Below are 41,013 nucleotides of genomic sequence, written 5' to 3'. Positions count from 1 at the left end.
GCTGCGTTGTCCTTCCTGGCCGGTCGGGAGTGGGGACAGGCCGGGAATCGCCAGCGGTGGTGCCGTCGATTGCGGTGTGATGGTGAAGGTAACCGGCTGGCCAATCAGGCGGGCCAAGGCCAGATCACGCTCTGCCATCGTCACCGACACGATGAGTTGGTAGGGCGTATCCAGCGCTTCTTCAATATGAAACGCATGGACTGATGGCGCTAGTTGGAATCGGGGCGGGAAGACTAGCTGATAAGGATTTTGCATGGACGTAGGCTCTTGAGGCAGGTCAGACGGCGACACGCCATTCTTCACAATCGTGGATCAGGCGCGGGTGGTCAGGGCAGCGGCACAGCACGAGGTCATCGTTGAGCGCCAGGGTTTTTCCCTTGATATTGTTTTGTCCCAGGGTGCCGCGTGGCCCGGCCATCGCAATGACGCCGGTTGTGCCACAGATATCGCAGCGCACCCTGGCGCCGATGAAGGACACGGGAATTCCAAGTAGTGTCGGCCCATCGACCATACCTTCCACGACTTCACCGCGTCCGGTGATACGACAGCCGAGGCGAATGACAAATCTCATGTGTTGGCTCCTGTTGTGGTCGATTCGGGCGGCAATGCCATGCCAGCCCAGTGCTGATTTTCCTGTTGGCCATACCAGCCAACCGCTTGCTGCCGCAGCATCGCGGCTTCCACTGCCATTGCAGCCATGATCCAGCAGCCCAAGGCACCGGGATTGCCCCAGTAAGGTTCATGTTCCACGGCGTCGATTTGCCAGCCTGCTGCGGATAGCGCATCCGGGCTGTCACGGTTCAGGCTGAAAAAGGAGGCGGGCGGATTGGCCAGTGCAGCATTGCGCTGTGCCAACGCCAGATGTTCTGGTGTGCTGAACAGCACCGGTCGGGACAGGCTGGCACCTGTACCGGCATGGCTTGCCAGCATGGCAAAGGCGGCTTCGGCGGCCGGGGGGCTATTGCTTGCGCCGAAGCTGGCCGCAGGCGTGGCGATGCCTGCCAGCAGGTGATAGCTGGCGTGTTGCCGGGCGTAGAGTGCGTCAATCACCTGATCAATGTCCTCGGGGCTGTGCAAGCGCTGAGGATGTGCAGTCAAAAAGATGCCCAGTTCGCTGGCATGTTGTCGAAAGCGTAGCCACGCGTCTTCGCTGCCACTCCAGGAAACGGGGACCGATGGGTTCAACACCGGTCGCGGCCACTCCGCCAGCATCGTGGCCAGTTGGGCGGGGAGGTATTGGGCAGCGGGAAGGCGTTGTTCCTGTTCTTCCTCATCGGATGTCATGTCGGATGATGCTGCATCGTCCGCTAGCAGGATGCCGATTTCTTCGCTGGTTTCATCATCGGCAACTGCCTCGTCGTCAGCCGCATAAGCGTTCCACATGGCCGCGTCTGTATCCTGCTGGCCGTCTGCTTCGGTTATGGATTCCGGCTCAGCCAGATAGGGCGGTGCCGCGGACTCGCATTGCGGCACCTGTAACAAGCTGCAGAATGGCACCGGTTTTGCCCTTTGTTGCCGGAGCAGAATCTGGCGATCTGCCGCGTGCATGCAGGCCGGTCCAAGCAAGGCGATATGCGGGATAAAAAGTCGCGCTTTGCGGCGCTGTTCTTCCTGGTGATACGCGGCGAGATGCAAGGCATTGCGGTGATCAACAACCCAGCCTGCCAGCAGCCAGAAGCTGTAGCGCAACAGTGTCCAGAAGCAGGAAAGCATGAAACCGGGCGCGGCAGCCTTGAGCCAGAAGCCGGTCAGAGGGGCAGTTTTTGCTGTGCTGACTGCCGTGGTGTAGGTGCTGATCAGCGTTGAGAGCAAGGTGCAGGCGAGGATCAACATCACATAGCGCGGCCAGCGGGGCTTGCCTGGCAGTGTTTCTTGCTGCAGTTGATTTTCAGATGCTTGCATGCCGTGGTGACCGGTCGCTGGGGGCTATAGATCGGGCATTACACGGCCAGACATTTGCATCAGCAATGTCCACTCAGCCAGTTTTACCGACCGGCCTTGTCTAAAGAATGGTGGGGGCAGATTGGCCTGCCTTGCTAATGGCGCGCAATGACGGCAAGCGAATGCTTGGCCGCAGCAGTGTGATGACGTTCATGTGCAAACCGTGTTACGGCTTGTCAGCGCTGACAACAGCCTGCTGTGGCGTTGAGTAAGGCGATTGCAGTTTTATCCCACTGCCAACGTCAATCAGGCCTGGTTGCGCTCAGCTAGCGCCAGTCTGTGCCAGTGCGCCTTCTACTAGGGACTTCAGGCTCTGCTTAGCCGCTCTTAATCTGCAATGTGTACCTCGACATTGGCTCGCTGCAAGGCATGGGAGAGTGTTTCGTTCGGGCGATGATTCACGACCAGTCGGTGGATGTTCTCCAGCCCGCAAACCCGGAACAAGGCGGTAGCACCGAATTTGCTGGCGTCGGCAAGCACGGTGAGCCGCCGGGCCTGGGCAATCATGGCTTTGGCGATATCTGCCTCGGCTAGGGAAAAGTCCATTACCCCGTTTTCGTCGATGGCACCAACCGTTAGCACGACATCGGTGGTATTGAACTGCTGAATTTGTGTGATGGCCAGGCCGCCGACGCTTTCCGAGGCGTCGGCCAGGTATTCGCCACCAATCAGGAACACTTTGTTGCTGCGATCGCCCCGCCCAATGAGCTGGGCGATGGCCAGAGAATTGGTGATGATGGTCAGGTGCTGCTTGCGGGCCAGTTCGTGTGCCAGGGCCAATGTGGTGGTGCCCGTATCAATCAGCAGGGAATCACCGGCTTTGAACAGGCTGGCCGCCAGGCGCGCAATGCGCTGTTTTTCCTCGGCATGCTGCATGCGGCGCTGACGAAAATCATGCTCAACCGGCTCATCCGAACTCATTGCTCCGCCATGGTATTTCTTGAGCAAGCCATGATTGGCCAAGACGGTCAGATCCCGTCGTATTGTTTCGCGTGAGGCAGCTGTCAGGACTGACAGACGTTCCACACTAATCTTTTTGTGCTCTCGCACCAAGTCAAGAATGGCTTCCTGGCGCTGTTGGGGTTTGTGTGGTCCGGTGATTTTCATGCGACATGCCTGGGTTTGAAGCAGGGAATCCAAGGGAAATGTCTGTCCATTCTGGCTTATTCGCATTCCATGCGCACTATATCGCCGCTGTTTGCCTTCGGGGTGCCAAATACGGGCTGTGCTGGCCTTGGCCGAGCGCGGAGTGTGCGCATCCCATGTTTTCCTCTTTGCGTTGCATTGATGGCTGATTGCGGGACTTTCCCTGTCAATTAGTCATATTGTGGATTTTTCAGTCATTAAATATTGTTTATTCATGTTTTTTTGACCGTACGGTCATTGTGTTTGACTGAAAAGGAAGGCCTATGTTTGACGTTGCCATCATCGGCGCGGGTGTCGTGGGCTGTGCGGTTGCCCGCCGATTTGCCTTGCTTGGGGCCAAGGTGGTGTTGATGGAAAGCGGTGCCGATATTTTGTCTGGCGCTTCCAAGGCTAACAGCGCCATTTTGCATACCGGCTTTGATGCTCCGCCCAATAGCGTGGAGTGGCAACTGATACAGGCTGGCCGTGCTGAATATCTGGCCATCCATGAAAAACTGAACCTGCCACTGATTCAAACCGGAGCCCTTGTCTGCGCCTGGAGCGAGGAGGAAGCCAGCAAGCTGGAGCAGATTCATGCTGCCGGTTTGCACAATGGCGTGACCGATCTGGCCCGGCTGTCCGCCGCACAAGCCAGAACCCTGCAGCCGGGCTTGTCATCGCGTCTGTGTGCCGCCTTGGCGGTGCCGGGGGAGGCCATCATTGACCCCTGGTCCGCGCCGCTGGCGTATGTGACACAAGCCATCAAGCTGGGGGCCACGGTCATGCGCAATAGCGAAGTGCTGCGTGGTGAGTTTGCTGGCAATACATGGTCTTTGCAGACCGGTACACAGACAGTAGAGGCCCGCGCGCTGATTAACTGCGCCGGTTTATATGGTGATGAAGTGGATCGTCGCCTGGGCTTGCCGGTGGCATTCCAGATCAAACCACGCAAAGGGCAGTTTGTGGTGCTGGACAAGGCGGCTGTGCGCCATGTGCGCAGCATCATCCTGCCAGTCCCCACCGAAACGACAAAGGGCGTGGTGGTATGCCCCACGGTGTTTGGCAATGTGCTGATCGGGCCTACTGCAGAGGAGCAGGATGCGCGTCAGCGTGCCACGGTGGAGCAGGACACCTTGGCGGGCCTGATCCGCCGCGGCGCGGAGATTCTCCCTGCGCTGCAAGGTATGCCGGTGACTGCGGTCTATGCCGGTCTGCGTCCTGCTACCGAGCAGAAAGCCTATCGCATATTCAGTCGCCCCGCGCAGCGGGCCATCACACTGGGGGGAATCCGCTCCACCGGCCTGAGTGCTGCGCTGGGCCTGGCGCAGCATGCCGTCACACTCTACCAGCAGTTTGAGTCTGAGCCTTTCAGCCCGCCGGTGGATATCCCCTGGTTTGCCATGCCCAATTTGGCGGAAGGGTATGAGCGGGACTGGCAACGCCCGAATCACGGCGAGATGGTGTGTCACTGTGAGCTGGTAACCAAGCGCGAGATTGCACTTAGCATGACCAGCCCGTTGCCGCCGGGGGATTTTGGCGGTCTGCGCCGGCGTACCCGTGCCGGCATGGGGCGCTGCCAGGGTTTTTATTGCAATGCCACGCTGGCGGCAATGACCCAAGGCAAGCTGGCGGTCGACTTGGCTGTCACGGCCAAGGGGGAGCAATGACTGCGCCGCAGATTGATGTGCTGATTATCGGTGGCGGCCCCGCAGGCGTGGCCGCCGCGCTGGCCCTGCGTCAACAAGGGGTGGCTAAGGTGGTGGTGCTGGAGCGCGAAGCCGAGCTGGGTGGGGCCACCCGCCATTGCAGCCACTCGCCATTTGGTATGCGGGAATATCGCCGGATCTACCTTGGCCATGCCTATGGCCGCCGCTTGGAGGCGGATGCGCGCCAGGCGGGTGTGGAGGTGCGTACGCAGCATTCCGTGGTTCGCTTTGAGGGCGAGGATGGCGTGCTGGTCAGCTCTCCCTTGGGGGTGGAGACGCTGTATGCCCGGCGCATCATTACCGCGACAGGAGCCCGCGAACAGCCGCGTGCGGCACGCTTGGTGTCCGGGGATAGGCCCATTGGCGTCCTCACTACCGGTGCGCTGCAGGCGTATGTTGCATTTCATGGCCTGATGCCCTTTCAGCGGCCCCTGATTGTGGGTTCGGAGCTGGTGTCGATGTCTGCCATCCTGACCTGTTTGTCACACGGCGCCCGACCGGTGGCTGTCATTGAAGAAGGCGCGGGTGCCATTGCCCGTGTGCCCATGCGCTGGCTGCCTTATGTGACGCGCATTCCCTTCCATGCGCAAACCCGGCTAGTGGAAATTTTGGGGCAGGGCAGAGTAGAGGTGGTGATGCTGCAGACCGGAGGCTCAGTGCGCACGCTGGCGTGTGACGGCGTGCTGTTCACCGGCCAGTTTGTTCCCGAAACCGCGCTGTTGCAGAACATGGATGACGGTGTGCCGCAGGGCGGTGCCGGTGCGCTGATTGACCAAGACGGGCGCTTGGATAATCCCCGCCATTTTGCCGCAGGCAATGTTTTGCGCGGCATCGAAACCGGTGGCTGGGCCTTTCGTGAAGGCCGGGCGGTTGGCCATGCGGTGGCGCAAGATCTGCTTGGCCCCCCTGTCGCAATCGCGGGCGTACAGGTTCGCTATGCGCCACCAATCAAACTGGTGGTTCCCGGTCTCATACGGCCTGGCTTTCTTGGCCAGCCTGCATTTTCCAGCTTCCAGTTGCGCGTTAGCAGGCCGGTTCGCGGGGTGATCAGTCTGCAGCTTGATGGCGTGGCAGTTTGGCAGAAACAGGGGCAATGGTTACCGGAGCGGCGGATTCTGGTGCCGATTCCTCATCAGGCAAGCCATGCCAAGACCATCGAATTTCATTGCCAGGAGATTCAATAATGCGTATCGCTGCCATTGATCAGGGAACCACCTCCACCCGCTGCTTACTGGTTGACGATGCCGGCCAGTGCGCGCTGGCCGGGGCCCGTCGTCATGCCCGTTATCATCCACAGGCGGGCTGGGTTGAGCATGACCCGGAAGAGCTGCTACGCAATATCATTGCCTTGCTGGAAAGTGCCGGCCCGGTTGATGCAATTGCCATTTGCAATCAGGGTGAAAGTTGTCTGGCGTGGGATGCGCAAACCAGGCAGCCCTTGTCGCCAGTACTGGTCTGGCAGGATGCCCGTACCGCAACCGCCCTGGCGCAGATGGGCGAGGCGGCGGAACTGCGCTCCAAGCGCATCAGTGGCTTGCCGCTGGATCCCTACTTTTCCGCCAGCAAACTGGCCTGGATGATCCGCAATATCCCGGCGGTGGCCGCCGCCCTGGAACAGGGCCGTCTGCGGCTGGGCACGACCGATGCGTTTTTTCTGGACCGACTGTGCGGCACCTTCGCCACCGATTGGGCCACTGCATCGCGTACCGGACTGCTGGATATTGAAAGTGGGCAATGGAGTGCCGACTTGTGCGCCTTGCACGGCGTACCCATCCATTGCCTGCCGGAAATTCGCGCGGTCGATGCTGGTTTTGGCGCTATTCAGGGCATACCGGTCAGGGTATCCATTGTGGACCAGCAGGCGGCACTGTACGGCCATCAATGCCGCCAGCGTGGCGATGGCAAGATTACCTTCGGCACCGGGGCATTCTTTCTGGCACTGACCGGGGCGCAACGCCTGAAGCCGGCAGATCTGCTACCCACCATCGCCTGGAAGAAACAGGATGAAGCCGCCTGCTATGCCATTGAAGGGGGGGTATATGACGCAGGTGCCGCCCTGGAATGGGCGCGCCGGATTGGCCTTTACTCGGCACTGGAAGAGTTGGACCAGTTTGAAGGCCCCACCGCCATCAGCCGTGGCATCGTATTTGTACCTGCCTTGTCCGGCTTGGCAGCCCCGTATTGGGACCGCCATGCGGCACCACTATTCATTGGTATGGACCATGCCACCGAGCGGCGCGACATGATCCGTGCCGTGCTGGAAGGCATTGCCATGCTGACCGCCAAACTGGTGGCAACCGCAGCCATGTCCTTGCCGCTTGGCACCAGCATTTCCATTGATGGCGGGCTGTCGCAAAGCCGCTATTTTGCCCGCTTCCTTGCCTCGGCCTGCCAAAAAACCATCAGCGTCCCCTCCATGTACGAGCTTAGCGCGCTAGGCCTTGCCAGCTTGTGCGGGCTGGATATTAGTCGCATGGCCGGTGCCATCACCACTCATGAACCCGGCCGCTTGGTTTCGCAACACGATCATGCGGTATTTGCTGAAGCCATCCACCGCGCAGGCGCATGGCGTAGCCAACTTGTTGCGCGCGGCTAACAAGCGCGCAGCGTTCCTGGGGCAAGGCGCGCCGCTGCCGACAGTACAAGCGGTACGCCAAGCAGGCGCAACGCCGCGGCAGGTTTTTTGTTAGCGGCTCTTAAACATCTGCGCCTGCGCTGCCGTGCGTTTGGTATCACCACCTGAAACACCGCTTGCCATATACCGACCATAAGGAGTGACCATGGCTAACCCGGACTTGATTGCCAGTAAAGACCTCATCGCAGCACCTGCCTTGCAACGCAATATCACGCCGTTTCAATCGTTTGCGGTGGCCTTTGGTTTTGTGTCGATTGCCACCGGCATCTTTTCTGCTTATGGGGCCATGTTGAGCACTTCCGGACCGATGGGAATCTGGACTTGGCCGATTGTGGTGTTCGGCCAGTTGATGGTGGCCCTGGTATTGGGTGCGCTGGCGGCACGCATCCCCGTCACCGGTTATGTCTATCAATGGGCATCGCGCCTTGGCAATCCGGTGTTTGGCTGGATCATGGGCTGGATCAGCTTTACCTTTCTGGCCATTGTCCTATGCGCGGTGGATTACACCATCCCCGCCACGGTATTGCCGGTGCTGCTGGGCTATACCGGTTCGGTAGAAAATGCATGGTGGATCACCGCCTGCTTGATCTTTGCGCAGGCTGGCATGATCGCCCTGTCCACCAAAGTGACCCAAGGTTTCAATGCCCATGCCGTGATGGTGCAATTGATCGGCATGATAGGCCTGATCATTTTGCTGTTTGGCGTTGGGCATTTTTCCGGGCAGATGCATTACGCCAATCTGTTCAGTACCGGCAATATTGCCGCTACCGGCTATTTTTCCTTGGGCGGCATGACGGCAGTTGGCCCTTGGGTAATGGGGACTTTGATGGGGGCCTTCACCATTGTCGGCTTTGAGTCAGCCGCCAATCTGGCCGAGGAAACCCACGACCCGGCGCGTGTGATTCCGCGGGCCATGTGGCAGGCCGTGCTGTCGCTGGGTCTGATCGGCATGCTGTTCCTGATTGCGGTGACTGCTTTGCTGGGCGATCCGCAGGGGCCGGTATCAGCCACTCCGATTGCGGATGTGGTTACCCGGATACTGGGCGGCTATATCGGCAAAGCGCTGCTGATCATGGTGGTGATATCCATTTATTCTTGTGGGCTGGTGATTTTGCTGAGCGCGACCCGACTGGTGTGGGCCATGTCGCGTGATCAACGTTTTCCCGGCTGGCACTATTTCCGTACCATCCATCCCCGCTTGCATACGCCACTCAATGCGACCCTCGGCGTGGCCTTGGTAGGGCAAGTCATTTTGGCGGTATTCTCCGGTGATACCGATGCGCTGTTCACCCTGTTTTCGGCAGCAACACTGCTGCCTGCCATGATCTATGCGGTCTGTGTGTTGATGTATGCGTTCAAGCGCCACAGCCTGCCGGCAACGCAGGGTTTCTCACTGGGGGTGTTTGAGGTGCCAGTGCTGGCATTGGCCTTGCTGTGGCTGGTGTTTGAGCTGGCCATCTTCCGCGACGCATCCTTTATCAAGCCCTGGATCTATGTCGGTTTGATGTTACTTATTGGTGCCGTATATCTGGCCAGCCTGTTGCTGCGTGGTGGCACGGCAGCATTAAAAATGCCGGATATGGAGTCGATTGATGCCGTGATGGATGCTCGCCCTGAAGACAGGGCTAACAGGGGCTAGCCATCCAGTACCTGCTCAGCGGCTGCTAAGTAGCAAACACGGCTGGCCATCGAGGTCGAATGGGGTTTCCACCACCATGCCCAGCCGTGTGTGGGCTTTGAGCGAGGCCTGGTTGTCGGCATGAATGAACAGCACCGCCTGTTGGCCGGGCAGTTGCTGTTGTAGCTGCTGCCACATGGCGCTCAGCAAGCCCTGGCCACGTGCCCGTGGGGCAAGGCAAACCGGGCCATAGAAATAGAATGGCCCGGTGGCATGATGCAGCCTGGCCATTTGCACCGCCACCGGGCTGTCCAGATGCCGGCTGCTGCTGGTAAACAGCACGCCCAGCAGGCCGGCGGCGTCTTCCGCCAGCAGCACCGGCATGCCGTCGGCCAAGGCCTGTGTCAGCCAGTGGCTGATTTTTTCCACCGGGAAATCGCCATGCAGGCTACCGCCCTGGCTGCTGCTTTCGGGCAACATCAGCGCGGCAATGGCTGCTGCGTCACTCTCTTTGGCATTACGCAACCGTGGCGGCATGGCTTTATCTCCTGCGGGAATTCATTCCAGATTCGGTTTGTGCTTGTTGGCCACGCGAATATAGTGCTCGGCGGAATACTTGAAGTAGGCCAACTCCTGTTCGGTCAGCTTGCGGGCCTGTTTTACCGGATTGCCCAGGTACAGATAACCCGACTCCAGCCGCTTGCCCGGCGGCACCAGACTGCCGGCGCCAATCAGCACCCGGTCTTCAATGATGGCGCGGTCCAGAATGATACTGCCAATGCCTACCAGCACTTCATCGCCAATGGTACAGCCGTGCAGCGTGACGTGATGGCCGATGGTGACATGCTTGCCAATGTGCAGCGGTGCGCCGATGGGGTCGCTATCGCGCTTGTGGGTAACGTGCAGCATGGCAAAGTCCTGGATATTGCTGCCTTCACCAATATGAATGGCATTGACGTCGCCGCGGATCACGGCAAATGGCCAAACCGATGCATTGTCCGCCAGCGTGACATCACCAATCACCACGGCGGCCGGATCGATATAGCAGGAGTCGGCAATCTGCGGTGCGCTGCCATCGTAGGGGCGGATATTGCGATTCATCAGAACGTCCTCATCTAACAGGTTCAAGATTCCCTATCATATAGCAATGGCGGTAGCCTGTTTGTTGGCGACCGCCTGTTTCCATATCGGCACCGTGCCACGCCCGCGGCTGCCAATTGCCACAGGAAGTGAACAATGAGCCTCAATCCGCTCCTCGACTTTACCGGCCTGCCACGTTTTGCCGAAATTCGTCCCGAGCACATCAGCCCGGCCATCGAACAGTTGTTGGCCGAAGCCCGTCAGACCGTGGCGCAACTGACCGCCCATGTGGATAGTCCGAGCTGGGAAAACTTTGTCGACCCGCTGACCGATACCACCGAGCGCCTGTCGCGCGCCTGGGGCGTGGTGGGGCATCTGAATGCCGTGGTGAATACCCCGCAACTGCGCGATGCCTACAATGCCAATATTGCGCCGATTTCCGAATTCTGGACCGAACTGGGACAGAACCTGGCCTTGCTCGGCCAATTCAAGGCCATTGAAGCCAGCCCGGCCTATGCCAGCTACAATGCCGCACGCCAGAAAATCATCCAGAACGATCTGCGCGATTTCCGCCTGTCCGGTGCCGAGCTGCCGGAAGCACAGCGCCAGCGCTATGCCGCCATTCAGAGCCGTCTGGCCGAGTTGTCCGCCCGCTTCGAGCAGAACGTGATGGACGCCACCGACGCCTTCAGCCTGTATCTGGAAGATGCCGCCGAGCTGGACGGCGTGCCGGAAGACGCGTTGGCCCTGTTTGCCGCTGCGGCCCAGGCCGATGAAAAAACCGGTTACAAGATCACCCTGCAGTTCCCGTTTTACTTCCCGGTAATGCAGTACGCGCACAACCGCGCGCTGCGCCAGAAGCTGTACGACGCTTATGTGAAGCGTGCGTCCGAGTTTGGCCTGCCCGAGCACGACAATACCGAAATCATCCGCGAAAAACTGCAGCTCACCCGCGAAGAAGCCCAGCTACTGGGATTTGCCAATTTTGCCGAACTGTCCTTGTACACCAAGATGGCGGAAAGCCCGGCACAAGTGATTGCCTTCCTGCGTGATCTGGCCGCTCGCGCCAAGCCGTTTGCGGTGAAAGACCGTGCCGAGCTGGAAGCCTTTGCCAGCAAAGAGCTGGGCTTCTCCGACCTGCAAGCCTGGGACATTGCCTATGCGGCAGAAAAACTGCGCGTAGCGCGCTATGCCTTCTCCGAGCAGGAAGTGAAGCAGTACTTCCCGGAAAGCAAGGTGCTGCCTGGTCTGTTCGGCGTGGTCAACACCCTGTATGGCGTGGAAGTGCGCGATAGCAGCGCCCCGGTATGGCACGATGATGTCCGTTTCTACGACATCATCAAGGATGGCCAGCTGGTAGGCAGCTTCTACTTTGATCTGTACTCACGCGAGGGCAAGCGCCCCGGTGCCTGGATGGACGACGCCCGTGGTCGCCGCAAGAAGGGCGACACCATGCAAACTCCGGTGGCCTACCTCACCTGCAACTTTACCCGCCCGGTGGGCGACAAGCCGGCGCTGTTCACCCACGACGAAGTGATCACCCTGTTCCACGAGTTTGGTCACGGCCTGCACCACATGCTGACGCAGGTGGAGGAGCTGGGTGTTTCCGGCATCAATGGCGTGGAATGGGATGCGGTGGAGCTGCCCAGTCAGTTCATGGAAAACTTCTGCTGGGAATGGGACGTGCTGCAAGGCATGACTGCCCATGCCGAAACCGGCGAAACCCTGCCGCGTGCGCTGTTCGACAAGATGCTGGCCGCCAAGAACTTCCAGAGCGGCATGATGACGGTGCGCCAGCTGGAGTTTTCCTTGTTCGACATGCTGCTGTACACCGATTTTGATGCCAGCACCGGCGACTGGCTGGCGCTGCTCGATACCGTGCGCCAGGAAGTGGCGGTGAACTTCCCGCCGTCTTACAACCGCTTCCCCAACAGCTTCAGCCATATCTTTGCCGGTGGGTATTCGGCGGGTTACTACAGCTACAAGTGGGCGGAAGTGCTGTCGGCTGATGCCTATGCCGCTTTCGAAGAGGCGGGTGGTGCCAATGCGGCGACTGGCAAGCGCTTCTGGGATGAGGTACTTGCGGTCGGGGGCAGCCGCTCGGCGCTGGAATCCTTCCGTGCCTTCCGTGGCCGCGACCCGCAGATTGACGCGCTGTTGCGTCATTCGGGCATGGTGGAAGAGGCGGTCTGAAACGTAGACAAATATTTACGCGGGGGAGGGAACTCCCCTGATGGGGGCTGGCTCTAATCTTTGCTCAACGGGTTATCTCCAAGAGCAGCAAGCGAGCCAGACGCTTATCCCTGCCCCCAAGGACATCGATATTGTGTCTTTTCCTGCCCCCAATCCCCCTTGGGGGTATTTTTTTGTCCAAGGGCAACGGCAAATGAAAACACCGCCTGCTGGCGGTGTTGTTTGGTGCTTTCAGTGAGATGACGTCTCCGGGATTCTTGCCGATGGTGGCTTGCACGGCGGGCTGCCATCAGACGGGAATCGCCATTTCACTAAAATCAGTTGCCGGAGCCGTTTTCCGTCTTGTCAGTCTGGCCTAGGCGATGGCGCTGGGCAAAGCCCGGAGTGCGCAGGGTAAAGGCATCGCTGAAAGGGCGCAGGGTAGAGCGGTGAGGATTCTTGGTCGGGCAGAGGGGATGTTGCTGGGAATGCAGGGGTTTGGATTGTCTGGACAATTTTGGTCTACCAGTGATGAACACGAAGCCATTCTAGCCAGCATCCTGTTATGTGGCAAATTTGATCAAATATGATGTTGTTTATTTGCCTGGCCTGCAGGGTGGGGCGGTGCAATCTGCAGTGTTTCCTGTTTGGTGGCCTACCGATTTTTCTGCCAGCCTGCTGTTTGTAATAAATCGGCACAGAATTGCCATATTTCCGCGAAATTAATCGGGTAAGATGGCGTCGATTTTCCGCCATGTTCTGAGTGCAGCAAGCAGATGCATGCGCTGACCGTAGATGGTGGTATCACCGATTACATGCGGCCGCAGCGACCAACACTGCGGCCGGTTTCATTGCCGGGCGGGATGCCCCTGCGCATCCGTCCCTTGTTGATGAGGACAAAATGGTTTTCAACCGTTCCATCCGGCCAGAGCGCCTGATCCTGCTGGTGTCGCTCGTGCTGGTTCTGTTTTACAACTTCCCGTTCTGGCACGAGATGCTGCGCATTGTCGGTCCGCTGGATGCTCAGGGCATCAAGTTGTTGCTGGAGTCCTTCCTGCTGGTGACTGCGTTTTACAATCTGGTGCTGTCGTTGTTCAACTGGCCTTATATTGGCAAGCCGCTTATCGCCCTGTTGCTGCTGATCAGCTCTTTCATCAGCTATTTCATGAACCAGTACGGGGTGATGATCGATGTGCACATGGTGCAGAACGCGGTTCAGACCGATCACAAGGAAGTACGTGATCTGCTGACTGGCAAGATGGCGCTGTTTGTTGTTGTGCTTGGGCTGCTGCCAGCCTGGTGGGTGTTCCGTCGGCAGATCCAGTGGCGTAGCCCGCTGAAAGAAGGTGGTGTGCGTCTGCTGACCGTGCTGATTTCAGCCGCCGTGCTGGTGGGCATTGCCTTTGCCGCCTATCAGGACTTTGCCTCACTGTTCCGTAACAACCGCCAGCTGCGCCATTACCTGACCCCTTTCAATTACTTGCAGGCTACCAATGGTTATATCCAGGACCATTATTTCAGCGGCCCGGTGGTAATCAGCCCGCTGGGTGAGGATGCCAAGCGTGATGCTGCCTGGAGTCAGCACAAGCGCAAGACTGTTTTTGTGCTGGTTGTTGGTGAAACCGCCCGGGCCGATCACTTCTCGCTCAACGGCTACCCGCGCAACACCAATCCCAAACTGTCGGCGCAGAGCGGTTTGATCAATCTGCCCAATGTGCATTCCTGCGGAACGGAAACGGCGGTCTCAGTACCGTGCATGTTCTCCAATATCGGGCGTGCCAATTACAGTGGTGACAAGGCGGCACGACAGGAAAACGTGCTGGATGTACTCAAACGTGCCGGTTATAACGTGATATGGCGAGACAACCAGTCTGGCTGCAAGGACGTGTGCAACCGGGTGACGCTGGAAGATGTCACCACCAGCAAGGACGACAAGCTGTGCAGTACCGGTGAGTGCTGGGATCAGATCCTGATCAAGAATGCCCAGCAGCTGATTGACCAGTCCGACCGCGATGTGGTGCTGGTACTGCACCAGATGGGTAGTCATGGCCCGGCCTACTACAAGCGTTACCCGCCGGCCCTGGAGCAGTTCAAACCAGTATGCCAGACCAGTGAACTCTCACGCTGCCCGCGCGAACAGATCATCAATGGTTTTGATAACTCCATCCTCTATACCGATACCGTGCTCTCCGGCATCATCGACTTCCTGCGTGCCAACCAGCAACGCTATAACACCGGCATGCTGTACATGTCCGACCATGGTGAGTCGCTGGGTGAAAACGGCATGTACCTGCATGGCACGCCCTATCTGTTTGCGCCGGAAGCACAAAAGCATATCGGTGCCATGATGTGGTTCTCCGACAGCTTCCAGCAGGAAGTCGGGCTGAACCAGCGTTGCCTGGAAGGGCGTAAGGCAGAGCCTTACTCGCATGACAATCTCTTCCATTCGCTGCTGGGCTTGCTGGGTGTGCATACCAGCGTCTACAACAAGCAACTGGACATGTTTGCGCCCTGTCGCCAGTAAGGGTGATTTCCGAATAAGACGCAGCCGTCGGATAAGGGCGGCTGCGGTGATATGCAAGCGAGAACCAAGAAATGCAATTAGCCACCTGGAACGTCAACTCACTCAAGGTTCGTCTGCCGCAGGTCGTGGAATGGCTCACGCAGAGCCCGGTCGATGTGCTTTGCCTGCAGGAACTGAAGATGGATCAGGATGTGTTCCCGCTGGCCGATATCGAAGCTGCCGGCTACCGTGCCGCCTGGTTCGGTCAAAAGACTTACAATGGTGTGGCCATCCTGGTCCGCGCACCATTGCAGCTGGACGATGTGGTACTGGGCATTCCCGGTTACGACGATCCGCAACGCCGGGTGATTGCCGCCACGGTTAACGGCGTGCGGGTGATCTGTGGCTACTTCGTCAATGGCGAGGCCGTTGATTCTCCGAAGTACCCGTACAAGCTGGAATGGCTGGGCAAGCTGCATGCCTACGTGGCCGATGAGCTGACGCGTCACCCGCAACTGGCGCTGCTGGGCGACTACAATATCGCCCCGGAAGACCGCGATGTGTACGACCCGGAAAGCTGGCATGAACAGGTGCTGTGCAGCACGCCGGAGCGCGAGGCCTTTCGCGGGTTGATTGGACTGGGGCTGGCGGATAGCTTCCGTCTGTTCAATCAGGAGGACAAGCAGTACAGCTGGTGGGATTACCGCGCCATGATGTTCCGTCGCAACAAGGGCGTGCGCATTGATCACATCCTGATCACCCCCGCACTGCAAGTACGCGCCAGCACCTGCATCATCGACAAGACGCCACGCAAGTGGGAGCGTCCGTCCGACCACACCCCGGTGGTGCTCACCCTGACAGACTAAGCTGTTGCAACCCGAAACAACGGCCCTTACAGGGCCGTTTTGCATTGGCAAACAACAAGCTGGCGGGAACAGGGCAAAGCTTGGCCTAGCTCAAATGAAATAATATTAGCATTTGCTAAACTTCATTGATGAATAGCTAAGATCAAGGTGCCATCATGAGCCGCAACCACCCACCGCTGCCGTGCAACCCCTATTACGAAGGGGTGCCGGACTACATGACCGAAGTCTACGATTGGGCCTACGTCAATCCGCGCCGTGCCGCGCTGCTGGACCGTAATCTGGTCGTCAGCACACTGCTTTTTCTCAATGACCAGCGCTTGATGCAGCGCTACTTGCAGCAAATCCGTCCCGGCATGCGCGTGTGGCAAGTGGCCCATGTATATGGCGATCTGGTACAGAAGGCCGCTGCCAAGGTGCGCAAGCATGGCGAGTTCATTCTGACTGACATTACACCGGTGCAGGTAGAGCACGGTGCACGCAAGCTGGCTGCTTATCCACAGGCACGGGTAGTACGGGCCGATGCCGCCAGCTACCCGCTGGAACAACCGGCAGATCTCATTTGCAGCTTCTTTTTACTGCATGAGGTGCCGGACGATCTCAAGCATCGCATTGTCGACAACATGCTTTCCCAGTTGCAAGCCGGCGGCAGGGCGGTTTTTGTCGACTATCACAAGCCTGCACCCTGGCAGCCGGTAGGCTGGTTGCTCAAGTGGGTCAACCGGGTGCTGGAACCATTTGCCGAGGCGCTGTGGCGCAATGAAATTTCCAGTTATGCCAGTGATGCCGAGGCGTTTGACTGGCACAAGGAAACGCTGTTCGGTGGCGTGTATCAGGTGCTGACCGTCACGCGCCGCTAATACTGTACGTAGCGTTACATGACCTTACATAGCACTCACAGACGGCCAGATTGGGCAGGGCTAGGATACGACTCATGGAAACACCACTGCGGTGTCTCGGAAAGAACACTCCCCACTTGATATTGGAGAACGCAACATGAAAAAACTGACCCTGCTCGTTTTGTCTGCCGCCTTCGGTCTGAGCTCCGCTGCTGGTTTCGCCGCCACCAACGCATCTGCTCCGGCTGCTGCTTCCGCACCGAAAGCCAAAGCTGCCAAGATTCACCACGCCAAGAAAGGCGTGAAGAAAGTAGAAGCTTCCGCTCAGAAAGCCCAGGCTGCTGATGCTTCCGCACCGGCTAAAAAGGCTGCCAAAAAGCACCACGCCAAAAAGCACGCTGCCAAGAAAGTAGAAGCTTCCGCTCAGAAAGCCCAGGCTGCTGATGCTTCCGCTCCGGCCAAGAAGCACGCTGCCAAAAAGCACCACGCCAAAAAGCATGCTGCCAAGAAAGTAGACGCTTCCGCTCAGAAAGCCCAGGCTGCTGACGCTTCCGCTCCGGCAAAGAAGCACGCTGCCAAAAAGCATCACGCTAAAAAGCACCACGCTGCCAAGAAAGCCGCTCCGGCCTCCGCAGCAAACTAATCAGACGTCAGCGTCTGGCTCGCAATAAGCAAAAGGAGGCTCCGGCCTCCTTTTTTGCATTTGCCACTTCCTCAATACCCGGTAGTACTGTGTGCGGGCAAAGAAAAACGCCATCCAGCTGGATGGCGTTTTGTCTATTGCGCGGGGAAAGGCTAAATCACTTTTCCACGAAGGCGCGTTCGATGGCGTAGTCGCCCGGTTCGCCCATGCGCGGAGATTCCTTGAAGCCAAGACCGTTCAGGATTTCGCACAGGTCGTGCAACATGGACGGGCTGCCGCAGATCAGTACGCGGTCGTTTTCCGGGTTCAGCTGCGGCAGGCCGATGTCGGCACACATCTTGCCGTTGGTGATCAGGTCGGTCAGACGGCCCTGATTGCGGAACGGCTCGCGGGTAACGGTCGGGTAGTAGATCAGTTTTTCTTTCACGATGTCGCCAAAGAACTCGTTTTCCGGCAGCTCTTTGGTGATGTAGTCGTGATAGCCCAGCTCGTTTACCCAGCGTACGCCATGGGTCAGGATGACCTTGTCGTAACGTTCGTAAACTTCCGGGTCCTTGATGATGGACATGAACGGTGCCAGGCCCGTACCGGTAGACAGCAGGTACAGGTTTTTGCCCGGCAGCAGGTTATCTTGCACCAGGGTGCCGGTGGGCTTCTTGCTGATCAGGACGGTATCGCCCACTTGCAGGTGTTGCAGCTTCGAAGTCAGCGGGCCGTCTTGTACCTTGATGCTGTAAAACTCCAGATGCTCTTCGTAGTTGGAGCTGACAATGGAGTAGGCGCGCATCAGCGGCTTGCCGTTTACTTCCAGGCCGATCATCACGAATTGGCCGTTGATGAAGCGCAGACCGGCATCGCGGGTGCAGGTGAAGGTGAACAGGGTGTCGTTCCAGTGGTGAACCGACAATACCTTTTCAGCGGTCAGATTGGGGGAGGACATATAAATTGCTGCTCGCTATCCAAAAGAAATCAAGGAATGAGTGGTTGCGGCGATTTTACCCTTTTCAGGGGCGCTTGACTAAACATTGCTAGCCGTTCTCACTATGTCATTCAACATAATGAGCAAATCACCACGACGCCAAGCCTGCAACAGCTTCTGGCACGCTATGGCTGTCTTGCGGCGGGAAAGTCAACTGGAACAGGATGTTACCTTAAAGAATGGGGCAACCCTAACGATTTCTTTCCGCTGTGTTTATTCCTGTTTGTTCTTAGTGAAGCGTTGATTTAGATCAGCGAATTGTATTGCTGGCTACGCTAGTGCATAAAGCTGTTTACCAGTCAGATGTTGTCTGACAGTGTACGAAACCAAGCTGGAGAGCCATTCTTTTGTCATTATTTTTAGGTGGCTGACGTAGTGGCGAGTACAATCTGCTGTTCTGCGGACAGAAAGCGGAGCAAGCGATGAAGCTGTGTGTGATTCCCGGTGACGGGATCGGTCATGAAGTGGTACCGGTAGCCGTGGGCGTGCTGCAAGCCGTGCTGCCGGGTTTGCAGCTGGTATTTGCCGATGCCGGCTGGGAAACGTTCTGCCAACACGGCAAGGCCCTGCCGGACAAGACGCTGCAGGCCGCGCGCGATTGTGGTGCCGTATTCTTTGGTGCAGTCAGTTCCCCCATGCAGCTGGTGGAGGGGTATCGCTCGCCCATCGTGCAGTTGCGCCGCGAGCTGGGCTGCCACGCCAATATCCGCCCCACGCTCAGTCTGCCCTTGCCGGTTTGCCGTCCTGGAATTGATCTGATCATCGTCCGTGAGAATACCGAAGACCTGTATGTCGGGGACGAGCAGTCTGATGGCGAAGTCGCCGTCGCCATCAAGCGGATTACCCGCACCGCTTCATTACGTGTTGCCAGAAGCGCCTTTGAAATGGCCAGGCATGCCGGACGCCAGCGCATCACCATCATCCACAAAGCCAATATTCTGCCGCGCACCGATGGCCTGTTCCGTGATTGTGCCCGCGAGGTGGCGCGGGAGTATCCGGAAATTTCCGTGGATGAAATGTTGGTGGATACCGCGGCCATGCGGCTGGCACAGGCTCCGGAAAGTTTTGACATGCTGCTGGCCCCCAACCTCTACGGCGACATCCTGTCTGATCTGGTGGCGGCATTTGGCGGAGGGCTGGGCTTGGCACCGTCGCTGAATCTCGGCGTGACGGCAGCCATTGCCGAGCCGGTACATGGTTCGGCACCGGATATTGCCGGGCAGGGCATTGCCAATCCCCTGGCGGCCATTCTCAGTGCGGCGATGTTGCTCAGGATCTGGTGGCAGCGTGCCGACCTTGCCTTACTCGTGGAACTGGCAGTGCGCTCTACCCTGGAAGAGGGCATTGCCACACCGGACGTCATTTCTCCGGGAGTAAGCACGCAGCATCTGGCGCGTGCAGTGATTGAGCGACTGAAGCAGGGGCAAGGCTAGAACGAGAAAGAGGGCGGCTTGACCGGCCGCCCTCTGTGGTGTGTCACTGCATGCTTGAAAAGAAGGATTTGCGGGATAACGCAAACATCACATACAAGTCTTCACCCTGTGTGGCCCCGAACATGTCTGCCAACGATGTCCTGACTGCAGGCGCACAGGTTTTACCAAAGAACAGGCTGTATGCACAGCACTAGATAAGTCTCAAACAACTGATGTTACGGAATGGCTGCCCGGTTTCGTATGGGCGGTAACATCATGCTCGCTGCCTGTTACGGTAGCGCAGAGGGGAATGGCTTCCCGGTTTACTCATCATGCTTTAGCAAAGTCTGTTGTTTCGTGTCTGGCGTACCGACTACCTGTCGTCTGATGCATCCGTAATGGACGCTTGCTGCGCTCGCGGGCAAGTCTGAGCTTCCCGCCATCAAACCTGAAAAGGTGATGGATTTTGAGCGCCGGTGTGAACAAGGTTGTCGGAATCCGGCCGTTGACTCATCCCAAACCCTCCCTGTTGCTCAATGAGTTCAGTATAGGCCGCTGCGGTTTCTACTCAAGTTTTTTTTCTGCAATGCCGGGTATCCGGCAATGCATATGTGCTGAAGCCTTGTGCTTGCCTGCTTGGCAGGCGCAGCCATTTTGCAACGCCATGCTGTGCATGGTTTCAACTGGCCTGTGGCTTGAGCATGGCTACCCGTTCTGGTGAGTTGGGGTGCAGGTGCTGCTCGAACTGGCGAGCGGCTGCGGTCCAGGAAAAGCGTTCGGCCACGGCCCGGACATGGTTGCGGTCTATCTTGAGTGCCTCCAGGCAGGCCTGGCGCAGATCTTCATGCAGCACCCCGGCACCGCTGTTGCCCACCACGTCGCGCGGACCGGCGACCGGGTAGGCGGCCACTGGTGTGCCGCAGGCCATGGCCTCCAGTAGAACCAGGCCGAAGGTGTCGGTGAGACTGGGAAAGACAAATACGTCGGCCGCACGATAGAACCTTGCCAGCTCTGCTTGCGGAAACACGCCAGCAAAATGGACATCGGGATATTCGCGTTGCAGGCGGGACAGCAAGGGGCCGTCACCGACTACCCATTTGCTGCCGGGCAGATCGAGTTTGAGGAAGGCCTCGATGTTCTTTTCCACGGCTACCCGGCCGATATAGACAAAGCGCGGTGCCTGGCTTTCATCCAGCCGTTCGCGCGTGCCGGGTGTGAACAGCTGGGTGTCCACGCCACGGCTCCACAGCACCACCTTGTTGAAGCCGCGGGCGCGCAGGTCGTCGGCAATGGACTGGGTGGGGACCATGGTGGCGCTGCCAGCATTGTGGAAACGGCGCATCCAGGCATAGCTGATGGACAGGGGAAGGCGGGTGCGGGCGGCGATGTATTCCGGAAAACGGGTGTGATAGGCGGTGGTAAATGCCAGCTTGTGCCGTAGGCAGTAACGGCGTGCCGCCAGGCCCAGAGGGCCTTCGGTGGCAATGTGGATGGCATGGGGCGACAGGCCGGCAATACGCTGTGCCACTTGGTGATATGGCAGGATGGACAGGCGGATGTCCGGGTAGGTGGGACAGGGCAGGGTGTTGAATTCCAGCGGCGTGATCATTTCCACCTGATGGCCGAATGCCGTCAGTTCACGGCTGGTTTCGGTCAGGGTGCGGACTACGCCGTTGACCTGCGGCTGCCAGGCATCGGTGACAATCAGGATGCGCATGGGGTCTCCTGGCTGGGGTCGGAAAGCGGGTGGTTGTCGTCATGCTGCTGTTTACTGACCGGGACTGGCGTGACGGGCCAGCCTGGGCGGGGCAGTTCGTTGTCAAAGGCGGGTTTGCTGTCTGATGTGGCCTGGCGGTTTTTTCGACCGGTCTTTTCCGGCTGGCTCAGCAGTGTGGTCCAGTACACCACTTCCAGTCGGCCATCTGCATGCTCGACCAGGGCTGACAGGCTTTCCACCCAGTCCCCGCTATTGCCGTACAGCACGCCATCGATATCACGGATTTCAGCCTTGTGGATATGTCCGCAGATCACGCCATCGTAGGCGCGGCGGCGGGCTTCTCCGGCCAGGATCTTCTCGAAGTCACTGATGAAATTGACCGCGTTCTTTACCTTGTGTTTGAGGTATTGCGACAGCGACCAGTACGGCAGATCCAGCTGCTTGCGCAGCCAGTTGAAGCCGCGGTTCAGCTGCAGGATGGCGGTGTAAAGCGAGTCCCCGACATAGGCCAGCCACTTGATGTGCTGGATGACCCCGTCGAATTCGTCGCCGTGGATGACCAGCAGGCGTTTGCCATCGGCTGTAGTGTGTTCCGCTTCGCGCCGGATGGCTATGCCGCCGAAGTCCAGCCCGGCGTAATGCCGTGCCGCTTCATCGTGATTGCCCGGTACGTAGACTACCTGGCAGCCTTTGCGCGCTTTGCGCAGCACCTTTTGCACCACATCGTTGTGGCTTTGCTTCCAGTACCAGGACTTTTTCAGCTGCCAGCCGTCGACGATATCGCCCACCAGATAGAGGTAGTCGGATTCATTGTGCTTGAGGAAATCCAGCAGGTGATCGGCGCGGCAACCGGCGGTTCCCAGGTGGACATCGGAAATCCAGATGGCGCGATAGTGCTGCTTGTTGCCAGGGTCGGAGTCGGGCTGCATGTTAGGTCCGTTCTGCCGTGGGGTACTGCGCCATGCTGCATGCGGCAGATGACAGCGCGATGAGGTTTTGGTGAATGGCTGATGACGCAGAGGGCGTTAAGTTGGGTTTAAGACTGTTGCGCTTAAATAGCCCTGCTGCCGGAATGAACCGGTTTAATCCTGGAGATTCGAGAAATGAAAAAACTGCTGCTGACTGCCCTGATTGCTGCCTTCGCCGCCCCCGCCGCCTTTGCTGCCGCCAAGTGCGAAACCCACCCCAAGAACGAGTGGATCAAACAGGAAGACTTCAAGAAACAGCTGGAAGGTCAGGGCTACAAGATCGACAAGTTCAAGGTGAGCGGCCAGTGTTATGAAATCTATGGCAAGAACAAGGACGACAAGAAGGTGGAAATCTACTTCGACACCAAAACCGGCAAGCCGGTAAAGAGCGAAGTACAGCAATAAGCGGCTGCTGGGCTGCACTCGCGGTACGGGAAGGCCGGCTGCCGATGGGGCCGGCCTGTTCTCTGGCTGAAAGGAAATGGATTGATGGCTGACAATACACAGGAAATCAAGGTGTGGGACCGTTTTGTCCGGGTATTTCACTGGACGCTGGCGGCCTGTGTGCTGGGCAATTATTTTGTGCTGGAAGATGGCGAGGGCCCGCATCGCTGGAGCGGTTATCTGGCGGTGGTGCTGGTGTTGTCGCGGGTGATCTGGGGGTTTGTCGGCAGCCGACATGCCCGTTTTGCCGATTTCTTTCCTACGCCGCGCCGCTTGCAGGCACACTGGCAGGACATGCGCCAGGGCCGCCTGGATGCCCATGCCGGGCATAACCCGCTGGGTGCGCTGATGATGTTGTGGCTGATGGCGCTGGTGCTGGGCTTGGGTGTCAGCGGTTATCTGCTTGGTACTGATGCATTCTGGGGCGATGACGGCATGCAGGAACTGCATGAGGCGCTGGCCAATATCCTGATCGGTAGTGTTGGCCTGCATGTGCTGGCAGCACTGCTGATGAGCTGGCTGGGCGGTATCAACCTGATCAAGGCCATGGTGACCGGCGTAAAAACCATACCGCAGAACCGCGGCGAGTCCGCAGTGCCGGAGTTCGAAGCAAGGAAATAAACATGCGCATACTGGTGGTTGAGGATGATCCGCTGATCGGGGATGGCCTGAAAATGGGCCTGAGCCAGTTAGGCTTCGTGGTGGACTGGTTTCGCCAGGGACGTGAAGGCATGGCCGCACTGTCGGCAGCCCCGTTTGATGCCGTGGTGCTGGATCTGGGCCTGCCTGGCATGGATGGCATGGATATCCTGACTGCCTGGCGCCAGAACGGGCAGGATGTCCCGGTATTGGTGCTGACCGCGCGCGATGCGCTGGATGACAGGCTGAAGGGGCTGGATGCCGGCGCAGACGATTATCTGGTCAAACCCTTTGCCCTTAGCGAAGTTGCGGCGCGTCTGCGGGCGTTGATTCGCCGCCGTCATGGTCAGACCAGCAACCGTCTGAGCCATGGCCGGGTCAGTCTCGATCCGGTAGCACGTACCGCCTGGCTGGACGAGGCGCAACTGGAGCTTACCGCCCGCGAACTGGCCTTGCTGGAGCTGTTGCTGTCCAGCAAGGGCAGGGTGCTGCCGCGTGACCTGATCGAGGAAAAGCTGTACGGCTGGGGCCAGGAGCTGGAAAGCAATGCGGTGGAAGTGTATGTCCACCATCTGCGCAAGAAGCTGGGAGCCGGATTCATTCGCACCCAGCGAGGTGTGGGTTATGCCCTGGGTGAACCGGCATGACGCGCCAGCCCACCTTGCAGCGCCGGCTGGCCATCCTGCTGCTGGTGACCGTGCCGCTGATCTGGCTGGTCTCGACCGGGGTGGCGGTCTATGTGGCGCATCATGAGGTGGACGAGCTGTACGATACCCAGCTCACCCTGTTCGCCCGCCAGTTGTTGATCGTCAATATGGGCGAACATGGAGATGACGAGCTGCCAGCGCTGCCCAAGACCAAAAAGCTGATCCGTGGTGGTGATCGTGGCGAAGTGGAAGATGACGATATCGGCGTTGCCGTATGGAATGGTGATGGCAGCCTGTTGCTGAGCGACGGCAAGGGGCGTCATTTCAGCTTTGATGCCAGCCGGCGTGGTTTCTACAGTGTCAGCGGGCATGACGATAGCGACGAGTGGCGGTTATTTTATCTGCCGGCACCGGATGGCTCGCGCCTGGTAGCGGTGGGGCAGCGGCAAAAGCTGCGTCACGAAATGGTATTCAAGGTGATAGAAGGGCAGCTGCTGCCCTGGCTATTGGGGCTGCCGGTACTGCTGCTGCTGATTTTGTGGGCAGTGCGCAAGGGTTTGCGGCCCTTGCAGCAGGTGGCCAGTGATCTTGGGCGGCGCAGCGCGCTGGACAGCAGCCCGCTGACCGAGAATGTGCCGGGCGAGGTGTTACCCATGGTGCGTGCCCTCAACGCCCTGTTTGCCCGTATCGCAGAAACGCTGGAACACGAGCGCCGTTTTACCGCCGATGCTGCGCATGAATTGCGCACTCCGCTGGCAGCCTTGCAGGTGCAGGCTGAAGTGATGGCGCTGATGCCGGACGATGTCGGGCGCCAGCATGCTTTGCAACAGTTGCAGCAAGGCATACGCCGTGCCACCCGCCTGGTGGAGCAGCTGCTTGCATTGTCACGGCTGGACCCTTTGCAAGGCCTGTCCAGCAGCCAGAACGTTGACTGGGATGTAGTCAGTCGTGAGGCCATGGCTGATGTACGCAGTGCGGCGGCTGAAAAAAACATGATGCTGGACATCGTGTGGCAAACCGCTGCGCCCAAGGTGCTGCCACTGACCGGAGATGCCACCCTGCTGACCTTGCTGTTGCGCAATTTGCTGGATAATGCCGTGCGCTATTGTCCGGCTGGGGCACATATCGTGCTGGTACTGGCGGAAGGAGAAATCCTGGTGCAGGACGATGGCCCGGGTATTGCCCCCGAATGGTTGGCGCGGGTACATGAGCGTTTTTTCCGCCCGCCGGGGCAGGACATGCCCGGTAGTGGGCTGGGATTATCCATTGTCGAACGCATTGCCAGTTTGCACGGTCTGGGTCTGACGTTGGCGAACCGGGAAAGTGGTGGTTTGCAGGTCAGCCTGCGCAAGCTCAGCTGACACTGCGGCAATCTGTCGCATTGGCCTGGCATTTTCGACAGCGTATTGTTGGTGCCAGACAAGCCGGCAAGCGTACGCCTGCCGGAACACACTCCAAGGTGTTGTTGCCCGCCCCGACCAGGCGGGCTTTCTTTTTGCGGCTTACCCGTTGCTGTTTGTCAGCTTCGTAGTCCGGATGCACTGCCTCAGGTCTGCGCAGCGGTGCCGGGCAGTCGCCAGTACAGGGCATTGCACACCCCGCCAGCCATTGCGCCCACATAATAATTGAATACCGGATCGTACAGTGCCGGCTGCAGCCAGCGACTGTAGTAGAGGGTGATGACACCACCGATGAGTGCTCCGGGCAGCGCGGCCAGCAATAATAGCCGCCAGCGCGGCCAGGCTTGCTGCCAGTGGCTGATGCTGCCCTCCAGCGACAGCCGCAGCAAGACAAGCAGCACGCCGGCCAGTGCCGCCGGCAGCGCACCCAGCATGTAAGCCAGCATGGGCATCACCCCGGTGGCCAGCAGGCCCACCAGCGGGCCCAGTGCGATAAACAGGATCAGGCCGCAGGCGGCAAGTTTCAAATGTTTCATCCGTCATGGTTCGACAAAAAGTCTTGCAAGACTAGCAGACTGGCGCGATGGCGACGAGCGGGGCCGCTTTCGCGGTGCGGCATTATGTCGCAGTCACTGCCGGGGCGGCGGGATGCTAAAGTGTCGACCATGCTGGCCCAATTGTTTTCTTCCTCTTCACGCTTGGTGGCAGACCTGCCCGATGCCGTGCGCCTGATTGCCCGCCTGCGCTGGCTGATGCTGGGTGCAGGTGGCGTACTGTTGTTACTGCTTGCCGCTGCCGGCCTGTCCCTGCCCTGGCTGCTGCTGTTGCAGGCGCTGGCAACGCTGGCCCTGTTCAATCAACTGCTGGGTGGGCAACTGCAGCGTGGTGCTTCGCCCCTGCTGCTGCTGCGGCTGGGTTTGCTGGCCGATGTGCTGGCCCTGACCGAGTGTCTGGCATTCAGCGGTGGGGCGGCCAATCCCCTGGCTTCGCTTTACCTGCCGCCGGTATTGTTTGCCGCCTTATTGTCCCCTGGCGTGTTTGCCTGGGGACTGTCGCTGCTGAGCATGCTGGCCTATGCCGCCCTGTTTGGCTGGCATCTGCCCTGGCCCTTGCAAGGCAGTGATGCCGCCTATGCGTTTTCCCTGCATCTGCTTGGGATGTGGCTGACCTTTGCCTTGTCTGCCCTGCTGATTACCAGCTTTGTGTCCTGGCTGGCACGTCAGCTGGCCGCCCGCGAAGCTGCCCTGGCTGCGGCCAGGGAAACCCAGCTGCGTGACGAACAGTTGCTGGCCGTGGGCATGCAGGCAGCAGGAGCTGCACATTCACTATCCACACCTATCAATACCCTCACCCTGCTGGTGGATGACATGCTGCAGCAGCATGCTGCCGATGCATCCTTGCAGGAAAATCTGTTTCTGATGCAGGCCCAGCTGGCGGCCTGTGCCCGAGCGCTGTCCCGGCTGAAGCAGGGTGTACAGCAGGCCGATACCGCACAAGCGCTGTTTGCCACGCTGGCACAGCAGTTGTCAGGCTGGCGCAGCCTGCGCCCCGATGTTCAGCTGGACTGGCAGGCGACACCAGGGCCGGACCCGCTGGTGCGGCTGGATGCCGCCTTCTGGCCGGCATTTTTCAACCTGATCAATAACGCAGCCGAGGCGGGAGGCGGGGTGCTCACTGTGACGGCGGCCCTGCACGGCAAGTTGTTGCAGCTGGACATCATCAACCCGTCGGGTCGTTTGTCCACGGCACAGTTGCAACGTGCCGGTCTGGCACCGTTGACATCCAGCAAACCTGCCGGGATGGGACTGGGGGTGATGCTCAGCCATGCCACACTTGCCAGGCTGGGCGGCACCCTGACGCTGGAAAACAGGCCGGAAGGTGGGGTGCATGCCTGTGTGCGATTACCCCTGCGGCTGGAGGAGCAAGCATGACGCTGGATTTTCTGCTGGTTGATGATGACGAGGCTTTCAGCACGGTTCTATCCCGGGCATTGGCGCGACGGGGCTTCCAGGTGGAATGCGCGGTCAACGGTGCCCAGGCATTGCAACTAAGGGAGGACGTCCCGCAGCGTATCGTGCTGGATCTTAATCTGGAAGGAGAAAGCGGCCTGCGACTGTTGCCGGACTTGCGCCAGCTTTACCCGCAGGCTGCAGTTGTCGTACTGACCGGCTACGCCAGCATTGCCACGGCGGTGGAGGCAACCAAGCTGGGGGCGGTGCAGTACCTGGCTAAGCCGGCTACGGTGGATGACATTCTGGCGGCATTCCAGCAGGTCAGTGCTAACCCGGAGCTGCCGCTGGCACCACAGCCCATGTCGCTGCGGCGTGTTACCTGGGAGCATCTGCAACGGGTACTGAACGAACACGACGGCAATATTTCCGCTACCGCCCGCTCCATGGGTATGCACCGCCGCACCTTGCAGCGCATGCTGGCCAAGCGGCCCGTGAAAAGCTAAAACGCATCAGCTGTTGTATTCGGCGGACTGGTTTTTCCATTGCGACTGGCAAGTAAGTTTCCATACCGATTTACAGTAATTTCCCTGCATATCGTGCGGTGTTTCTCTATATCACGCACAAGCCCTGCTCTGGCAGGGCTTTGGCTGTTGTTCTGCCAAGCAAGCGCTAGGAAACCTGCTGTGGCATCTTCTGCAAAGCACTGTTTTCATCAGCGGGTCTTTCCGGATGGCATCAGAAAATATGATTGGAGCAAATGCCCCAAAATGCATATGGTCTTTTGATGGACTCACAAACCACGACAATAGAGGGGAACAAGATGCGTGGACAAATGATGGATCAGCCGCTGCTGATTTCTGCCCTGCTGCAACATGCCGAAACCTATCATGGCGACAGCGAGATCGTGTCGCGTACTGTGGAAGGCCCGATTCACCGCTACACCTACCGCGAGGCAGCCCGCCGCAGCCGCCAGCTGGCCAATGCCCTGGCCGGCCTGGGGGTGCAGCATGGCGATACTGTTGGCACCCTGGCCTGGAACGGTTATCGCCATTACGAAATCTACTTTGCCACTTCCGGTTCCGGTGCCATCTGTCACACGGTCAATCCGCGCCTGTTTGCCGAGCAGATCAGCTACATCATCAATCACGGCGAAGACAAGGTGCTGATGTTTGATCTGAGCTTTCTGCCTGTTGTGGAGCAGATTGCCGCCGAGCTCACCACCGTGCAGCATTTTGTCCTGCTGACCGACCGTGCCCACATGCCGCGCGAGACGCCGCTGGACAACCTGCTGTGCTATGAAGACCTGGTCAACAGCCACAGCGACCACTACCAGTGGCCGGCATTCGACGAAAACACTGCCTCCAGCCTGTGTTACACCTCGGGCACCACCGGCAACCCCAAGGGCGTGCTGTATTCGCATCGTTCCACCGTGCTGCATGCCTTTGCCAGTTCGCTGCCGGACAGCCTGGATATCTCGGCCCAGGGCGCCATCATGCCGGTGGTGCCGATGTTCCATGTCAACGGTTGGGGCCTGCCCTACAGCTGCACCATGAACGGGGCCAAGCTGGTGTTGCCCGGACCCAAGATGGACGGGGTCAACCTGTACGAGCTGATCGAGACCGAAGGCGTCACCATGGCCGCCGGCGTGCCCACCATCTGGATGATGCTGTTGCAGCACTGCCAGAAGAATCATCTGAAAATACACAGTCTGAAGCGTGTGATCGTGGGCGGCTCTGCGGCACCGGAAAGCATGGTTGACCAGTTGGCCGAGCATGGTGCCGAGTTGCGCCAGCTGTGGGGCATGACCGAGCTGTCGCCCTGTGGCACAACCAGTACGCCCAAGTTCAAGCATCAGGGCTGCGATACGCCTGCTTTACGTGCACTGCAAACCAAGCAGGGCCGCCCGATTTACGGTGTGGCCATCCGTATTGTCGATGATGAAGGCAAACCGCTGCCCAATGACGGCGTGGCCTTTGGCAATCTGCAGGTGAAGGGGGCGTGGGTGCTGTCGCGCTACTTCAAGCGCGAGCTGGACGACTGTCATACCGAGGATGGCTGGTTCAATACTGGCGACGTTGTCACCATCGACCGTGACGGCTACATGAAGATTACCGACCGCACCAAGGACGTGATCAAGTCTGGCGGCGAGTGGATCAGCTCGATCGAGCTGGAAAACATTCTGGTTGGCCACCCGGCAGTGGCCGAGGCTGCGGCTATCGGGGTAGTGCATCCCAAGTGGGACGAGCGCCCGCTGATGGTGGTGGTGCTAAAGGCTGGTGCCAGCGCCACGCGTGAAGAGCTGATCGGCTTTTACGAAGGCAAGATCGCCAAGTGGTGGACACCGGATGATGTGGTGTTCCTGGATGAGCTGCCGCACACCGCCACCGGCAAGCTGCAGAAGATGAAGTTGCGTGAAATGTTCAAGGATTATCAGTGGGCATGAGGGATAAGCCGCTGAATTGAATGGACAGAATAGAGCATTTGCGCTAAATTGTGCATCGCACTGAAGACCGCAAGGTCTTTTGTGGTGTTAGCCCCTCGAAGCATCGAGCTGGTAACCCCGGCCAGATGTTTCTTCCTCGTGTTGGCCCCTGAGAACCCTCAGGGGATTTTTTTTTGCCTGCGCATCCTCGCCCATTTTTCAGCCGGGCTTGCACTTGTTCTTGCCTGCCTCTGCTGTGTCTTTTGTGTCGCCTTGCAACAGGCATCGTGCATGCATTACCTGCTGCAAACCGTCTTTGCTGTTCTGGATCAAATTGTAAATAAGTATTTCATAATTTAATGTCAAAGTAGATGAAAGGTCGGTAATTCCACACCGCAAGGCAGGACCGGCCATGATGGCTAGAATCAAGTCCGGCACCAGTCCGGTAGGGGGAAACATGAAATCCTTGCGCAGCAAACTGATTGCTTTCAATGCCTTGTTGATGGCCTTGTTCGGCCTGGTATTGGTGCTGATTGTCTTCATCCAGATGCGGGGCGAGATACTGAGCGGCCTGAATCACGAGTTTGATTCGGCGCTGAAGGGGCAGGGCAGCGTGGTGAAAACCTGGCTGGATGACAAGAAACAGCAGATCACGGCCCAGGCCAGCGCGGCGGAGGAGGCGGACGCCCTGCGCTTTCTCAAGGTAGGGGCGCGGGCCGGTTTCAATGTCAATTATGCAGGCTATGCCGATGGGCGCTCGGTGTTCTCCGATGACTGGGTTGCGCCCGCCGATTACAAGGTCAACACGCGCGACTGGTATCAGCAGGCCGTGGCGGCTGGCAAGGCAGTAGTGACCGAGCCCTATGTGGATGAAGCCAGCAAGAAACTCACCATTACCGTGGCCGCGCCGATCCGCCAGGCAGACCGCACACTGGGTGTGGCCGGTGGTGATGTGTTTGTCGACAGCCTGGTGAAGTCGGTGTTGTCCCTGCAGGTGCGTGGTAATGGCTATGCCTTCATCACCGATGGCAAGGGCACCATTCTGGCCCATCCGCAGGCCGGGTTGACGCTCAAGCCCATCAGCCAGCTGGCACCGGAGCTGACCAGCGCCCGTCTGGCCGAGTTGGCAAGCAGCAACAGCCTGCAGCGGGTGGTGCTGGATGGCCAGGACATGCTGCTGTCGGTGCAGCGGATCCCCGACAGCGACTGGCTGATTGGCTTGGCCACGCACCGCGATGCCATCCTTGCACCGCTCAATACCCTGCTGCTGAGTGTCGCCGGCCTGAGCGTGCTGGTTTTTGCCCTACTCATTCCGCTGGCCAGCGTGTTGCTGGGGCGCATGCTGGGTGGACTGGTGGCGCTGAAAAATGCCATGCAGGACATTGCGCATGGCGAGGGTGATCTCACCTTGCGGCTGCAACTGAAGGGCAAGGACGAAATTGCGGCCACCGCCGAGGCCTTCAACCAGTTTGTCAGCCAACTGGCCATCCTGTTCCGTGGCCTGCGCGATGATGCTGGCGGGGTGGTGCAAGGGGTAGGGCAGGTTTCCACCCAGGTGCTGGATGTGGCCGAGCGCGCCCGCAGCATCTCCGACATGTCCTCTTCCAATGCCGCCACGCTGGAGCAGATTACCGTCAGTATTGCCCATATTGCGGATAACGCCCGTGAGGCCGACCAACTAGCCTCCGCTACCGGGCAGGGGCTTGAATCCGGTGCCCAGGGCATGCACCAACTGGCCGAGGGCATGGAAAGCACGGTGCAGTCGGTACGCTCGCTGGAAAGCATGCTGGCAGCACTGGAGCAGCGCTCGCTGCAGATTTCCGGTATTACCGATGTCATCCGCGATATCGCCGATCAGACCAATCTGCTGGCGCTCAATGCCGCCATCGAGGCCGCGCGCGCAGGTGAACAGGGCCGCGGTTTTGCCGTGGTGGCGGACGAGGTGCGCAAGCTGGCCGAGCGCACTGCCCAGGCCACGGTGCAGATTGCCGGCATGGTAACGGCCATCCGCAGTGAAACCGGCAAGGCGGTAGGCGATGTACAACAAACGGTGACGGTGGTGAATGACGGCGTGGTGCTTACCCAGCAGGCGGTGGCGAATATTCAGTCCATCCGGCATTCCATGCTGGAAGTGGTCGGCAAGATGTCGGAAATTTCCCATTCCACCCAGGAGCAGCATAATGCCAGCACCCTGATCGCGCAGAGTTCGGAGCAGATCAACAGCCGGGTGCTGGAAAACGATGCCATGCTGCAGCAGGCCAGTGACACCCTGCAGGGTCTGGCTGGCAAGGCGGGGCAGATGAATGGAGAATTTGCCAAGTTCCGGCTGTAGCATGGCCGCGAAGGCGGCAGGGCCGTCAGGATAAGGGAGGAAGTCATGTTGTTGTCACCGCTGGCACTGCGTGCCGCCACGCTGCTGGCGGAGCAGGATCTGCCCGCAGCCTTGCAGGCCGCACAGCACTGTCTGGAGGCGGAGCCGGACAATGCGCCGATCTGGACCCTGCTTGGTGTCTGTGCCGCCCGGCTGGCACGGCAGTCCCTGGCTGAACAGTGCTGGCAACAGGCGCTGCAGCTGGACCCCAGCGTGGTCGATGCCCATTACAACCTGGGCTGCCTGTACGGCGAGCGGAGAGAGCGGGGACTGGCGGAGCAACATTACCGGGCGGAATTGCGCCTGCAGCCCGGGCACGCTGGCAGTCTGGGCAATCTGGCGGTACTGCTGGCGCAGGCTGGGCAGTTGGCCGAGGCGGAAGCATGTTACCGGCAGGCACTGCAGGCCACGGCCCATACCCGGGATGGGCTGGATGTGCGGTACAACCTGGCCCTGCTGCTGTCGCAGACCGACAGGCTTGAAGAAGCGGAAGCACTGTTGCAGGTGCTGCTGCAGCAGCAGCCGGATGATGAAGCTGGCAATGCGCTGCTGGGAAGTCTCTATCAGCAGCAAGGGCAGGATGAAGCCGCCCGAGCCTGTTGGGAACGGATCTTGCAGCATGCGCCGCAGCATCCGGAAGCGCTGAACAATCTGGCACTGATTTGTCAGCAGCAACGGCGCTGGGATGAGGCCGCCAGTTTGTTGCAAAGGGCACTGCTGCAGGCGGCCCCGCCGCCGGACTTGCTGCTCAACCAGGCCAATGGCCTGTTGCAACAGGGCAAGGCTGCCGCCGCCCTGCCGCTATTGCAGCAAGCCATTGCCCAACATCCCCGCCATGCGCCGCTGCATGATGCGCTGGGTGTGGCTTGCAGTGAGCTGCGCGATGCCGAGCAGGCCGAAGCGGCCATGCGTCGGGCGGTGGAGCTGGCACCGGAGCAGCCCTGCTTCCGGCAGAGTCTGGCCTATCTGCACCTGGCGCAGGGGCACTGGCGTGCCGGCTGGGAAGCGCTGGATGCCCGCTTGCAGCGCCTGCCATTGCGTGGTGGCCTGCCTATCCTGTCATCACCGCGTTGGGAGGGTGAGCCATTGGCCGGACGCCATTTGCTGCTGTGGTTTGAGCAGGGGCTGGGCGATGCATTGCAATTTTGCCGCTATCTGCCCTTGCTGCAGCCGGCGCGTCTGAGCGTGGTATGCCGCCCGGAACTGATCCGCCTGTTACAGGGCATGCGCTTGGCTTGTCCGGTTGAATTCCTGCCTTTGCACCGCCTGGACATGACCGTGCCGCCACATGACTGCCACGTGTTCTCCATGAGCCTGCCGCGCTGGCTGGGGCCAGACCCGGCCACCACGCCACCAGCACATTTCCCCCAGCATGCCAGGCCTCCTTTGCCATCGGCAGGTCGTCCGCGCCGGCTGGGGCTGGTGTGGCGCGGCCATGCCCGCCATCCCTGCGACCATCATCGTTCCCTGCCCGATATCCGCTTGCTGGCACCCTTGCTGGCCTTGCCCGGCATCCACTGGATCAGCCTGCAATTACCGGTGGATGAGCAAGAACAGGCATGGCTGGCAGCCTGGCCTACGCTGGCGGAGGGTGAACAGGGGCTGGATGATCTGGCGGCAACGGCCAGTGTATTGGCCGGGCTGGACGGGCTGGTGACGGTGGACACCGCGCTGGCGCATCTGGCCGGCAGTCTGGGCCTGCCGTGCTGGCTGTTGCTGTCGGCCTGCCATACCGACTGGCGCTGGGGCTGGCAGGGGGAGGCCAGCCCGTGGTATCCCGCCGTGCGGCTATGCCGTCAGTTCCAGCCGGGCGACTGGAGCGGGGTGATCACCCGGCTGGCCAGCCGGCTGGGCGAGCAGTAACTATCAGGGCGGTGACAGCCACTTGCCCGGGTTCATCAGGCCCAGCGGGTCCAGCAGCTGCTTGATGCCGCGCATCAGCTGCAGGGCGGTCGGGTCCTGATAGCGTTGCAGCCAGTGGCCCTTCAACTGGCCGATGCCATGCTCGGCAGCCAGCGTGCCCTGATGGCGATACACCAGGTCGTAGACAATGGCGTTGACGCTGTCCTCGTCTTCAAACAAATGGGCATTGTCCGGCCGGGTATAGCTGATGTTGTAGTGCAGGTTGCCATCGCCGGCATGGCCGAAGGCGATGATGCGTACCGTGGGAAAGGCCCGGCTGAGTGCGGTCGCGCATTGTTCCAGAAACGCCGGAATGGCAGAGCTGGGCAGGCCGATATCATGCTTGATGCTGGGGCCGTCGCGCTTCTGGGTTTCCGACATGGCTTCCCGCAACTGCCACAGTTGCTGCCGGTCTGCCTCGCTGTGCGCCAGCACGCCATCTGGCAGGTTCTGCGTGGCCAGCCAATCCACCAGCAGTTGCTGCAGGTGGTGGCTGTCGCCACTGTCGGACAGCTCGGCCAGCACCGCCCAGGGCTGGATGAAGGGCAGTTGGCCTGGGTGGTACTTTTCCAGCAGCTGCTGACAGGGCTGCGACATGATTTCAAAGGTGGTCAGCCGGTCGCCAAAGGCCTGGCGCAGTGCCGACAGCAGGTTGATGGCCGCCTGGCTGCTGTCTACCCCCAGCCAGGCGGTGGCATGCGCGCCAGGCAGCGGGAACAGCTTGAGCGTGGCCGCGGTGATCAGCCCCAACTGGCCTTCCGCACCGATGAACAGCTGTTTCACGTCCAGCCCGCTGGTGTCCTTGCGCAGGCCGGAGAGCTGATGCAGCACCCGGCCATCCGGCAGCACCACTTCCAGTCCCAGCGTCAGCTCGCGCATGGTGCCGTAGCGCAGTACCGCCAGCCCGCCGGCGTTGGTGGACAGGTTGCCGCCAATCTGGCAACTGCCCTCGCTGGCTAGCGACAGCGGAAACAGGCGACCGGCCTCGACGGCCAGTTGTTGCAGCACGGCCAGCGTCATGCCGGCTTCCACCGTGATGCTGTTGTTGGCGGTATCGATGGCGCGCAGGCGGTTTATCCGCTGCATGGCAATCACCAGCTGGCGGCCCGTGTTATCCGGGGTGGCTGCGCCGCAGGTGGAGGTATTGCCCCCTTGCGGCACCACCGCCACTTGCTGGTGCTGGCACAGCCGCAGCAGCGCGGCCACTTCTGCCGTGCTGCCCGGCAGCACCACGGCCAGCGGCTGGCCCTGATAGCGGCGGCGGTAGTCCAGCGTGTAGGGCGCGGTGTCTTGCGGCAGGGTCAGCACATGGCCGGCACCGACAATGGCGGCAAGGTCAGCAAGCAGATCGGGCATGGCGTCTTCCTTGGGGCTGGTCAGTCGGGAATCTCGGCAGCCATCAGTTCATCCGGGTGCTGCCAGCCGGGCAACTGGCTGATGCGTTGCAGCCAGGCGGCAACGTGCGGCCAGGCGGCAAGGTCAAGCCCGGCATCGCCCAGCCACCACAGATAGGCACTGGCCGACAGGTCGGCAATGGTCGGGGTGCTGCCGATCAGGTAGGCATACTGGCTCAGCGTGTTATCCAGTACCGCCAGATCGGCGCGTACCCGCTGTTCCAGCCAGGCGGTGACATCGGTCGGCTGCGGGAAGAACTTGCGTGCCAGGCGCAGGTTGGGCAGGGAGAAACCGATGCGGTTGCTCTCCCAGCACAGCCATTCACGCACTAGCTGGCGCTCGCCGGGCGCACCATCCAGCCGGCCGTAATTGTCGGCCAGCCATTGCAGGATGGCATTGGACTGGCACATGGCGGTGCCGTCGGCTACCAGTACGGGTACTTCACCAAAGCGGCTGACGGCACGGAAGTCTTCCGCCCGCTCTGCGCGTGGCAGGGCCAGGTCGACATGGACATAATCATGCGATACATCTGCCAGCATCAGTGCCAGGCGCACTTTGTAGCTATGTCCGGAAAAACAGTTGCCGTACAGGGTGAGAGTGGTCATGTCGTGGGTTCTTGTTGTGATGTTGATGAGGCGCTTGCTACGGCTGTGGTGGTCTGCTGCAGTGTCTGCGCCTCCGCGTGAGGCGTCAACGGGCTTGGCCTGCTGGTGCCGAGCGAGCCCAGCCAGGCAGCGGCAAAGGCCAGCGGAACCGAGAACAGCGCCGGATTGGCATAGGGAAACAGCGGGCCGGGCCGGCCCAGCATGCCTACCCAGACCGTGGGGCCGGTAATGATGCACAACAGGGCGGCCAGCATGCCGCCATAGCCGCCGGCCAGCGCGCCGCGCGCGCTCAGCCCGCGCCAGTTCAGTGCCAGCAGCAGGACCGGGAAATTGCTGCTGGCGGCAATGGCAAATGCCAGCCCCACCAGAAAGGCAATGTTCAGGTTCTGGAACAGGGTGGACAGCAGCACGGCCAGCAGGCCCAGTAGCAGCACGGACAGTCGCGACAACTGCCATTCGCGGCGCGGGTCGGCAGCGCCACGGCACAGCCACAGGGCGTACAGGTCGTGGCTGACGGCACTGGCCCCGGCCATGGCCAGGCCGGCCACTACCGCCAGAATGGTGGCAAAGGCCACGCCGGCAACCAGCGCCTGCAGCCATGGTCCGCCCAGCAGGCTGGCCAGATGCAGGGCCGCCATATTGCCACCGCCCAGCAGCTTGCCGGCGGCATCATGAAAGCGGCCATCTGCAGCCACCAGCAGCAGCGCGCCATAGCCGATGATGATGTTCAACAGGAAGAACAAGCCGATTAATCCGGTAGCCCAACCCACCGAGCGGCGTGCCGCGCGGGCATCCGTGACCGTGAAAAAACGCATCAAGATATGCGGCAGTCCCAGCAGACCCAGGCTGAGGCCCAGGCCCAGCGACAGCGCATCCACCGGGTCGGCCAGCGCCTTGCCGGGTAGCAGTGCCCAGCCATGCTCCAGTCGGCGCACCGCGGCAAACAGCTGTGCCGGGCTGCCATCAAAGCGTTGCAGCACGCCGCCGGCCAGCAGCAAGGCACACAGCAGCATCAGGCTTGCCTTGAGCATTTGTACCCAGGTGGTGGCCAGCATGCCGCCCAGTGCCACCTGCAGTACCATCAGGCCGACCACCAGCAGCACAGCGACCAGATAGGGCAGGCCGAATAGCAATTGCAGCAGCTTGCCGGCACCGACCAGTTGCACGATCAGGTAGAACACGGTGACGGTGAGCGAGCTGATGATGCTCATCAAGCGTACCCGCCGGTCATCAAAGCGGCTGGCCAGCACATCGGCCACGCTGTAGCGGCCCAGGGTGCGCAGCTTGTCGGCCAGCAACAGCATCAGCAAGGGCCAGCCGGCCAGCGTGCCGACGGCATACACCAGCGAGTCGTAGCCCTGGCCCAGATACATGCCGATGGAACCGAGAAAGGCGGCGGCCGACAGGTAGTCGCCGGCCAGCGCCAGGCCGTTCTGCCAGGCCGGCAATTGTCCGCCGGCGGTATAGAAATCCGCCGCCGAGCGGGTGCGCCGTGCCGCCTGCCAGGTCAGCAGCAGGCTGGTGGTGACAAACAGCAGGAAAAAGATACTGGCAGCCGACATGATCATGGCTTTCGCTCTGCTGCGCGGATGTGCAGCAGGGTGATGAGGAAAAACAGGACAAACAGCAGCAAGGCCAGCAGGATCGAGCACGGCCAGCCGGCCAGCGTTAGCGCCAGCCACGTCGGTGCTATGGCAATCAGCAGGAAATAGCCAAGGCAGCTGCCAAGTATCAGCAAGCTTAGCCAGGCGCTATGGGAGATCCGGAGGAAGGGTTTCATGGCAGCGGACATCATGATATTGCGCTGGTGGAGGAGGCCGGTGCCGGCACATCCCCCCCGGCGTGGCGATTATTTCTGCCAGTAGGTTTTGACATTAACGAACTCATACAGACCGAACTCGGACAGCTCGCGGCCATAACCCGACGCCTTCACGCCACCAAAGGGTAGGCGCAGGTCCGAGCTGGTGTGCCGGTTGATGAACACACTGCCCACTTCCAGCTGGCGCGCCAGCGCCCAGCCGTGGGCGGTGTCGGCGGTATAGATGGATGCCCCCAGTCCGAACGGCGTGTCATTGGCCAGGCGGATGGCATCGGCTTCGTCGCGGGCGCGCAGAATGCTGGCCACCGGGCCGAATACTTCTTCGTGATAGACCCGGCAGCGATCCGATACATGGTCCAGCACCGTGGCCGGATAGAAAAAGCCCGGTGCTGGCGGCAACTGGCCGCCCAGCAGTAACTGCGCACCCTGATGACAGGCATCCATGACTTGCGCATGCAATGCCTCGCGCAGGTCGGCACGCGTCAGTGGTGACAGGGTGGTGGCCGGGTCGCGCGGATCTCCTGGCTGCAGCTTGCTGGCCGCTGCGACAAAGGCTGCGACAAAAGCGTCGGCAATTTCCGGGACCACGATCATGCGCTTGGCGGCATTGCAGCTTTGGCCGGCATCACGGAAACGCGAATTGACCGCGTCCTGCGCGGCGGCCTCGATATCGGCATCGGCCAGTACGATGAAGGGATTGCTGCCACCCAGTTCCAGCACGGTCTTTTTCAGATGTTTGCCGGCCAGGCTGGCGATGATGCGTCCGGTATGCGTGGAGCCGGTAAAGGCCACGGCGTCGCTGCGGCGGATGGCTTCCTCGACCAGGTCGTGGTCAATCCAGGCAATATCCAGACAGTCCAGTCCGGCGGCATGAACCAGTTCCAGCAGGCGCTGGGTACATTGCGGTACCGATGGTGCGGGTTTGACCAGGCAGGTATTGCCAGCCATCAGTGCGGGTACGGCAAAGCGCAGCAATTGCCAGATGGGATAATTCCACGGCATTACTGCCAGTACGCAACCCAGAGCCTCGAAAGCCACCCCGCTCTGACTGGCCTGGGTCGGTATGGATTGGGGTGCCAGCAGGGCTGGTGCCAGTTCGGCGTAGTAGCGGATCAACTGGGCTGACTTGTCGATCTCGGCCAGGCATTCAGCCGTGCGCTTGCCTACTTCCAGTGTAACCAGCGCGGCCAGCTCTTCGCGCTTGGCTTCCAGTTGCATGGCCAGCTGCAGCAAGCGCTCCGCTCTTTGCGATACGGATAGTGCGGCCCAGCGGATTTGTGCGTTTTTAAGTTGTGAGAGGGCAAGATCCAGACGATCCCGGCTCCAGCCCGGACGGGTAAAAACCACCTCGGCGGTGGCAGGGTTGCAACTGGTGAAGGCATTCATGGCCGGCAGGCAAAGGAATCAGCAAGAGCAGCGACTGTAACAAATCGCCCCGGCTTGTGACAGGGTCTTGTCAGGCGATTGCCGGTTTTATGCCGGGCGGACTGCATGCAGGGAAGGGTGAAACGATAAAAAAAGACCCCGTATTAACGGGGCCGAATATTTCAGGTGAGTGCATGGGTCAATCAAGAAGAGACTTGCAGATTGAAACACCGCATGCGCTTGTACTGGCCTTTGCACAGCGACAGCGCAATTGGTGAGGCGATTCTAGCGGCAAGCCAGCTGCGGTGTTACTGGCTGTAAGGCGTGCTTTGCCGTCTTGCCAGCGACTCATGTCACACCTGCCACGGTAGTCAATCCCAGCTGCAGGCCAATCACGATGGCATGCGTGCGGTTGTTGGCATTGAGCTTGCGGATGATGTTGGCCACGTGGAATTTCACGGTCCGTTCGCTGATGCCAAGGATGGTGGCGATTTCCCAGTTGGTTTTGCCGTGGCTCATCCAGTGAAAAATGTCGAATTCGCGTTGGGACAGCGGCATGGTGGCGGGTGCGGCCGGTGCCAGGTTGGCCACGCGACCTGCTGCCTGACGCAGATGCAGCAGCAGGCTATTGAGCATTTCGGTCAACTGGCTGTCCTTGCCGATCTCGCTGCCGGAAACGGATAGCACGCAGACCAGATTCTGGCGTTCGGACAAGGCGCTGAAACTGACGCCGGTTCCCATGCCGATGGAGTTGAGTTCCTGGATGAACTGTTTCTCCTGCAACCCTTTGGCGCGGGAGAACTTGTCGGCCCAGTGGATGGGGCCCTGTCCCATCACCGAACGCAATACCGGATCGCAGCTGATGTAGTTGTGGCTCATGTAGTGTTCGACCCAGTCTTCCGGGAAGCTGACGTTCACCACTTTTTCCACCCGCTGTAATTGCTGGTGCTGGTTGATGCGCCCAAGGGTGATGACCATGTGCTTGGTGGGCAGTTGGGATTGCAGATGATCCAGATAGAGTTTGAATTCGTTCTCGGTTTCTATCTGGCCTACGCTGTGTATCCATTCCAGCAAGGTTTTCTGACTGGCAGGAGTCAGATTGCCGGGTAAGGGCTGGGCAAAGGGTAGCTTGCTATGCATGATGACAGGACCTTGAGTATCGGGTGGCCAGGGCGGTGATCTGCTTGCAATGTTCCAGCGTGGTTCATGAAGCAGCGGCAAGGTGACCGTGCCCGACTCCATTGTGGTGCTGGTTGGTCTGGAGTTTATTAAGCACTTGGCAAGCGAAACCAGTAGCTAACACACCAAGTAGAGCGATCGGCATGCTGAATAAGTAATTTCTTCGTGGTCGATAAGATTTGTCAGAAATTTCTTCCAATTTGCATTGGATTTTCCTGCCCAAAGGGAAGATTCCTGTGAATTCGTCTTTCTGTTTTCCTTGAGCTTGCGGAGTGATTGGTGATGGTGGCCAGGATCGCTACGCTGGCTGCTTATGCCTTGTCATGGAGTGCAAGGTGATCTGTCTTGATAAAAGACATGGTCATGCCAGGTGCCGCCGATGCAAGATGGCATGTGGTGTACGGCATTGCTGTCTTGCTGGTTTGGCGGATGGGTTGTGCACGGCAGGATGGTTTGAGGTGAAACTTTCTTTTATGCCCTGTTTGCACAATATTGATCATTGAGCCATAGGTGCAACAGCCTGGTTCTGGGCCTGCCTTGCGTAAGCATTGTGTCTGACGCTGTTGAGTCTTCTGCCTGTAAGGCCTGCACCTTGGCCTATGTGGCGCTTCTTGCAGGGAGCGTTACCTGTTGAAACTGGTATAACATGACATTGGCAATGCCCTGTCTGCT

At 59.7% G+C, this 41,013-nt stretch carries 35 protein-coding genes; 19 read left to right on the top strand and 16 right to left on the bottom strand.

Annotated features, from left to right (window positions below):
- From QVF59_RS05125 to QVF59_RS05110, 4 genes are all read right to left on the bottom strand, one after another.
- Window positions 1-255, bottom strand: a 255-nt coding sequence (locus tag QVF59_RS05125; RefSeq protein WP_287877774.1) for a hypothetical protein, incomplete at its 3' end; no start/stop codon positions are given.
- 22 nt (window positions 256-277) lie between these two features.
- The gene (locus QVF59_RS05120) at window positions 278-571 is read right to left on the bottom strand and encodes a PAAR domain-containing protein (RefSeq protein ID WP_159874809.1); all 294 of its coding nucleotides are present in this window, start codon (window positions 569-571) and stop codon (window positions 278-280) included.
- Complete coding sequence (locus QVF59_RS05115; protein WP_287877773.1) at window positions 568-1,902, bottom strand: hypothetical protein; 1,335 nt, start codon at window positions 1,900-1,902, stop codon at window positions 568-570. Before QVF59_RS05115 ends, QVF59_RS05120 begins: the two co-directional genes overlap by 4 nt.
- Window positions 1,903-2,268: 366 nt before the next feature.
- Window positions 2,269-3,048: a DeoR/GlpR family DNA-binding transcription regulator gene (locus QVF59_RS05110; protein WP_287877771.1), complete on the bottom strand. Its 780-nt coding sequence runs from the start codon at window positions 3,046-3,048 to the stop codon at window positions 2,269-2,271.
- Window positions 3,049-3,350: 302 nt separating this feature from the next.
- Between QVF59_RS05110 and QVF59_RS05105 the strand changes: the two genes are divergently transcribed.
- The 4 genes from QVF59_RS05105 to QVF59_RS05090 all read left to right on the top strand — a co-directional run bounded on the left by QVF59_RS05105 (window position 3,351) and on the right by QVF59_RS05090 (window position 9,046).
- Entirely contained in the window at window positions 3,351-4,733 is a 1,383-nt protein-coding gene (locus tag QVF59_RS05105; protein WP_287877770.1) for an NAD(P)/FAD-dependent oxidoreductase, read from the top strand.
- Window positions 4,730-5,956, top strand: a complete 1,227-nt coding sequence (locus QVF59_RS05100; RefSeq protein ID WP_287877769.1) for an FAD-dependent oxidoreductase — start codon at window positions 4,730-4,732, stop codon at window positions 5,954-5,956. Before QVF59_RS05105 ends, QVF59_RS05100 begins: the two co-directional genes overlap by 4 nt.
- Entirely contained in the window at window positions 5,956-7,368 is a 1,413-nt protein-coding gene (locus QVF59_RS05095) for an FGGY family carbohydrate kinase (protein ID WP_287877767.1), read from the top strand. The genes QVF59_RS05100 and QVF59_RS05095 overlap by 1 nt, the downstream gene beginning before the upstream one ends.
- 184 nt (window positions 7,369-7,552) lie before the next feature.
- Window positions 7,553-9,046, top strand: coding sequence for an amino acid permease (locus tag QVF59_RS05090; RefSeq protein ID WP_287877765.1), 1,494 nt, complete (start codon window positions 7,553-7,555; stop codon window positions 9,044-9,046).
- Window positions 9,047-9,061: 15 nt separating this feature from the next.
- Here QVF59_RS05090 and QVF59_RS05085 read toward each other — a convergent pair whose 3' ends face one another.
- Window positions 9,062-9,562, bottom strand: a complete 501-nt coding sequence (locus tag QVF59_RS05085; RefSeq protein WP_287877763.1) for a GNAT family N-acetyltransferase — start codon at window positions 9,560-9,562, stop codon at window positions 9,062-9,064.
- A gap of 21 nt (window positions 9,563-9,583) precedes the next feature.
- A complete protein-coding gene (locus tag QVF59_RS05080; RefSeq protein WP_287877761.1) occupies window positions 9,584-10,126 on the bottom strand; it encodes a gamma carbonic anhydrase family protein in 543 nt (180 codons plus the stop codon).
- A gap of 135 nt (window positions 10,127-10,261) precedes the next feature.
- Here QVF59_RS05080 and QVF59_RS05075 point away from each other — a divergent pair, with 135 nt between their 5' ends.
- The 5 genes from QVF59_RS05075 to QVF59_RS05055 all read left to right on the top strand — a co-directional run bounded on the left by QVF59_RS05075 (window position 10,262) and on the right by QVF59_RS05055 (window position 17,125).
- On the top strand, window positions 10,262-12,298 hold the full coding sequence (locus QVF59_RS05075) for a M3 family metallopeptidase (RefSeq protein ID WP_287877759.1): 2,037 nt from the start codon (window positions 10,262-10,264) through the stop codon (window positions 12,296-12,298).
- An 880-nt stretch (window positions 12,299-13,178) separates the two neighbouring features.
- Window positions 13,179-14,801 (top strand): phosphoethanolamine transferase, encoded by a 1,623-nt coding sequence (locus tag QVF59_RS05070; RefSeq protein ID WP_159874820.1) that lies wholly within the window; start codon window positions 13,179-13,181, stop codon window positions 14,799-14,801.
- 71 nt (window positions 14,802-14,872) lie between these two features.
- Window positions 14,873-15,646, top strand: coding sequence for an exodeoxyribonuclease III (gene xth / locus QVF59_RS05065; protein WP_287877757.1), 774 nt, complete (start codon window positions 14,873-14,875; stop codon window positions 15,644-15,646).
- A 155-nt stretch (window positions 15,647-15,801) separates the two neighbouring features.
- Window positions 15,802-16,503, top strand: coding sequence for a rhodoquinone biosynthesis methyltransferase RquA (gene rquA, locus QVF59_RS05060; protein WP_287877755.1), 702 nt, complete (start codon window positions 15,802-15,804; stop codon window positions 16,501-16,503).
- A 136-nt stretch (window positions 16,504-16,639) separates the two neighbouring features.
- Window positions 16,640-17,125: a hypothetical protein gene (locus QVF59_RS05055; protein ID WP_287877753.1), complete on the top strand. Its 486-nt coding sequence runs from the start codon at window positions 16,640-16,642 to the stop codon at window positions 17,123-17,125.
- A gap of 157 nt (window positions 17,126-17,282) precedes the next feature.
- Here QVF59_RS05055 and QVF59_RS05050 read toward each other — a convergent pair whose 3' ends face one another.
- The gene (locus QVF59_RS05050; protein WP_159874824.1) at window positions 17,283-18,065 is read right to left on the bottom strand and encodes a ferredoxin--NADP reductase; all 783 of its coding nucleotides are present in this window, start codon (window positions 18,063-18,065) and stop codon (window positions 17,283-17,285) included.
- Window positions 18,066-18,526: 461 nt separating this feature from the next.
- Between QVF59_RS05050 and QVF59_RS05045 the strand changes: the two genes are divergently transcribed.
- Window positions 18,527-19,537, top strand: a complete 1,011-nt coding sequence (locus QVF59_RS05045; protein ID WP_159874825.1) for an isocitrate/isopropylmalate dehydrogenase family protein — start codon at window positions 18,527-18,529, stop codon at window positions 19,535-19,537.
- Between the two features lie 658 nt (window positions 19,538-20,195).
- Here QVF59_RS05045 and QVF59_RS05040 read toward each other — a convergent pair.
- The gene (locus QVF59_RS05040) at window positions 20,196-21,233 is read right to left on the bottom strand and encodes a glycosyltransferase family 4 protein (RefSeq protein ID WP_287877750.1); all 1,038 of its coding nucleotides are present in this window, start codon (window positions 21,231-21,233) and stop codon (window positions 20,196-20,198) included.
- On the bottom strand, window positions 21,221-22,162 hold the full coding sequence (locus QVF59_RS05035) for a UDP-2,3-diacylglucosamine diphosphatase (RefSeq protein WP_287877748.1): 942 nt from the start codon (window positions 22,160-22,162) through the stop codon (window positions 21,221-21,223). Before QVF59_RS05035 ends, QVF59_RS05040 begins: the two co-directional genes overlap by 13 nt.
- 174 nt (window positions 22,163-22,336) lie before the next feature.
- Between QVF59_RS05035 and QVF59_RS05030 the strand changes: the two genes are divergently transcribed.
- The 4 genes from QVF59_RS05030 (at window position 22,337) to QVF59_RS05015 (ending at window position 25,292) form a co-directional block, all read left to right on the top strand.
- Window positions 22,337-22,606 carry a PepSY domain-containing protein gene (locus tag QVF59_RS05030; RefSeq protein WP_287877746.1) on the top strand — a complete coding sequence of 90 codons (270 nt, stop codon included), beginning with the start codon at window positions 22,337-22,339 and terminating at the stop codon, window positions 22,604-22,606.
- Window positions 22,607-22,690: 84 nt separating this feature from the next.
- The gene (locus tag QVF59_RS05025; RefSeq protein WP_287877745.1) at window positions 22,691-23,266 is read left to right on the top strand and encodes a cytochrome b/b6 domain-containing protein; all 576 of its coding nucleotides are present in this window, start codon (window positions 22,691-22,693) and stop codon (window positions 23,264-23,266) included.
- 2 nt (window positions 23,267-23,268) lie between these two features.
- The gene (locus QVF59_RS05020; protein WP_287877743.1) at window positions 23,269-23,931 is read left to right on the top strand and encodes a response regulator; all 663 of its coding nucleotides are present in this window, start codon (window positions 23,269-23,271) and stop codon (window positions 23,929-23,931) included.
- Entirely contained in the window at window positions 23,928-25,292 is a 1,365-nt protein-coding gene (locus tag QVF59_RS05015) for an ATP-binding protein (RefSeq protein WP_287877741.1), read from the top strand. Before QVF59_RS05020 ends, QVF59_RS05015 begins: the two co-directional genes overlap by 4 nt.
- A 185-nt stretch (window positions 25,293-25,477) precedes the next feature.
- On the opposite strand, the gene QVF59_RS05010 is transcribed toward QVF59_RS05015, so the two are convergent.
- On the bottom strand, window positions 25,478-25,867 hold the full coding sequence (locus QVF59_RS05010; protein WP_159874832.1) for a hypothetical protein: 390 nt from the start codon (window positions 25,865-25,867) through the stop codon (window positions 25,478-25,480).
- Between the two features lie 129 nt (window positions 25,868-25,996).
- On the opposite strand from QVF59_RS05010, the gene QVF59_RS05005 reads away from it, so the two are divergent.
- The 5 genes from QVF59_RS05005 to QVF59_RS04985 all read left to right on the top strand — a co-directional run bounded on the left by QVF59_RS05005 (window position 25,997) and on the right by QVF59_RS04985 (window position 33,939).
- Window positions 25,997-27,262, top strand: coding sequence for a sensor histidine kinase (locus QVF59_RS05005; RefSeq protein WP_287877739.1), 1,266 nt, complete (start codon window positions 25,997-25,999; stop codon window positions 27,260-27,262).
- Window positions 27,259-27,786, top strand: coding sequence for a response regulator transcription factor (locus tag QVF59_RS05000; RefSeq protein ID WP_159874834.1), 528 nt, complete (start codon window positions 27,259-27,261; stop codon window positions 27,784-27,786). The genes QVF59_RS05005 and QVF59_RS05000 overlap by 4 nt, the downstream gene beginning before the upstream one ends.
- 317 nt (window positions 27,787-28,103) lie before the next feature.
- Window positions 28,104-29,726: a 3-(methylthio)propionyl-CoA ligase gene (locus QVF59_RS04995; protein ID WP_287877737.1), complete on the top strand. Its 1,623-nt coding sequence runs from the start codon at window positions 28,104-28,106 to the stop codon at window positions 29,724-29,726.
- Between the two features lie 391 nt (window positions 29,727-30,117).
- The gene (locus QVF59_RS04990; RefSeq protein ID WP_287877735.1) at window positions 30,118-32,037 is read left to right on the top strand and encodes a methyl-accepting chemotaxis protein; all 1,920 of its coding nucleotides are present in this window, start codon (window positions 30,118-30,120) and stop codon (window positions 32,035-32,037) included.
- A gap of 45 nt (window positions 32,038-32,082) precedes the next feature.
- Window positions 32,083-33,939: a tetratricopeptide repeat protein gene (locus QVF59_RS04985; RefSeq protein ID WP_287877733.1), complete on the top strand. Its 1,857-nt coding sequence runs from the start codon at window positions 32,083-32,085 to the stop codon at window positions 33,937-33,939.
- 3 nt (window positions 33,940-33,942) lie between these two features.
- Here QVF59_RS04985 and QVF59_RS04980 read toward each other — a convergent pair whose 3' ends face one another.
- The 6 genes from QVF59_RS04980 to QVF59_RS04955 all read right to left on the bottom strand — a co-directional run bounded on the left by QVF59_RS04980 (window position 33,943) and on the right by QVF59_RS04955 (window position 40,302).
- Window positions 33,943-35,334: an FAD-binding oxidoreductase gene (locus QVF59_RS04980; RefSeq protein WP_287877732.1), complete on the bottom strand. Its 1,392-nt coding sequence runs from the start codon at window positions 35,332-35,334 to the stop codon at window positions 33,943-33,945.
- 20 nt (window positions 35,335-35,354) lie between these two features.
- On the bottom strand, window positions 35,355-35,978 hold the full coding sequence (locus QVF59_RS04975; RefSeq protein ID WP_287877731.1) for a glutathione S-transferase family protein: 624 nt from the start codon (window positions 35,976-35,978) through the stop codon (window positions 35,355-35,357).
- On the bottom strand, window positions 35,975-37,546 hold the full coding sequence (locus QVF59_RS04970; RefSeq protein WP_287877729.1) for a sodium:solute symporter family transporter: 1,572 nt from the start codon (window positions 37,544-37,546) through the stop codon (window positions 35,975-35,977). Before QVF59_RS04970 ends, QVF59_RS04975 begins: the two co-directional genes overlap by 4 nt.
- Complete coding sequence (locus QVF59_RS04965; protein ID WP_287877728.1) at window positions 37,543-37,758, bottom strand: DUF485 domain-containing protein; 216 nt, start codon at window positions 37,756-37,758, stop codon at window positions 37,543-37,545. The genes QVF59_RS04970 and QVF59_RS04965 overlap by 4 nt, the downstream gene beginning before the upstream one ends.
- Window positions 37,759-37,827: 69 nt before the next feature.
- Window positions 37,828-39,183 (bottom strand): aldehyde dehydrogenase family protein, encoded by a 1,356-nt coding sequence (locus tag QVF59_RS04960; protein ID WP_287877727.1) that lies wholly within the window; start codon window positions 39,181-39,183, stop codon window positions 37,828-37,830.
- Window positions 39,184-39,510: 327 nt separating this feature from the next.
- Window positions 39,511-40,302, bottom strand: coding sequence for a LuxR C-terminal-related transcriptional regulator (locus tag QVF59_RS04955; protein ID WP_287877726.1), 792 nt, complete (start codon window positions 40,300-40,302; stop codon window positions 39,511-39,513).
- Between the last annotated feature and the right edge of the window lie 711 nt (window positions 40,303-41,013).

The sequence above is a fragment of the Aquitalea sp. genome, from assembly GCF_030150775.1.
Taxonomy (GTDB): domain Bacteria; phylum Pseudomonadota; class Gammaproteobacteria; order Burkholderiales; family Chromobacteriaceae; genus Aquitalea; species Aquitalea denitrificans.
This window is presented reverse-complemented; position numbering and strand designations above follow the sequence as displayed.

What these genes read in the sequence shown, in the direction of transcription:
- QVF59_RS05120 (WP_159874809.1), bottom strand. Translation starts at nt 571, where the DNA reads ATGAGATTTGTCATTCGCCTCGGCTGTCGTATCACCGGACGCGGTGAA.
- QVF59_RS05115 (WP_287877773.1), bottom strand. Translation starts at nt 1,902, where the DNA reads ATGCAAGCATCTGAAAATCAACTGCAGCAAGAAACACTGCCAGGCAAG.
- QVF59_RS05110 (WP_287877771.1), bottom strand. Translation starts at nt 3,048, where the DNA reads ATGAAAATCACCGGACCACACAAACCCCAACAGCGCCAGGAAGCCATT.
- QVF59_RS05105 (WP_287877770.1), top strand. Translation starts at nt 3,351, where the DNA reads ATGTTTGACGTTGCCATCATCGGCGCGGGTGTCGTGGGCTGTGCGGTT.
- QVF59_RS05100 (WP_287877769.1), top strand. Translation starts at nt 4,730, where the DNA reads ATGACTGCGCCGCAGATTGATGTGCTGATTATCGGTGGCGGCCCCGCA.
- QVF59_RS05095 (WP_287877767.1), top strand. Translation starts at nt 5,956, where the DNA reads ATGCGTATCGCTGCCATTGATCAGGGAACCACCTCCACCCGCTGCTTA.
- QVF59_RS05090 (WP_287877765.1), top strand. Translation starts at nt 7,553, where the DNA reads ATGGCTAACCCGGACTTGATTGCCAGTAAAGACCTCATCGCAGCACCT.
- QVF59_RS05085 (WP_287877763.1), bottom strand. Translation starts at nt 9,562, where the DNA reads ATGCCGCCACGGTTGCGTAATGCCAAAGAGAGTGACGCAGCAGCCATT.
- QVF59_RS05080 (WP_287877761.1), bottom strand. Translation starts at nt 10,126, where the DNA reads ATGAATCGCAATATCCGCCCCTACGATGGCAGCGCACCGCAGATTGCC.
- QVF59_RS05075 (WP_287877759.1), top strand. Translation starts at nt 10,262, where the DNA reads ATGAGCCTCAATCCGCTCCTCGACTTTACCGGCCTGCCACGTTTTGCC.
- QVF59_RS05070 (WP_159874820.1), top strand. Translation starts at nt 13,179, where the DNA reads ATGGTTTTCAACCGTTCCATCCGGCCAGAGCGCCTGATCCTGCTGGTG.
- xth (WP_287877757.1), top strand. Translation starts at nt 14,873, where the DNA reads ATGCAATTAGCCACCTGGAACGTCAACTCACTCAAGGTTCGTCTGCCG.
- rquA (WP_287877755.1), top strand. Translation starts at nt 15,802, where the DNA reads ATGAGCCGCAACCACCCACCGCTGCCGTGCAACCCCTATTACGAAGGG.
- QVF59_RS05055 (WP_287877753.1), top strand. Translation starts at nt 16,640, where the DNA reads ATGAAAAAACTGACCCTGCTCGTTTTGTCTGCCGCCTTCGGTCTGAGC.
- QVF59_RS05050 (WP_159874824.1), bottom strand. Translation starts at nt 18,065, where the DNA reads ATGTCCTCCCCCAATCTGACCGCTGAAAAGGTATTGTCGGTTCACCAC.
- QVF59_RS05045 (WP_159874825.1), top strand. Translation starts at nt 18,527, where the DNA reads ATGAAGCTGTGTGTGATTCCCGGTGACGGGATCGGTCATGAAGTGGTA.
- QVF59_RS05040 (WP_287877750.1), bottom strand. Translation starts at nt 21,233, where the DNA reads ATGCGCATCCTGATTGTCACCGATGCCTGGCAGCCGCAGGTCAACGGC.
- QVF59_RS05035 (WP_287877748.1), bottom strand. Translation starts at nt 22,162, where the DNA reads ATGCAGCCCGACTCCGACCCTGGCAACAAGCAGCACTATCGCGCCATC.
- QVF59_RS05030 (WP_287877746.1), top strand. Translation starts at nt 22,337, where the DNA reads ATGAAAAAACTGCTGCTGACTGCCCTGATTGCTGCCTTCGCCGCCCCC.
- QVF59_RS05025 (WP_287877745.1), top strand. Translation starts at nt 22,691, where the DNA reads ATGGCTGACAATACACAGGAAATCAAGGTGTGGGACCGTTTTGTCCGG.
- QVF59_RS05020 (WP_287877743.1), top strand. Translation starts at nt 23,269, where the DNA reads ATGCGCATACTGGTGGTTGAGGATGATCCGCTGATCGGGGATGGCCTG.
- QVF59_RS05015 (WP_287877741.1), top strand. Translation starts at nt 23,928, where the DNA reads ATGACGCGCCAGCCCACCTTGCAGCGCCGGCTGGCCATCCTGCTGCTG.
- QVF59_RS05010 (WP_159874832.1), bottom strand. Translation starts at nt 25,867, where the DNA reads ATGAAACATTTGAAACTTGCCGCCTGCGGCCTGATCCTGTTTATCGCA.
- QVF59_RS05005 (WP_287877739.1), top strand. Translation starts at nt 25,997, where the DNA reads ATGCTGGCCCAATTGTTTTCTTCCTCTTCACGCTTGGTGGCAGACCTG.
- QVF59_RS05000 (WP_159874834.1), top strand. Translation starts at nt 27,259, where the DNA reads ATGACGCTGGATTTTCTGCTGGTTGATGATGACGAGGCTTTCAGCACG.
- QVF59_RS04995 (WP_287877737.1), top strand. Translation starts at nt 28,104, where the DNA reads ATGCGTGGACAAATGATGGATCAGCCGCTGCTGATTTCTGCCCTGCTG.
- QVF59_RS04990 (WP_287877735.1), top strand. Translation starts at nt 30,118, where the DNA reads ATGATGGCTAGAATCAAGTCCGGCACCAGTCCGGTAGGGGGAAACATG.
- QVF59_RS04985 (WP_287877733.1), top strand. Translation starts at nt 32,083, where the DNA reads ATGTTGTTGTCACCGCTGGCACTGCGTGCCGCCACGCTGCTGGCGGAG.
- QVF59_RS04980 (WP_287877732.1), bottom strand. Translation starts at nt 35,334, where the DNA reads ATGCCCGATCTGCTTGCTGACCTTGCCGCCATTGTCGGTGCCGGCCAT.
- QVF59_RS04975 (WP_287877731.1), bottom strand. Translation starts at nt 35,978, where the DNA reads ATGACCACTCTCACCCTGTACGGCAACTGTTTTTCCGGACATAGCTAC.
- QVF59_RS04970 (WP_287877729.1), bottom strand. Translation starts at nt 37,546, where the DNA reads ATGATCATGTCGGCTGCCAGTATCTTTTTCCTGCTGTTTGTCACCACC.
- QVF59_RS04965 (WP_287877728.1), bottom strand. Translation starts at nt 37,758, where the DNA reads ATGAAACCCTTCCTCCGGATCTCCCATAGCGCCTGGCTAAGCTTGCTG.
- QVF59_RS04960 (WP_287877727.1), bottom strand. Translation starts at nt 39,183, where the DNA reads ATGAATGCCTTCACCAGTTGCAACCCTGCCACCGCCGAGGTGGTTTTT.
- QVF59_RS04955 (WP_287877726.1), bottom strand. Translation starts at nt 40,302, where the DNA reads ATGCATAGCAAGCTACCCTTTGCCCAGCCCTTACCCGGCAATCTGACT.